The sequence below is a fragment of the Salinibacter grassmerensis genome, from assembly GCF_947077765.1.
In the GTDB taxonomy this organism is placed as follows: Bacteria; Bacteroidota; Rhodothermia; order Rhodothermales; family Salinibacteraceae; genus Salinibacter; species Salinibacter grassmerensis.
The window spans coordinates 1037500-1095170 of sequence record NZ_CAMTTF010000001.1 but is presented as its reverse complement, the minus strand read 5'-3'; the positions used below and the strand labels follow the sequence as shown (position 1 = coordinate 1095170).

At 62.6% G+C, this 57671-nt stretch carries 48 protein-coding genes (2 of these 48 only partly in view); 17 read left to right on the top strand and 31 right to left on the bottom strand.

Translation table 11 applies throughout. From position 1 onward, the window contains the following. The 10 genes from fusA to OJB03_RS04225 form a co-directional block, all read right to left on the bottom strand. Positions 1-1142 carry the 5' portion of an elongation factor G gene (gene fusA, locus OJB03_RS04270; protein ID WP_263785520.1) on the bottom strand. The gene continues 979 nt to the left of window position 1, outside the view, so the window shows 1142 of its 2121 coding nt (coding positions 1-1142); its start codon is at positions 1140-1142; its stop codon lies off the left edge, out of view. A gap of 73 nt (positions 1143-1215) precedes the next feature. Continuing rightward, positions 1216-1686, bottom strand: coding sequence for a 30S ribosomal protein S7 (rpsG, locus tag OJB03_RS04265; RefSeq protein ID WP_263785519.1), 471 nt, complete (start codon positions 1684-1686; stop codon positions 1216-1218). A gap of 47 nt (positions 1687-1733) precedes the next feature. Next, positions 1734-2108 (bottom strand): 30S ribosomal protein S12, encoded by a 375-nt coding sequence (rpsL, locus tag OJB03_RS04260; protein ID WP_263785518.1) that lies wholly within the window; start codon positions 2106-2108, stop codon positions 1734-1736. 393 nt (positions 2109-2501) lie between these two features. Further along, entirely contained in the window at positions 2502-4487 is a 1986-nt protein-coding gene (gene ftsH / locus OJB03_RS04255) for an ATP-dependent zinc metalloprotease FtsH (protein WP_272507105.1), read from the bottom strand. Between the two features lie 125 nt (positions 4488-4612). After that, positions 4613-7642, bottom strand: a complete 3030-nt coding sequence (gene porW / locus OJB03_RS04250; RefSeq protein ID WP_263785516.1) for a type IX secretion system periplasmic lipoprotein PorW/SprE — start codon at positions 7640-7642, stop codon at positions 4613-4615. A 108-nt stretch (positions 7643-7750) separates the two neighbouring features. Beyond that, the gene (pyk, locus tag OJB03_RS04245; protein WP_263785515.1) at positions 7751-9181 is read right to left on the bottom strand and encodes a pyruvate kinase; all 1431 of its coding nucleotides are present in this window, start codon (positions 9179-9181) and stop codon (positions 7751-7753) included. 144 nt (positions 9182-9325) lie between these two features. Further along, positions 9326-10504 carry a site-2 protease family protein gene (locus OJB03_RS04240; RefSeq protein ID WP_263785514.1) on the bottom strand — a complete coding sequence of 393 codons (1179 nt, stop codon included), beginning with the start codon at positions 10502-10504 and terminating at the stop codon, positions 9326-9328. Between the two features lie 316 nt (positions 10505-10820). Further along, positions 10821-11747, bottom strand: a complete 927-nt coding sequence (locus OJB03_RS04235) for a DUF3108 domain-containing protein (RefSeq protein WP_263785513.1) — start codon at positions 11745-11747, stop codon at positions 10821-10823. A 69-nt stretch (positions 11748-11816) separates the two neighbouring features. After that, entirely contained in the window at positions 11817-12242 is a 426-nt protein-coding gene (locus OJB03_RS04230; RefSeq protein WP_263785511.1) for a hypothetical protein, read from the bottom strand. Between the two features lie 302 nt (positions 12243-12544). Next, positions 12545-12748, bottom strand: a complete 204-nt coding sequence (locus OJB03_RS04225) for a hypothetical protein (RefSeq protein ID WP_263785510.1) — start codon at positions 12746-12748, stop codon at positions 12545-12547. Positions 12749-12983: 235 nt separating this feature from the next. Between OJB03_RS04225 and OJB03_RS04220 the strand changes: the two genes are divergently transcribed. Next, the gene (locus OJB03_RS04220; RefSeq protein ID WP_263785509.1) at positions 12984-14513 is read left to right on the top strand and encodes an SDR family oxidoreductase; all 1530 of its coding nucleotides are present in this window, start codon (positions 12984-12986) and stop codon (positions 14511-14513) included. Positions 14514-14533: 20 nt separating this feature from the next. On the opposite strand, the gene OJB03_RS04215 is transcribed toward OJB03_RS04220, so the two are convergent. Further along, a complete protein-coding gene (locus OJB03_RS04215; RefSeq protein WP_263785508.1) occupies positions 14534-15028 on the bottom strand; it encodes a TspO/MBR family protein in 495 nt (164 codons plus the stop codon). Between the two features lie 273 nt (positions 15029-15301). Between OJB03_RS04215 and OJB03_RS04210 the strand changes: the two genes are divergently transcribed. From OJB03_RS04210 to OJB03_RS04195, 4 genes are all read left to right on the top strand, one after another. Continuing rightward, entirely contained in the window at positions 15302-16648 is a 1347-nt protein-coding gene (locus tag OJB03_RS04210) for an APC family permease (protein ID WP_263785507.1), read from the top strand. Positions 16649-16700: 52 nt separating this feature from the next. Next, entirely contained in the window at positions 16701-17294 is a 594-nt protein-coding gene (locus OJB03_RS04205) for an SAM-dependent methyltransferase (protein ID WP_263785505.1), read from the top strand. Between the two features lie 84 nt (positions 17295-17378). Further along, complete coding sequence (locus OJB03_RS04200) at positions 17379-17528, top strand: hypothetical protein (protein ID WP_263785504.1); 150 nt, start codon at positions 17379-17381, stop codon at positions 17526-17528. Between the two features lie 6 nt (positions 17529-17534). Beyond that, positions 17535-18983, top strand: a complete 1449-nt coding sequence (locus tag OJB03_RS04195; protein WP_263785503.1) for a sodium/proline symporter — start codon at positions 17535-17537, stop codon at positions 18981-18983. 2 nt (positions 18984-18985) lie between these two features. On the opposite strand, the gene hisI is transcribed toward OJB03_RS04195, so the two are convergent. After that, on the bottom strand, positions 18986-19369 hold the full coding sequence (gene hisI, locus OJB03_RS04190) for a phosphoribosyl-AMP cyclohydrolase (protein WP_263785502.1): 384 nt from the start codon (positions 19367-19369) through the stop codon (positions 18986-18988). Between the two features lie 84 nt (positions 19370-19453). On the opposite strand from hisI, the gene yidD reads away from it, so the two are divergent. From yidD to OJB03_RS04160, 6 genes are all read left to right on the top strand, one after another. Next, positions 19454-19777 (top strand): membrane protein insertion efficiency factor YidD, encoded by a 324-nt coding sequence (yidD, locus tag OJB03_RS04185; RefSeq protein ID WP_263785501.1) that lies wholly within the window; start codon positions 19454-19456, stop codon positions 19775-19777. 163 nt (positions 19778-19940) lie between these two features. Continuing rightward, positions 19941-20612 (top strand): hypothetical protein, encoded by a 672-nt coding sequence (locus tag OJB03_RS04180; protein ID WP_263785499.1) that lies wholly within the window; start codon positions 19941-19943, stop codon positions 20610-20612. Then, positions 20605-20961, top strand: coding sequence for a transcriptional regulator (locus tag OJB03_RS04175; RefSeq protein ID WP_272507104.1), 357 nt, complete (start codon positions 20605-20607; stop codon positions 20959-20961). The genes OJB03_RS04180 and OJB03_RS04175 overlap by 8 nt, the downstream gene beginning before the upstream one ends. 171 nt (positions 20962-21132) lie before the next feature. Then, positions 21133-22683, top strand: coding sequence for a cysteine--tRNA ligase (cysS, locus tag OJB03_RS04170; RefSeq protein ID WP_263785496.1), 1551 nt, complete (start codon positions 21133-21135; stop codon positions 22681-22683). A 120-nt stretch (positions 22684-22803) separates the two neighbouring features. Then, the gene (gene hemB, locus OJB03_RS04165) at positions 22804-23829 is read left to right on the top strand and encodes a porphobilinogen synthase (protein ID WP_263785494.1); all 1026 of its coding nucleotides are present in this window, start codon (positions 22804-22806) and stop codon (positions 23827-23829) included. A 93-nt stretch (positions 23830-23922) separates the two neighbouring features. Then, complete coding sequence (locus OJB03_RS04160; protein ID WP_263785493.1) at positions 23923-24441, top strand: HhH-GDP family DNA glycosylase; 519 nt, start codon at positions 23923-23925, stop codon at positions 24439-24441. A 350-nt stretch (positions 24442-24791) separates the two neighbouring features. Here OJB03_RS04160 and OJB03_RS04155 read toward each other — a convergent pair whose 3' ends face one another. Next, positions 24792-26348, bottom strand: a complete 1557-nt coding sequence (locus OJB03_RS04155; protein WP_263785492.1) for a S8 family serine peptidase — start codon at positions 26346-26348, stop codon at positions 24792-24794. A 63-nt stretch (positions 26349-26411) separates the two neighbouring features. Further along, a complete protein-coding gene (locus tag OJB03_RS04150; protein WP_263785491.1) occupies positions 26412-26783 on the bottom strand; it encodes a hypothetical protein in 372 nt (123 codons plus the stop codon). A gap of 726 nt (positions 26784-27509) precedes the next feature. Here OJB03_RS04150 and OJB03_RS04145 point away from each other — a divergent pair. Next, complete coding sequence (locus OJB03_RS04145; RefSeq protein WP_263785490.1) at positions 27510-27989, top strand: hypothetical protein; 480 nt, start codon at positions 27510-27512, stop codon at positions 27987-27989. A 57-nt stretch (positions 27990-28046) separates the two neighbouring features. On the opposite strand, the gene OJB03_RS04140 is transcribed toward OJB03_RS04145, so the two are convergent. From OJB03_RS04140 to OJB03_RS04105, 8 genes are all read right to left on the bottom strand, one after another. Continuing rightward, a complete protein-coding gene (locus OJB03_RS04140) occupies positions 28047-29027 on the bottom strand; it encodes a hypothetical protein (protein WP_263785489.1) in 981 nt (326 codons plus the stop codon). A 145-nt stretch (positions 29028-29172) separates the two neighbouring features. Beyond that, positions 29173-29856, bottom strand: coding sequence for a cell division ATP-binding protein FtsE (locus OJB03_RS04135; RefSeq protein ID WP_263785487.1), 684 nt, complete (start codon positions 29854-29856; stop codon positions 29173-29175). 152 nt (positions 29857-30008) lie between these two features. Further along, positions 30009-31079 (bottom strand): 4-hydroxythreonine-4-phosphate dehydrogenase PdxA, encoded by a 1071-nt coding sequence (gene pdxA, locus OJB03_RS04130; protein WP_263785486.1) that lies wholly within the window; start codon positions 31077-31079, stop codon positions 30009-30011. Positions 31080-31313: 234 nt separating this feature from the next. Further along, positions 31314-32387 carry a DHH family phosphoesterase gene (locus OJB03_RS04125; protein ID WP_263785485.1) on the bottom strand — a complete coding sequence of 358 codons (1074 nt, stop codon included), beginning with the start codon at positions 32385-32387 and terminating at the stop codon, positions 31314-31316. A 491-nt stretch (positions 32388-32878) separates the two neighbouring features. Then, entirely contained in the window at positions 32879-33115 is a 237-nt protein-coding gene (locus OJB03_RS04120; protein ID WP_263785484.1) for a hypothetical protein, read from the bottom strand. A 1204-nt stretch (positions 33116-34319) separates the two neighbouring features. Further along, positions 34320-35309 (bottom strand): sulfotransferase family protein, encoded by a 990-nt coding sequence (locus OJB03_RS04115; protein ID WP_263785483.1) that lies wholly within the window; start codon positions 35307-35309, stop codon positions 34320-34322. Continuing rightward, complete coding sequence (locus OJB03_RS04110) at positions 35302-36402, bottom strand: glycosyltransferase family 4 protein (protein ID WP_263785482.1); 1101 nt, start codon at positions 36400-36402, stop codon at positions 35302-35304. The genes OJB03_RS04115 and OJB03_RS04110 overlap by 8 nt, the downstream gene beginning before the upstream one ends. Further along, positions 36392-37324 carry a sulfotransferase family protein gene (locus OJB03_RS04105; protein ID WP_263785481.1) on the bottom strand — a complete coding sequence of 311 codons (933 nt, stop codon included), beginning with the start codon at positions 37322-37324 and terminating at the stop codon, positions 36392-36394. The genes OJB03_RS04110 and OJB03_RS04105 overlap by 11 nt, the downstream gene beginning before the upstream one ends. Before the next feature lie 540 nt (positions 37325-37864). On the opposite strand from OJB03_RS04105, the gene OJB03_RS04100 reads away from it, so the two are divergent. Together OJB03_RS04100 and OJB03_RS04095 are read left to right on the top strand one after the other, a co-directional pair. Then, on the top strand, positions 37865-39421 hold the full coding sequence (locus OJB03_RS04100) for a flippase (RefSeq protein ID WP_263785480.1): 1557 nt from the start codon (positions 37865-37867) through the stop codon (positions 39419-39421). Between the two features lie 67 nt (positions 39422-39488). Next, positions 39489-40316, top strand: coding sequence for a Nodulation protein H (locus OJB03_RS04095; RefSeq protein WP_263785479.1), 828 nt, complete (start codon positions 39489-39491; stop codon positions 40314-40316). Here the strand turns inward: OJB03_RS04095 and OJB03_RS04090 are convergent. Beyond that, on the bottom strand, positions 40301-40549 hold the full coding sequence (locus OJB03_RS04090) for a hypothetical protein (protein WP_263785478.1): 249 nt from the start codon (positions 40547-40549) through the stop codon (positions 40301-40303). The two genes, OJB03_RS04095 and OJB03_RS04090, sit on opposite strands and share 16 nt — an antisense overlap. 1048 nt (positions 40550-41597) lie before the next feature. Here OJB03_RS04090 and OJB03_RS04085 point away from each other — a divergent pair. Next, positions 41598-42527 (top strand): sulfotransferase family protein, encoded by a 930-nt coding sequence (locus OJB03_RS04085; protein ID WP_263785477.1) that lies wholly within the window; start codon positions 41598-41600, stop codon positions 42525-42527. A 26-nt stretch (positions 42528-42553) separates the two neighbouring features. Here the strand turns inward: OJB03_RS04085 and OJB03_RS04080 are convergent, their stop codons facing one another. Then, positions 42554-45091 (bottom strand): YfhO family protein, encoded by a 2538-nt coding sequence (locus OJB03_RS04080; protein WP_263785476.1) that lies wholly within the window; start codon positions 45089-45091, stop codon positions 42554-42556. A gap of 879 nt (positions 45092-45970) precedes the next feature. On the opposite strand from OJB03_RS04080, the gene OJB03_RS04075 reads away from it, so the two are divergent. Beyond that, positions 45971-46837 carry a sulfotransferase family protein gene (locus OJB03_RS04075; RefSeq protein ID WP_263785475.1) on the top strand — a complete coding sequence of 289 codons (867 nt, stop codon included), beginning with the start codon at positions 45971-45973 and terminating at the stop codon, positions 46835-46837. A 50-nt stretch (positions 46838-46887) separates the two neighbouring features. Here OJB03_RS04075 and OJB03_RS04070 read toward each other — a convergent pair whose 3' ends face one another. From OJB03_RS04070 to OJB03_RS04045, 6 genes are all read right to left on the bottom strand, one after another. Further along, positions 46888-47736, bottom strand: coding sequence for a sulfotransferase domain-containing protein (locus OJB03_RS04070; protein WP_263785474.1), 849 nt, complete (start codon positions 47734-47736; stop codon positions 46888-46890). Positions 47737-48021: 285 nt separating this feature from the next. Further along, entirely contained in the window at positions 48022-48666 is a 645-nt protein-coding gene (locus OJB03_RS04065; RefSeq protein ID WP_263785473.1) for an SDR family oxidoreductase, read from the bottom strand. Between the two features lie 902 nt (positions 48667-49568). Continuing rightward, positions 49569-50678 (bottom strand): hypothetical protein, encoded by a 1110-nt coding sequence (locus tag OJB03_RS04060; RefSeq protein ID WP_263785472.1) that lies wholly within the window; start codon positions 50676-50678, stop codon positions 49569-49571. 472 nt (positions 50679-51150) lie between these two features. Beyond that, positions 51151-52956, bottom strand: coding sequence for a hypothetical protein (locus OJB03_RS04055; RefSeq protein ID WP_263785471.1), 1806 nt, complete (start codon positions 52954-52956; stop codon positions 51151-51153). A gap of 535 nt (positions 52957-53491) precedes the next feature. After that, entirely contained in the window at positions 53492-54268 is a 777-nt protein-coding gene (locus OJB03_RS04050) for a hypothetical protein (RefSeq protein ID WP_263785470.1), read from the bottom strand. Positions 54269-54531: 263 nt separating this feature from the next. After that, positions 54532-55623, bottom strand: a complete 1092-nt coding sequence (locus OJB03_RS04045; protein WP_263785469.1) for a hypothetical protein — start codon at positions 55621-55623, stop codon at positions 54532-54534. A gap of 484 nt (positions 55624-56107) precedes the next feature. Between OJB03_RS04045 and OJB03_RS04040 the strand changes: the two genes are divergently transcribed. Then, on the top strand, positions 56108-57643 hold the full coding sequence (locus tag OJB03_RS04040; protein WP_263785468.1) for a hypothetical protein: 1536 nt from the start codon (positions 56108-56110) through the stop codon (positions 57641-57643). A gap of 19 nt (positions 57644-57662) precedes the next feature. Here the strand turns inward: OJB03_RS04040 and OJB03_RS04035 are convergent, their stop codons facing one another. Beyond that, positions 57663-57671, bottom strand: partial view of a TRAP transporter large permease gene (locus tag OJB03_RS04035; RefSeq protein WP_263785466.1) — the end only. It continues 1338 nt past the right edge of the window; 9 of the gene's 1347 nt are visible here — the last part of the coding sequence; its start codon lies beyond the right edge, outside the window — the gene reads right to left on this strand; its stop codon occupies positions 57663-57665.

Genomic DNA, 57671 nt, shown 5'->3' with positions numbered 1-57671 from the left:
GCGATGTCCCCGGCGCGGATCACGTCCACGTCCTCTCGGCTGTCGGCGTGCATGAACATCATGCGCCCGATGCGCTCGTCCTCGTCCCGGGTGGGGCTGTAGACGCGGGAGCCAGACTCCAACGTGCCGCTGTAGACACGGACGAACGTCAACTTCCCGACGTACGGGTCCGTCGTAATCTTGAATGCGACGGCGCTGAAGGGCTCATCCTCGCGCGGATGACGAGTGATGTCTTCTTCTTTCTCCTGTGGGTGGTGACCCGTGATGGCAGGCACGTCGTCCGGGCTCGGAAGGTAGTTCGTGACCCCGTCCAGCACGCGCTGCACGCCCGTGTTTTTGAGGGCAGAGCCGCAGAACATCGGCGTCATGTCGCGGTTGAGCGTCGCCTTTCGGATCACCGCGTGCAGCTCTTCGGGCTCCACCTCCTGATCCTCGTTGAGGTACTTCATCAGCAGCTCGTCGTCGTACTCCGCGACGCTCTCCAAGAGGTTGATGCGCCAGTGCTCGGCCTCCGACTTCATGTCGTCCGGAATCTCAACGACCTCCCACTGCATGCCCTGGGACTCGTCGTCGTAGATGATGGCCTTGCCTTCGATGAGGTCGATGACCCCTCGAAACATATCGCCGGCCCCAATGGGGTACTGTACCGGCACCGGGTTGGCGCTGAGGCGATCCTCCATCATCTCGAGGACATTTTCGAAATCCGCCCCCGTTCGGTCCATTTTGTTCACGAACCCGATCCGCGGCACGTCATACTTCTCGGCCTGGCGCCAAACCGTCTCTGACTGCGGCTCCACGCCGCCAACGGCACAGAACAGAGCAATCGCTCCGTCAAGCACGCGGAGAGAACGCTCCACCTCAACCGTAAAGTCGACGTGGCCCGGGGTATCAATGATGTTAACCCGGTGGTCGTCCCAGTAGCAGGTGGTGGCCGCCGAGGTAATTGTAATGCCTCGTTCCTTCTCCTGCTCCATAAAGTCCATGGTCGCCGCACCCTCGTGCACCTCTCCCATCCGGTGCAAACGCCCGGTGTAAAAGAGGATGCGTTCCGTGAGGGTGGTCTTCCCGGCATCAATGTGGGCCATGATGCCGATATTTCGGGTCTTCTCCAGCGGGAAGCTCTCGTTTGTCTGCGTAGCCATGGGTATAAAGCTCAAAGTTGCGTACTTGAACGCTCAGTGCAGACCGGGTGGCGGCCCGATCCATCCAGCAAATTTAGAACTGGAAGTGAGCGAAGGCCTTGTTGGACTCGGCCATGCGGTGCACATCGTCCTTCTTCTTTACGGCACCGCCTTCGCCGCGAGCAGCATCAACCAGCTCACTCGCGAGGCGATTCACCATGCTTTTCTCGTTCCGGGCCCGGGCGTACTGAATGATCCAGCGGAAGGCCAGCGTGATGCGCCGTTCAGGGCGCACCTCGGCGGGCACCTGATAGGTCGCGCCTCCCACGCGACGGCTTCGCACCTCCACTAAGGGTGCGGCGTTGTTCACAGCCTTCTTGAATACCTCTAGCCCTTCTTCCTCGGCGCGCTCTTCGATCACATCAAGCGTGTCGTACACGATGCGCCGAGCGAGGCTTTTCTTTCCGTCCCGCATGATGGCGTTGACGAACCGGGAAACCATGTCGTCCCGGTAGACAGGATCCGGCTGTGTGGTGCGCTGCTCGGGGGCCTCGTTTCGTGACATAGGGAAAGCTGGCTGTCGTCAAGAACAGGGTTCAGTGGAGCGGCGTTCTACTCACGCGGCTTCTTCGTGCCGTACTTCGAGCGGCCCTGCCGACGCTCTTCTACGCCGGCCGTGTCGAGGGCTCCTCGCACGATGTGATACTTCACACCCGGCAGGTCCTTCACACGTCCACCGCGAACGAGCACGATGGAGTGTTCCTGCAGGTTGTGCCCCTCGCCCGGGATGTACGCGGTGACCTCGTTGCCGTTGGTCAACCGCACACGGGCCACCTTTCGGAGCGCCGAGTTCGGCTTCTTGGGGGTGGTGGTGTACACTCGTGTGCACACCCCACGACGCTGCGGGCTGCTTTCCAGCGCCGGAGCATCGCTCGTTTCCTCTTCAGACTTTCGCCCTTTTCGGATCAACTGCTGAGTCGTCGGCACGTCGGTATTGGTCGTTTGTCGGGACGATGTCGGAAGGACGTCGCGGGTGCGTGCTCGGCTGTTCCTGAGTACGCACACTTACTAACTACCATCCGCCCTGCAGCTAGGGTCCTCATCGTGGGGCAAAGAAGAAATGAAAACAGTATTTCCGGCTCATGCCGCCAGTGCAGACACTTAGTCGCTCGACAGCCCGATACATTGCTCTGTATCGGTTGATCAATCTTTTCTGCAAGCCGAGAGCTAAGAAAAAGGCAAGCTAGAACTGCGCTTGCCTTCTTTGCTGTGGCGTGTCGGATGTCTTCTTTTCTTCTCTGCAGAAGGGCTCTACGGGACGGCATTCGGTGGGGTTTCCATGCGTCGCGACACTTCGTCGGATTCAGACGAACTTCCATCTTATTCCTGTGACGGTGGCGACGCCTCATCCGGGGGGGCGTGCCCACGAGCAGAGGCGGGTCCGCGAGAAGTCTCGTCGTGCGTTTCCAGCCGTGCGTACTTTCCATGCGGCGGGTCTCCCAAGAGGGACACGAGGGCCTCCGTTCCGAGCACCTCTTCCCGGAGGAGTCGCTCGGCCATCTCGTCGAGCAGCGACCGCTTCTCTCGAAGAAGATCGTCTGCCCGCGTCCGCGCTTCCGCGACAATTTTGGCTACCTCCTCGTCGATGGCCTCGGCCATGGCGTCGGAGTAGGGCTTCTCGAACAGGGGACCGTCGTCGCGGCGTTCGGCCTGGTTGTAGCTGAGGAGGCCGATTCGGTCGCTCATCCCGTAGTCCACCACCATGGCGTAGGCCGTCTTCGTAACTCGTTCGAGGTCATCTTTCGCTCCGGTCGTCGCCCGCCCGAAGACAAGCTCTTCGGCCACTCGTCCTCCGAGGGCCATCGTCATGCGGTCCATGAGTGCCCCTCTCGAATAGAGGTCTCGTTCTTTGGGGAGGTGCTGCGCGTGACCGAGCGCAGACATGCCCCGGGGCACGACGGAGACCTTCACGACCGGATCGGTGTGTTCGAGGAACCACCCGACGATGGCGTGTCCCGACTCGTGATGGGCGATAACGCGTCGTTCCTCCGGCGAAATCAGCTTGTTGCTTCTCTCCAGCCCCGCAATGACGCGGTCGAGGGCCTGACCAAAGTCCTCCATCTGGATCGCGCTCCTGCCCTGCCGCGCCGCCAGAAGGGCCGCCTCGTTGCAGACATTCGCAATCTCGGCGCCGGCAAAGCCGGGTGTCTGACGCGCCAGCGCCTCGGGATCGACCGATTCGTCCAGGCGCAGGGGGTCGACGTGTACCCGAAAGATGTCCGCCCGCTCGAGCCGATCAGGCTTATGGATGGAGATCTGCCGATCGAAGCGCCCCGGACGCAGGAGGGCAGAGTCCAGCACGTCGGGCCGATTGGTGGCCGCCATGATGACGACTCCCTCGTCGGAGTCAAACCCGTCCATCTCGACGAGCAACTGATTCAGGGTATTGTCGCGCTCCCCGGTGCCTGCGCCTCCGTGCCCGCCCCGGGTGCGCCCGATGGCGTCCACCTCGTCGATAAAGATGATGCAGGGGGCCCGCTCTTTTGCTCGTTCGAAGAGGTCCCGAACCCGGCTCGCCCCCACGCCTACGAACATCTCCATGAAGTCCGATCCGGAGATGGAAACGAAGGGCACTCCGGCCTCACCCGCAACGGCCTTCGCCATGAGGGTCTTCCCAGTGCCAGGCGGCCCCACGAGCAGAACGCCGGTGGGAAGGGCGCCCCCCAGACGGGTGAACTTCTGGGGGCGTCGTAGGAACTCGACGATCTCCGCGACCTCTTCTTTCGGCCCGGCGAGTCCGGCCACGTCGCCGAAGGTTACGCGCCCCTCGTCCGCCTCTTCGAAGAGCGCCGCTGCGTCGCCGTCGAGTTGCTCTCTGCGCCCTCCCGTCGCCATCTGTCGCATGAAGAAGAGCCAGATGCCCACGATGAGTCCCAGTGGCAGCCCCCATAGGAGAAGGGTGCCGACCCAGTCGGTTTCCTGCGTGGCCGCAAACGTGACGGGCGCGGTCCCCGCCTCCATCGCGGCCTCGTTGTGACGTCGCAGGAAGGCCGTCAGTTCGTGGGCAGCGGGTTTGTGGACCATAAAGGCACGCCGAGAACGATCGACGACGGCGCCCATCGGGCCGGACGGGGGCGGACGGGCCTCGACCCGGTCGCCCTGCACCGCCGCGGCCGTGTAGGTGCCTTCGATGCGCTCGCCATCGACGATCTCGACCCGCTCGACATGGCCCGACTCCACATGCTCGAGAAACGTGCTATACTCGATGCGCACAGGGGCGCTCGCCTGCTGCCACTTGATCCCGAAATGCACGAGAAGAGCCAGGACGATGGCACCCCCGATCCAGAGCGCGTATGGAGAGCGCATGATGGTCCACACCTGCTGCGGGCCAGGGTCACTCGATGATGGACCAGGATTGGATGACATGGCCTCAAGCGAAGACACGATGCAGTGGTACGAACGAAAACGAGGAAGGAAATTCTTCCCCCGGCTCATATCGGGGGACGTCGAGACGTATCCGCCCGAACGGGAGACGCATCCCGGGCTGGCGTCGTCGCGGAGGAATCACGGCGCTGAGAGGACCCGGTCCCTTCCCGTTTGGGTTGAGTCGTGTCGGCGGGCCTGCGCCGAGGTCGTGCGAGCGAGCCTGCCGCCCCATCAAGGGCCCGCGAGCGGTCTTCAGCGGTGGTCGTATCTGCGTTCGGAGCGGCAGCCCCTGGGTCCCCGCTTGCTGCGGGCCTCCCCGGCGTCTCCGCTCCGGTCGAATCCTCCGTAGCGCCCCTCTGGACAGCACGCTGTTCGCGCAGTTGGGCGAGAAGGACCTGTGCTCGCTCCGCCTCGGCTGTTTCGGGATAACGGGCCATGAGGTGGGACAGGAGGACTTCAAACGGAGCGATTGGCTCATCCCGCGGCTGGGGCGCGGCACTCACGGAATCCGACGCCGCCTTCTCCTCAGCCAGGGCGGACGTGGTGGTGTCTGGTGGCCCAGGCCGATCCGGGGAGACAGTTGTGTCTTTGGCAGCAGGCCCCAGCGTCGCGTCACGGTCCGACGCTGAGTCCGTCCCCCCTCGGGTCGTCACGGCTGTCGAGTCAAGCATCCGGCGGGGAGGCCCTTCCGGGCGGTCGGCGTCCGATGTGTCGAGGACCGCCGGGTCGGCGGCAGGTCGAGCTCCCGTCTCGCCGGTCGTGTCGGCGGGACGTGCCCGGGCCGAAGTGGCAGAGTCCGGCGATTGCCGTACAGAGGCCGTCGCGTTCCGCGACGAGTTGCCCGTTGTGTCGGGTGGACGACCATAGGCGTCGGCCTGCGCCAATGAATCCACGTAGCGCTCAAAGCGGGCCCGCCCGACCCCGGTGGAATCGTGGCGGGCCGTTCGGTGATACACCACCCCAGCGGCCAGTAGCGCACGGGGCGCCACACTCGTTTCGCGATGCGCATCGGCCACTTTTAAGAACGCCTCGAGGGCCGCGTCGGGGCTCCCACTCCGCCACGCCTCGTAGGCCCTGGCATACGCCGAGTCTGCCCGGCTCGCCGTCCGGTCCGGCTCTTCATCGGTCGTCGTCAGTCCCAGCTGTTCACGAGCACGCTTCGCGATGGGCGTCTCGGGATGTTCTTCGACGAGGCGCCGGTACACATCGTCTCCGGCGGCCGTGTCGCCCTGCGCCCGGTACGCCTGGGCCAGCCCGTAGAGGGCCTGGGGCGCCACCGGATGCTCCGGCGTCTCGTCGAGCACCCGACGGAACCAGGTCTGCGCCGAGTCGGGACGGCCCGCGGCCCGGAAGAGCGCGTTGGCCAACTCGTACCGCCCAACGGCCCGCTGGGCTCTCATCTCCGCTCGACTGGCCGAGTCACGCGGCACGGCCGATACATCGATGACGCCGGCCGTTGCAGACGGGCCCGTGGACGACTGCGGGTCCACCTGTTCTTCGGTTTGTTCGGCACTCGGGCGGCCGTCTGGACGTCCGCGGATGGCCTCCGTGCGGCGCCAGTTGTCCGTGAGAGGACGGTCGCCCCACGTCTGCTCAAACTGGCGGCGGCCCTGCTGCACGAGGGCCGGGTCGCGGTGAAATAGGAACCCAGCGTCGGACCCTTGCGTCTGCGCGGCGGTCTGTCCGGACGAGGGCGCAGAGGCATCTCGTTCCCCAGGACGTCTCCCTCTCCGAAATTGCGGCTGCCGACTCGACCGCTGGGCGCGCGCCTGCTGTTCGTCCAATCGGCGCTGGCGGATCTTCTCTACGACGGACTGGAACTCGGCGGGGGGCATGCGGCCAAGGCGCAGAAGAGAATCCATCCGGGCCACAGCCTGGGAGCGATCCGCCAGCCTTCGAAAGCGGTCTGCCTGTGCCGCCGCGTCCGATGGAGCCTGCGGAAGCGTCTGGGCCTCTTCGTTCTCATCCGCACCCCGGCCCGGACCCGACGAAAGGGTCGTCGATGCCGTGTCGAAATGAGCCGCGGCCCGGGTGAAGTCCTCGTACGTGTCCCGGTAGAGGGTCGCCAGTTCGTAGTGGGTCCGGCCTTTTCCGCTCCCTCGCGGCGCCTCGTCGCCCCGCAAGGCATCCGTGAGCACCGCTCGCGCCCGGTCGGGACGTCCCTGTGCCCGATACAGACGGGCGCGAACCCGGGCAATCTCCGCCCGCATCTCACGAGTGTTGTCGTCCCGCTCCAAGTCCGCCAGCCGTTCCAGGGCCTGCTCGGGATTGCCGTCCCCCCCATCCATTTCAATGGCCGTCAGCTCGGCGGCGAACGCCAGCGGGTACGGAGGGTCATACTCCAGTGCCCGTCGGTAGGCCGCCCGGGCCCCGTCGGGATCATCGAGCGTCTCGCGCACTTGTCCCAGCAGAAACGCCGCCCGCGCCCCCATGCCGTCGGGCACCTCGCCGTTCAGTCCCTGAGCGAGGGCCTGCTCGGCCTCTCCCCAGTTCTGCTGCCGCACGAACAGCTCCCCCTGCACCACTCGCATTCGGGCCGTCCAGCTGCCATACCCCTCTTCCTGGCCGAGTCCCGTCCGAAGTGCCTCGGCGGCCTCCGGGTACCGATCGGCCGCCACAAGCGTCTGAGCGAGCCGGAAACGGGCCTCTCCTTCTCGCTCCGCGCCGAGGGCAATCACCTCCCGAAATTTCTGGGCCGCTCCCACATAGTTTTGTTGATAGTACCGGGAGCGTCCGATGAGGAGCAGCGCGTCGTCGACCCACTTCGAGTTGGGGTGCTCGCGCAGCAGATCTGCGCTCTTCTGAATTGCTTTCTCGAAAGCCGACTGGCCGGCTCCCCCCCGAGGCGGCGGAAACACAGAGAGGTAGCGGGTCCGATCGATGTCCCCGCCCGACTCACTCACCGACTCGAGTCCGGACTCGAAGGCCCGGGTGGCGTTGTGAAAAGTATTGTAGTAGGCCGTGAGGTCGTCGTACTGGCGGCCGATGAACGAGCCACGTCCACAGCTCATCATCAGTCCGGCCCCGGCAAGGAGAAGAATGAGGCCGCACGCCGTACGGACCTGTGCCCGTCCCCGAGGAGAGAAGCAACCCATGTCGACACGCCAGTCACGTCGGGAAGGAGGAAAACCACATGCGGCCCCTGTAATGAAAGCGAGCCGCCACGGGATCCGTCCGTGACGGCCCAGCGCGCCGGGACCTCCCTACTGCACAGTACTCACATGGACGGTGTTGGTACGTCCCCGGGCCGGCAGCGGCATCCCAACGGTCAGCACCACGTGGCCGCCCGACGTCACCAGGTCGTAGTCGTGGAGGACGCTGTGCACACGCGCCATGCCTTGGTCGGTGTCTTGCTGGAAGGGAATGTAGAAGGCCTCGGTGCCCCAGAGGCTCCCGAGCTGCGCAACCACCCGTTTGTTATCGGTGAAGGCATAAATGGGCATGCTGGGCCGGTGTCGGGCGATGGAGCGAGCGGTCGATCCCGAATTGGTGAGGCAGCAGATGGCCTCCGCGCCCACCTGTTCGGCAAGGCGACAGGCCGTGAAGCTAACGCTGTTCGTTACGTTCGCCCCCTGCTCAAAGTGATCGGGCGTCATGGTGAGGGCCCGGCGCTCCTCCTGCCAGTAGGACTCGGCCTGCCGAATGATCTGGTTCATTGCCTCCACCACGCGGACCGGGTGATCCCCAACCGCCGTCTCCGCCGAAAGCATCACCGCGTCGCTGCCATCAAGGACCGCGTTGGCCACGTCGCTCGCCTCGGCGCGGGTCGGGCGCGGGTCTTCCACCATGCTTTCAAGCATCTGCGTGGCCGTGATGACGGGCTTGGCCGCCTCCATGCTCTTGCGGATAAGACGCTTCTGGGTGCCGGGCACCTCCTCCATCGGCATCTCGATGCCCAGGTCCCCCCGCGCCACCATGATACCATCCACAACCTCCAGAATCTCGTCGATGTTGTGGACGGCCTGGGGCTTCTCGATCTTAGCAATGACGCTGGTCTTCTTCCCTGTCTCTTTGATGCGGTGGACCAGCGCCTCCACGTCAGAGCGCTCCTGCACAAACGAGAGGGCCACGACATCGACCTCCAATTCGAGGCCCAGCTCAAGGTCTTTCAGGTCCTTCTCCGTCATCGGGGGCGTGGAGGCCTGGAGGTCGGGCAGATTCACGCCCTTGCGGGACCGCAGCGGGCCGCCCTCCACAACCGTCGCTCGGAGCTGCGAGCCGTTCGTCTCGATGACCCGAAGCTCGAGCAGGCCGTCGTCGATCAGGATGCGCTCTCCCTCTCGAGCATCCCGGGCGAGGGCCTCGTAGTCGATGAAGATGTGCTCGTTCGTGCTTTCCCGCGGGGTGTCGGTGGTCACTCTCACTTCGTCCCCCTCCGCTAGCATGACCGAGTCGTTCTGTACCGCCCCTACCCGAATTTTGGGGCCCTGCAGGTCCTGCAACACGGTTATCCCCTTCCCCTCCGCTTCAGCCACCTCCCGAACGGTCTTCACGCGCTCCCGGTGTTCTTCGTGGGTGCCGTGCGAGAAGTTCATGCGGGCGACGTCCATTCCGGCCGCTACCAGACGACGGAGCGTTTCCGGATCCGTGGTGGCGGGGCCCAACGTGCAGACGATTTTTGTTCGGCGGTCCATGCTTCCGAAGAGGGTGGGGAGACAGTACGCGTGAGAAAAGGCCTGCGCCTTGGGGGCTCTGTGACGCAAACCGCCCCAAATCTAGAAGAGCCCGCGTAGAAATGCACGGCAGGAGCCGCAGCCGCCGGATTTCCCCGGAAGTCTTCACGGGACGGGCGGAGCCCCGGAAGACGAGGACGCCCCGTCCGGGCGCTCTCTCAACGGCACCTCGGAGAGTTGGTCACGAGGGACCCGCGAGTGCGATCGCGTCTCCAGGGCACTCGACACCATGATCAGCTCACCCACGTTCTCGAGGGTCAGCAGGCCGACGAGCTGCCCCCCCTCCACGACCGGCACGGTCGAGCAACTCCGCGCGTTCATCTGCTGGAACACCTCGTCGAGGGGGGCGCTCGGGGCCGTGGTGAAGCAGTCCGCGTCGGCCGCCTCCCCGACCGGGGTGTCGCGGCCGCGCTCGGACAGGGCTTGAATAAGCTGCTTGCGCCGAAGCAGGCCCACGACGGCCCCCTCCTCCAGCACCGGAAAATCGTGGTCAGTGCCGGCCAGAAGCGCGTCCACGGCGTCGTCGAGGGTATCGTCGACCATCAGGGTCGCGAACCGCGTCACCATCGCCTCCCGCACCGGCGTTCCCTCGGTGAAGGCGCGGTACATGGCCTGCTTTGACTCCTGCTGAGCCCCGACGTACACGAACAGGGCGATAAACAGGAGAACAGGATTCCATGTCATGATCCCGAACAGCCCGAACAGGACCGCCATGCCCTGTCCCACGTTGGCGGCCGTCTGGGTGGCCTGGGCGTAGTCCCAGCGGAGCGCCAGGAGTGCCCGGAGCACGCGCCCGCCGTCCATCGGAAAAGCGGGCAGCATGTTAAAGATCGCGAGTACGGCGTTAATCCACATCAGAGACGCCAGGGCGTGGCTGCCCGGCGCTTCCAGCACCTCCGGGGCGAGGGTGCCCCCGGTCACCAGCAGCACAAGGGCGAGGGCAAAGGCAATCACCACGTTCACGGCCGGGCCGCCGATGGCAATCCAGAACTCCTTCATCGGCTCGGAGGGAATACGCTCCAGCCGCGCCAGTCCCCCAATTGGATAGAGGGTAATGCTCCGCGTGGGGACCCCGAAGCGACGGGCGGTCAGGGCGTGCCCCAGTTCGTGGAGAATCACGCACACGAAGACCCCGAGAATGAGGCCCACCCCCGAGAGGGCTGCGCCCAGGCTCTGGCTCTGGACGTAGTAGTAGGCGAAGATTGCCGCGACGAGCAGCAGGAAGGTCCAGTGCAGAAAAATCCCAATTCCCGCCACGGACCCGACACGGAGTGAACGCTTCATGCGCTTGTGTGAGTTGCTCCTCAGGCTTGGTTTCTGCGAACGGCGATGCGTTGGGCCATGGTTCCGCCGGACCCGACCGGCGACGTGGGCGCACCGCCCTCGTTCGCTCCATCAAGCGCAGGAGAGGAAGTGCCGCCTGTCCCCCACGCACGACCGTCCTCACGGCTCAGAAGAAAAAGCCAGAGCGTAGGAGAACCTTGTGCAGAACGGAACGGCGAGAGAAGCACCCCCTCAGACCGCCCGGAGTCCTCCTGTCGCGAGTAATTACTGTCACGAGCAATCAAGGAGGAGGAACGCCCCGAAAAAGACCGATTGTTCAGGGACGTTCTTCAATGCGGTCCAACTTCGGCCACAGGTTTTCCTGCCAGTACGGGGTACGGAGGTGCTCGACGAGTGCCATTTGGTATCGCCCCCCCTCCGCCTCCATACGGACGAGGCGCCGCTCGGGCCCGGTGCCGCGCCAGTAGATTTCCGTCCTGTCGCTTGTCTCCCCAACCGGGGATGGCACCGGCGTCTCGTAGTGCACGACGATGCGCTCCGTGTCATGTGCGCCCGCCTCAGTCTCTATCGTTTCCGTCCCCGCACGGACCGCCCGGGCCGAGACGTGCGCGCTGCTGTCCGCGACGGGGACAGAAAAGGAAAGCGTGTCGGCAGCCTCGAAGTCCAGGGCTCGAATCAGGAGGGGGAGCTGGGCAGGCGGATACGCATTCGGGCGCTGGGCGAAGGATGCGCGGCGGTTGCCGTAGTCATCACTCCGCGTGCGCACTTCCACGGATCCGTCCGTCGGGAAGGCCACTTCGCGATAGAGGTTCGAACACCAGTCGAAGCTCGTGAACGATTGCTTGAAGGGCCGGAGGTCCTTCTGCCGTGCGTTCACCACCCAGTTGCGCTTGTACTGATACGAGCCGCTCTCGAGCTCGTAGAATGCGGCGTATTTGAAGGAGGAGACGCCCGTGCCGTCCGTCACTTTCGTCATGTCGGTCGGGCTGAACCGATGCTTGACGAGGTACGTCCCCACAATAAACTCTTGCTCTTCCGCCCGGCCGTACTGGTTGCGAGTCCGGTCGACCCGATAGAACGCCACCTCTGCCTGACCGTCGTTCCAGACATCCGCCGTAAGGTAGCGGGTGTCCACAACGGGATCTGCGTCGGTCTCCGACGAGGTGGGAGGACGACTACATCCAAGGACAAGCCCGAGAAGAAGAGGGCCAATTGACCCAAGCACGAGGGCACGAGACCACATGGGCGGGGACGGGTGGGTAGACGATCACATCGGGTGGCATTCTCTTTCGTTGGCCTCCCCTGGTCTTCGTTACGTGTCTCCACGCCGGAACAGCCACCATCCCAGCCCAACGAGCAGCCCAATCGCGACGGTCGTCGTAAGGACGGGCCGGCGGCGCAGGACGGCCTGGAGAGGCCGTACGGGGTGCACCTCAATGCCGTTGAGATTCAGCAGGCGCCCAACCGTCCCGGGCTGTGCTTCGGCCCCAAGGCGCGCAACCGGATCTCCTCGAAGCCGAACCTCGACGGTGAGCCCCGAAATGTCCAGGGCCTCGTGGATGCGACCGGTCGTTCGTGCTCGCTGGCCCGACGCAAACGGACCCGAGGCGAGCAGACGACGCCCGGCTCGGAGGCTCGAAAGGTCGACGACGATTCGGTCTCCGGTCCCCCGAATGTCGATGTCTTCTCCGTCGACGACCAACTGGAGATCGGCAAGAACTTCGAGGGGAAGTGCCATGTCGGGCGCGGGGGTTTGATCAGCACCTGCTCGTAGTGGACCGGATGAGCGACCGGACGAGACACAGGCTGGAGGTGAAAAGTTGAGGGAGCTTCTCGTAGTGAGGACACCACAGCCGGTACGCATCCGGGCAGGCAAGCCCTGCTGGGCGTTCGGCGTGGTCGTACCCTTCAGAATACACGCAGGGGTGCAGAAGCTCTGACGTACAAAGGTCGACACCGACGGGGGCCAGTGACGTTAACAGAGGCGCATGCACGCCCCCGTCGCGCCGACATGGAAGTGAGAACGCGCTCGGGACTGGTTTATGATTCGTTGTCTTTCGTCCGAATCTTTATGGTCCCGTCCATATTCCAATGAGCGTGCCGGGCGTCCCCCCCGACCTTGCTGGGCACCTGAAGATCAAAGTCCTCAAACTCGTAGGTGATTTGGGCGCCGCGGCCGGTGAGCTTGTCGTACAGGCCGATAGCAAGTTCCGGCCATGTTTTGGTATCATCTACTTCAGCCATAACTGCGTGCTGGTTCGTTTTGGGATGTGTGGAAGAAACTGACCTCAGGGCTCGCCCCTATTCGAGGTTCATCCACATGGAAGTCCACAAGGGGCCTCTGGTTTCCGCTCTGAGGTGAAACATTCTCGTAATGGGAACCCCGCTGCGGCACCCCCGCCTCGCGCGTGCTAGCAATCTATTTTCCTTTTGGTGCGTATACGGAGTCACTCTACGGACACCATACCCTGTCTCTTCCATGTCCCCCTCCTCTTCGACCATACTTGTTACCGGCGCCACCGGCTACGTAGGCGGCCGCCTCGTTCCTTGCCTCCTTCGTGAAGGATACTCGGTGCGGTGCTTCGTGCGAAGCGCCGAGCGACTTCAGGCCCAGCCTTGGAGTGACGACGTGGAGGTGGCGGTGGGCGACGCCCTGGAGGCCGACACTGTGCCCCCCGCCATGGAGGATGTGGACGCCGTCTACTACCTCATCCACTCGCTCGGGGCCGGGGAGGATGCGTTCGAGGACCGGGACCGGCGGGCCGCCACCAATATCCGCCAGGCCGCTGAGGAGGCCGGCGTGCAGCGGATCGTCTACCTCGGCGGCATGCGGCCGAAGGGAGAGCGACAGTCGAAGCACCTCCAGAGCCGCATCGAGACGGGCAAGGTGCTGCGGGACGGCACGGTGCCCGTCACGGAGTTTCGGGCTGCCCAGATTGTCGGGTCGGGAAGCCTGTCGTTCGAGCTGGTGCGGTACCTGACCGAACGGGTGCCCCTCATGATCTGCCCACGGTGGGTGCACACCCCAACCCAGCCAATCGCCGTCCGGAACGTGCTGCAGTACCTGGTGGCGGCCCTTCAGCGGCCAGACAGCGCCGGGGAGATCGTCGAGATTGGGGGCTCCGACGTGTTCACCTACGCCGAGATGTTCAAGATCTACGCCGACGTGCGCGGCCTCAACCGGTGGGTGGTCAACGTGCCATTCTTGACCCCTCGGCTCTCTTCGCACTGGATTGGGTTCGTCACCCCGGTCTCGAATCGCATTGCCCGTCCGCTCATCGAGGGTCTCGACAACGAGGTGGTCGTAGAAGACCCCGAAAAGGCCCGCTCCCTCTTCCCGGACATCGAGCCCATCTCGTTCGAGGCAGCACTGCGACTCGCTCTGCGGCGGGCGGAGAGCGGGACCATCCCGACCGTCTGGAACAGCGCCGTCTCTTCGGTGCCCGACAAGGCCCCGTCGACGCGACTGGAAGTTAGTGAGGGCCTGTACCGCGAGGAGCGCGCCATGGACGTGGACGCCTCTCCCGCCCTCGTCTTTGACACGATCGAACAGCTGGGGGGCGACACCGGATGGCTTTACGGGAACGCCCTGTGGCGCCTGCGCGGCTGGATCGACCAGCTCGTCGGTGGGGTGGGCTTCCGCTACGGACGGCGAGACCCTGATGCCCTTCGCGTCGGCGACACGGTCGACTTTTGGCGGGTGGAGACCCGCGAAGAAAACCAGCTGCTCCGCCTGCGGGCGGAGATGCGGCTTCCGGGCCGCGCTTGGCTGCAGTTCAAGGTCTCCCCCCACGAGGACACCGACAGTCGCAGCCGCATCACGCAGACCCTCTTCTTCGAACCCAAGGGGCTGAGCGGGACGCTGTACTGGTCCCTGGCCCGGTGGGTACACGGTCCCTTGTTTGCCGGACAGCTCCGCGCCCTGGCCGACTGGGCCGAGGACCGCACCGCCGACGGGGACGATTCTCCGCAGGCCTCGCCGGCGAGAAGCGTGCCCACCTCCGTGTAGACGCCACCGCCGCGATCTTGTCAGTTCATGCTCCAGATGGCTGCGTTGAGCGCAAGGGCGTACGTGACCCACGCGAGATACGGCACGAGAAGCCACCCCGCCACGGGTCGAACGCGGAAGAAGCGGTCCATCGTCCAGGCCAGCAGTCCCCACAGGCCCACAATCACGACGAGCCCAAGGGCGGGCGACCGGGCCCCGAAGAAGGCAAACGACCATCCCGCGTTGGCGGCAAGCTGAAGGCCGAACGCCACGAGGGCCGTTCGTACCCGGGTCCGATCCGGACCGCAGCGCCACACCAGGAACGCGGCGACGCCCATGAGGGCGTACAGCGTCGTCCACGCCGGGGCAAATACCCAGTTGGGCGGGGTGAAGCTCGGCTTGGCGAGGGTCGGGTACCAGGTGGTGACGGAGGTCTGAGTGACCCACGCGGCCACGAGCCCCACGGCCTCGCAGAATAGAATGGCCCCGAGGGCCTTTCCCGAGAGCGAGAGTACGTGGCGCCAGTCGTTAAACATTGCTCGGCTGGGTAGAGACAAGAGACTGCGGACAGGTAAGATAAAAGTCCCGTCGGACTTTTTCACCGCCGCCTGCTCGTTTGGAGGCGTACAGACCGGGACGCACCTCATGGCGAACGTCCCTCGGCCGCGTCCGTAGAGGCCGCAGATTTTGCCTCCGAACGCCTCAGGGCTTCGGTGCCCCATTTTCCACCGATCCCCACCGATCGTTCGACGGGAGTCTCCGGAGGCATGTCGGCGTTCTCGATCCCCGCTCGGGCCTTCACCTGCCACATGGACGACTCCTCCCAGACGCGGCTGGCCGCCAGCCTTTCGACTGTTGACGTCGTGGCCCTGACCGTCGGGGTGGTGATTGGGGCCAGCGTCTTCGAGACCCCCGCTCTCGTGGCCGGGAATACCGGCAGCAGCTGGTCCATGCTGCTTGCCTGGGCGCTAGGCGGCGGCGTGTCGATCGTGGGGGCGCTCTGTTACGCCGAGCTGACCACGGCGTACCCCCATGCGGGCGGGGACTACTTTTATTTCCAGCGCGCCTTCGGGGACTGGCTGGCGTTCCTGTTTGCCTGGGCCCGCCTGGTGGTAATCCAGACCGGCTCCATCGCCCTGCTGGCGTTTGTGTTTGGCGACTACGCCACGGAGCTGTGGCCGATCGCCGCGCAGTACTCGCCATCCATCTACGCCGCGCTGGCCGTCGCCGGGCTCACCCTGCTCAACGCGCTTGGGGTGCGGCAGGGAAAACACGTGCAGCGCGGCCTCACCATCGCGACGGTCATTGGTCTGTTCGTTATCATCGGGGCGGGCCTTTTCCTCGTGCCCGAGTCGGCCGCTCAGGCCGCGGATCCCGGATCCTCGGGGGACGGAGCCGGAAGCTTCGGGATGGCCATGGTCTTTGTGCTCTTGACGTACGGAGGGTGGAACGAGGCGGCCTACCTCTCCGCCGAGGTCCGTGACCTCCGACGCAACATGACGCGGGGGCTGTTCGCAAGCCTCGGCCTGATCGCCGGGCTCTACCTGCTGGTGAACTGGGCCTACCTGCAGGGGCTCGGGCTCGCCGGCATGGCAGGCTCGGAGGTCATCGCAGCGGACCTGATGCGCGCGGCCTTTGGTCCTCCGGGGGCAAAGGTTATTAGCCTGCTGGTGGTGGCCGCGGCCCTCAGCTCCACGAATGCGACCATCTTCACCGGGGCCCGAACCAGTTTCGCACTCGGCCAGGACGTTCGCTTTTTCCGCTTCCTGGGCCGCTGGGACGAGGATGCCGAAACCCCCGCCAATGCCCTCCTCGTCCAGGGGGCCATTGCGCTTGGGCTGGTGGGCGTGGGCGCCTGGACTCGGCAGGGCTTTGAGGCGATGGTGGACTACACGGCGCCGGTGTTCTGGCTGTTCTTTGGGCTGGCCGGCGCGGCGCTCTTTGTTCTCCGCCGAACAGAGCCCGGGAGGAAACGTCCCTTCCGGGTTCCGTTGTACCCCGCGGTTCCGCTACTCTTCTGCGCGGCCTGCCTGTACATGTTCTGGTCCAGCGTGGCCTACGCCGGCATGGGGGCCCTGCTGGGCGTCGGCGTGCTGGTGACCGGGGTTCCACTGCTGGCCCTGCGGACGACCCGCTCTCTCGACGCCTCTTCTTGACCCCCCTCAATTCTTGCCCTCGTTCGTTTTCGATCCCACACTCCCACGCCCCATGTCTCGCCTACAATCCCTTTCGCTCACCTTGCTCGCCCTCGGCCTGCTGCTGGGCGGCGGCATTCGGTCCGGATACGCCCAGCAAACGGACACCACTGAGGACACGACGATTCCGGGCATCAAGATGCCGCTCGAGCAGGAGTCGGACGTGCCCTACGTGCCGACGCCCGAGCCGGTCGTCGACCGCATGCTGGAGCTGGCCGACGTGGACGAGACGGATGTCATCTACGACCTCGGAAGTGGAGACGGACGCATCGTAATCCGCGCGGCGCGGAAGTACGGAGCGCGGGGGGTCGGCATTGAAATCGACCCCGACCTCGTCGAGGAGGCCCGCAAAAACGCCGAGGAGGCCGGCGTGGCCGACCTCGTTGAATTCCAGCAGGGGGACCTGTTCGCGGCCGATATCAGCGAGGCAACGGTGGTGACGCTGTATCTGCTCCCCTCGGTCAACCAGAAGCTCCGCCCCATCCTTTTTGACCAGCTCTCCCCCGGCACGCCGGTGGTGTCCCACGACTTTGACATGGGCCGGTGGGCTCCGGACCGGACAGTCGACCTGGAGGGCGATACCGTGTACCGCTGGACCATCCCGTAGGAGATCCCCGAGGACCTGCAAGAGTAGTTTCCTCCGGACACTGCACGGCCACTCCCGCCCACGCCCTTGAAGACAGCTCATCGTATGACCCTGTTCGGCCTTCCACTGGGAACGGCCGCGGCCCTCGCGGTCGTTGGGAGCCTTCCCCTTCTCGCCTACGTCCTGTACCGCATCGATGCGAGGGGGGCTGATGGGCACGTGACGGTTCTTGGTCATCGCCCCTCAGACTCCTGACCCCCCATGTCGATCGGTCTCTCACTGACATTCGGGCTCTACCTCCTCGTCCTTGTGGGGATCGGGGTCTACTTCTTCCTCCGCACCGACACCCAACGCCTCACCGACTACATGCTCGCGGGCCGCGACGTGGGCACCTGGCCCCTGGCCTTCTCGGAAGTGGCCTCGGTGGCGAGCGGCTGGACGTTTTTCGCGTGGGTCGGGGTCGGGTTCACGACGGGCCTCCACGGGCTCTGGTTCTCGATGGCGATGCTCGGGGTCGTTCTCTTCCTGTACCGCTACGTGGCCCCGACCTTTCGGCGGCAATCGGAGGTGCTTGACAGCCAGACGGTGGTCGACCACCTGGCACTCGTCTTTCGGGACTCCCCTTGGGGCGCGTGGATCCGGTGGACGGCCACACTCGCGGTGGTGGTATTCATGGCGTCGTACATCGGTGCACAGATCATCGCGGTGGGGGAGGCCATGGAGACGGGTCTCGGCCTCAACTACGCGGTGTCGGTGGGGGCGGGCGGCTTGGCCGTCGCCCTCTACACGACGCTCGGCGGCTTCGACGCGTCGGTCTGGACCGACTTTGTGCAGGGGCTGCTCGTAATTTTGGCGGCCCTCGCGCTTCCGATCGTCGCCATCGCGGAAATTGGCGGCTGGGGCGCGTTCGTGGCGGAGGTGACGGCCACGGACCCGACGCTCCTGTCGATGACGGCGGGACAGACCGGCACGGCCCTCGCACTCTCGATTGGCTCCTGGCTGGCATTCGCGCTGGGGGCCCTCGGCCAGCCGCACGGGCTTATGCGGTTCCAGGCCATCCGGTCCGAACGCCTGCTGAGCCGGGCGTCGGTCATCGCGCTGGCCTTTCAGGCCCTTCGCCTCACGGTTCCGCTCTTCATCGGGATGGCGGGCCGAGTGCTCTACGGCTCAATCGACAATCCCGAGGCGGCGGCGATGGAAATGATGGTTCAACTCTTTCCCGACTGGTTCGCGGGCCTGCTGCTGGCCGGCATCATCGGGGCCGTCCTGTCCACCTCCGACTCGATGATGCTCGTCACCTCGGCGGACCTAACGCGCCTTTACAAAACGCAGTTCGCCGACCGTGTCCGTCCGGCCCGCATGATCCGCCTCGGGCGTGGGATCGTGGGCGTGATGGCCCTGCTCGGGGTCGCCCTGGCCTACTGGCGGCCCGGGACGATCTTCGACATTATCGAGTTTGCCTTCGTGGGGCTCGGGGCGACACTGGGGCTGCCCCTCGCCTTCCTGGTCCTGTGGCCCCGCACGACGGGGGCCGGCGTGTTTGCGGCTGTGGCCGCGGGCCTGGTGAGCGCCGTCGGCAACCTGTACCTCTCGCCCGCCACATTTCCCATCCTAGTGTGGCCCATCACCCTGACGGCGTTTCTGGGCACGAGCTACGCCACCTCCCGCCCGTCCCCCGCGGCTTCGTCCCCCGCGGCTTCGTCCCCGTAGGTCTATTCGTACACCGCGTCCGGATCGAACACCTTCTCGCCGTCGACCGCCCACTCGTCTTCGTCGGCCCGGCGGTGGAAACACGAATGGAAGCCGGTGTGACAGGCCCCGCCCTCCTGGTGCACCCTGCAGAGCAGTGTATCGCCGTCGCAGTCAAGCCGGACCTCTTCGACCGTCTGGGTGTGGCCACTCGTTTGACCCTTCACCCATCGCTCTTGTCGCGAGCGGCTCCAGTACACCATCCGGCCCGAGTCGAGGGTCTCCTGAAGGGTCTCGGCCGTCATGTACGCCATCATGAGCACCTGGTCGGTCTCGGCGTCCTGCACGATGGCGGGGATCAGGCCGTCGTCGGTGAAGTCGACAGCGTCGAGAAGCGGGTCGTCCATTGGGGGGAACGGCAGATTTGAGGAGAGGGCAACGCGAAGTTGGCACTTCGAACCTGTCTGCAGGCCTGCTGTTTTATCAGCGGCATGAACAACTTTCCTCCTTTGATGCGCCGTGCCCTTTCCCTCTTGGCCCGTCTTCCGCGCCTACTCCTGATCGGGCTCGTGCGCCTGTACCAGCTTGTGCTCTCCCCACACCTGGGGCGCACCTGCCGCTTTCACCCAACGTGCTCGACCTACGCGATTCAGGCGTTTCGGGAGTACGGCGCAGTCAAGGGCTTTTTGCTCACGGTCCACCGTCTGTTCCGCTGTCATCCGTGGGGCGGGCACGGCTACGACCCCCCGCGGTGGTTCGGGAAGGAGCCCCCGGCGGCAGACGGCCGAGCACAGGCCGCAGAAGAACGTCGGTGAAGCCGCTTGCATCTTCAGGTGGGCAAAGCCCCTCCGGTGACCGCGCTGAGTTTGTAGCGCAAACAGGTTTCCCTGAAACACCGACTCACCTGGACGCATTCCAATTGGGCGACAGTTTGCAACACAAACAGGTCGGCCTCCTCAACGGACCCTCTTTCGACCGATGCCTTCCGCAGAAACACATGTGTCGGACCCGCCGCGCTCTCCAGCCCAGGTCCAGTTCTTCACCCAGTTCTACCATCATTTGAAGGGGCTCTGCTACGCGCCCGTAGGGGGACTACTTCTTCTCGGCGTGCTCGGAGGCGTGCTGGTGCGCCCCCAGATGCTGATTCACGGGGCGCCCCTCGGGACATGGGCGCTCCTCATTCTCGCGTCCCCGTGGGCGTGGTACATGCACCGACGCTACGAGAGCGCGTGCGGGCAGGTCTGGGAGGGAGGGTACGGGACCCCTTTGACCTCGGATGTGTTTTCGTCGTGGACTTTTATTCCCCTCTTGACGGGGGTTCTCTGCTGGATTGCCCTCGTCACATTTTACATTCCGCTGCACACCCCCCTCGACGATAATCATTTCCTCGTGTTCTTCTCGGGGTGGTTGCTAATTGTTGCGAGCCTGCCGGCTCCACTCCCCCGGCTCCGGTGGACGTACGCGACAACGGGCGTTCTCCTCTTCTTGGTACCCCTCCTCCCTTTGATCACGACCAATCTGGTCTTGGTGCAAGCCGTGAACTACGGGCTCCTCGGGGCCGTCACTCTCGGCGTTGGACTCTACAACCATCGCCTCCTCGTCAGCACCCTCGGCCCGATGGACGATCCGGAGGTGAGCGCCGGTGAGTGACCCAGATTCTGACGTGCCTTTTGAGCGTCTCGCCGAACTGGATAAGCTGATCCATGAGCCCGCACGGCTGTCGATCCTGACGGCCCTCTCGTCGTGCGGACAGGCCGATTTCACGTTCCTGCGGCGCCTGACAGGCCTCACGCGGGGCAACCTCTCGAGCCACCTGTCGCGGCTCAAAGAGGCGGGGCTGGTGGACGTGGACAAGTCGTTCGAGGACAAGACACCGGTCACTACCGTGTCGTTGAGCGAGGAGGGACGTCGTACGATCGCCCGCTACTGGGACGACCTGCAGGCGCTCCGCGACGAGGCCAATCGGTGGGAGGCCGACGACATGGATTCATCGGACTGATCGGCCCCGTTCAGTTCCCCGCTTCTCAGTTTCCACTTTCTCAATTCCCCACGCCCGGCTCCTGTCCCTGATCCACGCGGAAGTCACGGCACAATCTGTGGTGCACAGGGTACAGCGCTACGGTGTGCTTTGTCGCTGATTTTCCCCAGGTTGCCGCCCGGACACTCGCACATGTCGTCGCCCACGCTCCGTCTTTACAACACGCTTACGCACGAGACCGAACCGGTCGAGCCGATCGAAGAGGAGCACCTCCGCTTCTACAGCTGCGGGCCCACGGTGTACATGTACGCCCACATCGGCAACTTCCGGTCGTTCCTGACGGCCGACCTCATCCGACGCACCGCCGAGGCCATTGGCTGGGACGTGACCAACGTGAGCAACATCACGGACGTCGGCCATCTCACGCAGGACGACCTGGTGGACCCCGGGGGCGAGGACAAGATGCAACGAGCCCTGGAGCGGGAGGGCGAACGCTTTGCCAACATCTACGACCTCGCCCGCCATTACACGGAGGCGTTCCTGGAGGACTGGGGGGCACTGAACCTGCGCGAGCCGGAGGTGCGGCCCCGTGCCACCGAGCACGTCACGGATCAGCTGGAGGCGGTCATTGAGCTCGTCGAGAAGGAGCATGCCTACACGACCGATCAGGGCGTCTACTTTTCCGTCGAGAGCGTCGAGGACTACGGTCACCTCAGCGGCAACACGGAGGCGCAACAACTGGAGGCCACCGAGCGCGATGTGGTGGAGGACCCCGGGAAGCAGGACCCGCGCGACTTTGCCCTGTGGAAGCACGATCCGCAGCACCTCATGCACTGGCATAGCCCCTGGGGCTGGGGCTATCCCGGCTGGCACATCGAGTGCTCGGTAATGGGCATGCAGTACCTCGGCGACCGCTTCGATCTCCACACCGGCGGCGAAGACCTCATCTTTCCGCATCACGAGTGCGAGATCGCCCAGAACCAGTCCCTCGCCGGGCACCAGGTCGTCAACTACTGGGTGCACACCCGCTTCTTGCAGGTGGAGGGCGAGAAGATGTCGAAGTCGAAGGGCAATTTTTACACCGTCCGCGACCTCATCCACCCCGGCCCGGACGACGACCACGTTCCGGACTCGGTTCGGGAACAGGGAGGCGTCGACCCATTGGCCCTCCGCTACGCCCTGATGCAGGGCCAGTACCGCAAGCCGTTCAACTTCACGCTCGATACCCTCCACACTGCGGCCCGTCACGTCCGCCGGTATCAAGACGCGGCGGAGCGCGTCGACGAGGCACTGGAGGCGGATGCCGACGGCCCCGACGAACTGGGCAGCCGACTCGGGTCCGTTTACGGCCGCACCCTTGAGGCCATGTGCGACGACCTCAACACCCCCGCCGCCACGGCCGCTGCCCTGGACGGCGTCAAGGCCATCGAGCAGACGGACCGCCTGAGCGGGGCGACAGCCCGGAGTGCGCGCAGTTGGCTCGACCGCACAAATGCCCTTCTCGGCATCGTCGAGCCCGACCACGAGGCAGAGCAGCACACCGACAAGGGCTCCGAGAACGGCCTAGCCCTCGATCACCTCTCCGACTCCATCAATACGCTTCTGGAGGACCGGGAGGCCGCACGGGCCGACGGGGAATACGCCCGCGCCGATGCCATCCGCGACACGCTGGAAGCGCTGGGCATCGAGGTCATGGACACGCCCGACGGCACCGAATGGGAACGGCGGGGGCAGTTGGGGTGAATGGTCCGTGCCTCGTGACGCTTGACAGGAGTTCGTGGGCGTATCCTCCCGTGGGGACATGCCCATCCGGCGCATCCCGCATCAACTTTTCCAATTGTCAACCCATCGATTGAGGCGTCTATGGCTTCCTCTACCGACTACAACTTTCCCACCCGCCCCCGCCGACTGCGCAAAACTCGCAACATCCGCCGCATGGCGCGGGAGACGCGGTTGTCGACCGACCACCTCATTGCCCCTCAGTTCGTGATGGCCGGGGAAGGCGAGCGGGAAGAGGTCCCGTCGATGCCGGACACGTACCGACACACGATCGACCGGCTCGTCGACCACGCAGAGACGCTGCACGACCTCGGCATTCCAGCGATCGCCCTGTTCCCGGCCATCCCCGACCAGTTGAAAACACCGGACGCGGAGCACGCCCTCAACCCCGACCACCTCTACCCAAACGCGATCCGGGCCCTCAAGGACGCCGTGCCGGACCTGATGGTGATCACCGACACGGCCCTCGATCCGTACAACAGCGACGGGCACGACGGAATCGTGCGCGACGGCGAGATCCAGAACGACGCTACGATCGACGTGATGCGCGAGATGGCGGTGCTCCACGCCGAGGCCGGGGCCGACATCATCGCCCCCTCCGACATGATGGACGGGCGTGTGGGCGCCATCCGCACTGCCCTCGACGATGCCGGCCACACCGACGCCGCGATTTTGTCCTACACCGCCAAGTACTCGTCGAACTACTACGGTCCGTTCCGCGACGCCCTTGACTCGGCGCCTGAGGACAAGGCGGAGGCCCCCACCAAGGACATTCCCAAGGACAAGGACACCTACCAGATGGACCCGGCCAACGGCGAGGAGGCCGTCCGCGAGCTCCTGCTCGACCTCGACGAAGGGGCCGACATGGTGATGGTGAAGCCGGCGCTTCCCTACCTCGACGTCATCCACCGCGTGCAGCAGCACAGCGACGTGCCCGTGGCCGCCTACAACGTGAGCGGCGAGTACGCCATGATCAAGGCCGCTGCCCAGAACGGCTGGCTCGACGAGAAGGCCTGTGCCCTAGAGGCCCTCACCGGCATCCGCCGCGCCGGGGCCGACGTCATTCTTACCTACTTCGCGGAAGACGCTGCTCGCTGGCTGGCGCAATAACGAATTTCAAGGGGGCCCTTCGAATTCGTCGCCCCCTTGTGTACGTTCAACCTGCACTCTCATCCCCCTATCCTCGACACCCATACGTTGAAAATGGCAGTTGAGATTACCCACATCGACTACAGCCACCTCTCTGGCGGCCTGGTCCGCATGATGGACCGGTTCAAGGAGGAGGGCACCCTCACCGGCGAAATTGAGGACGACGACCGCCTGCGCGACGACCCGAACGCGGCCCTCCTCGGTCTACTCTACGACCAGCGCGTCCGCGCCGAGTCGGCCTTTACCGGACCGCTCCGCCTCAAGGACCGCCTCGGCCACCTCGACATGGCGAAGATCGCCGAGATGGACTTCGAGCCGTTCCAGGAGCACTTTTCCGAGTCTCCCGCCGTCCATCGTTTCGTCAACAAGATGGCGGAAAATACCCAGAAGGTGGCCGGCCACATCGCGGACGAGTACGACGGCACCGCGGCGAACCTGTGGAACGACGGCGCCGACCTGGACACGATCGAGAAGCGGCTGCAGGACCTGCCCGGCTTCGGCCCGGCGAAGGCGTCGAAGATCAAGTACGTCCTTCACTACTTCGGGTACCGCGACTTCTCGGAGGAGGCGTAGGAAGAGGCAGTCGGGCCGGATTCACCAGGCGCATGCGGGCACGTGGGAATCGCTTTTCCCGATGCCCTCTCGGCCGCGAATCCTTTCTCGTCTTTGGCACGTCGAGACGCCGATGGTGAATACGGACACGAGGTCACGGGCATGAGAAACGGCACCTGACATGCCAGAGGGGGCCCTTGCACGTGCAGGAAATACAGCCAACGGACGAACGCCGGTCTTCGGCTTCGTCGGCTGGCTGTCCCCTGCGCGGCACGGGCCCCCTCTCGGGCACTACAGACGCACTGCGAGCAGCGGAGGCCTAGAAGTGACCTCCGCGCCCGGCAGCGTCGACGTCGATTAGCGGCGGACCGCTATGATCGCGAACGAAGCGTCTGCATCATGTCCTCCACAAACTCCCCGTCAATCTCCGGGACGGCCTCTTCGTTGATGAGCTGCTCTCGTCTCTCCGGGGTCGCCTCGAAGAAGCGGGCCATCGTATCGCCCATGGACACGACCCAGGCCCACTTTGCGTCCACCATTCCCGCCCCGGTTGCCGCGTCATCTCCCGGTCCCGCCGAGTCGCCCATTGCACTCTGGCCTTTGGTTACGTCCTTGGCGGCCTGATTGACGAGTTTCTTCTTCACGTCGGAGGGGCTGAGGGAGTTGTTCTTCTCCAGCATCAGGGCCACAACCCCCGCCACCTGCGGAGCCGCGGCGGACGTTCCACTGAAGAGGCCCCAGCTGTCGTCTGCGGCCCCGGTCGATGAGGTATCAAGCCGGCTTCCGGGCGGCACGGGAAGCATCAGGAGCGGCGCGGGAAGAGACGATGTGTCGTCGCCGACCATCCCGCAGAGGTCCGGGACCTGTCGCCCCGAATACAGGCTGCTGTCGAAGCTGGCCGCGTAGCTGGAGGCCTCAAGGTCCAGGTCCGGGTAGTTCACGTGGACCCCCCCTACGGCGATGACGTCGGGGTGGCTCGCCGGAAACCCGTACCCGCCTGCTCCATTCCCCGCCGAGAAGCACACGACAATGCCGTTGTTTACGGCGTTGGCGATCGCGGCCTCCATCGCCTTGAGCGTGTTGTACAGGGAGCGGCTTCGGTTGCGGATGTCTCTCCAGGACGTGCCCGGCCGGTCGACAGACCAGCCCCAGCTGTTCGTGATGATGTCTGGATTTTGATTGCGGGCCTTGTTGAACGCCCCAACCGCGTCGTTTCCCATTTTTACCGGGATCAACTGGGCGTCTGGAGCAGCCGCAAAAATATTAGCCGCCTCTCCGGTGCCATGCCCGTAGTTGTCCTGGGACGGATTGCTGGCGCCGGGCCCAAGAATCGTCGAGCGTGTGCGGTAGCCTCGCCGCTCGTAAAATTCGTGCTCGTAGAACCCCGTGTCCGGCATGGCCACTTTCACATTCGACCCGGTAATTCCATTGCGGTGCACCCGGGTGGCGCGGAGGATCGTAGCGACCTCGTCGGGCACCGTGAAGTAGTGATACGCGTCCGAGTGCGGCTCCGCAATGGGGGAAATTGGGCTCTCCGTGTGAAACTCGGGGGGAACGACCGGGGTGACGCCTTCCGCCCAGTCTCCCAGCGCCCCGGCCATTTCTTCGCCGTCCTCCTCGACATCGAAGTACTCCGCTTCTTCTCCGTCAAACACTTCTTTCTTTCGGCCCTCGAGGGCCACGCCAAACACGTCTTGGAACTGCTCGGCCGACCCCCCGACCGAGATGGTTGCTGGATTCACGTCCAAAATGCGAAATCCCAGTTCTCGGAGCTCACGCTCGGCCTCGTCCGTAACATCCGGGTCTGAGTTGTACGCGTCTACATTTGTCCCTGTGATGGGCTCTTCAGTTTCAAAAAGGGAAAGTCCCCCCTTGGATTTGGTTGAGATGATGGTGACGATTTCCTGGCCTTCTTGCGCGTCAGACATGGTTTTTCGGGTCTGTGATGAAAAAGATCATTCAGGGTAGGTGCTGAGACTGCGATGAAACAGCTAGTGAAACTCAGGAGGCACCGGAAACGCGACCTCATCCACAATCGACGAAAGCGCTTCCGGGATTTGAACCGGCTCTGTCGCCTCATACGCCGCATCTGCGCCCGTACCGGGGCCCTTAGAGCGCACCTTCAGCGTGGTGTCAAATACGTCTTCAAACCGTTCTTTGTCACCCGACACCGAGAGGCTCACCTCACTGGACTGGAGAACCTCAAACCCGAGGTCCCGGAGGGTCTTTTCGGCTCTCTCAATTACGTCCTTCCCGATCCCATGGGCGTCCACATTTTCCGACGTAATGGGCTCGTCCGGGTCCAGTAGAGAGGAGCCGTCAGGGGAACGGAGAATGACCTGGGCAACCACGGTGTCGGGCATAATCGAGTCTGCATTTGTCTCGCCAGCATTGCGGAATGGTATGGGGACGCGGACGACTGACCCAGGGCAAGGAACAGGAACTGGAGAGCAGGAACCCCAGGGTAGCTCTCAAGGACGCAGCGTTCCTGCAGTGTAAGTAAACGCACCACACGGCCTCTGCGACGAGCCATGTTGCACAGCACATGCCCCAAGACGGGGAAAGACACCGTCCGCATCCATTCTCGACGTGCGCTGCATCTCCCTCGGAGTCTCTCTCCCAGAACGCGTCGTTTTTACCAGATCACCGTAATGAGAGCCGTTGCTCAGCAGCAACGTGTGGACGTTAATTATACGCGGCGGGAACACTCCTCGCAATAATTCTACGATCTATTATACTTAGTTCATGTTTTATTAACACTACCGACCTCTCTGCCCGTATCGCCTGGAGATTGCGTTCCCCCACCCGGGTGCGTTTCTCTATGTTCACGGCGACTGTTGCACTCCTGCCCCGGAAGGAAATGGCCGCGGGCGATCTCGCCGATGCGTCCCGTTCCGCATGGAATAATCTTTGTCGCTGTTCCACACCCGTTTTGGAGACGGGGTCGAGGTGTTCGGTACCGATCTCCATGAAACTCGAGCGTTGAACACCTTGCCCATAGATTCTCCGTCGTGAAGAGGAGATTAGACCAGCAAGGGTGCACTCAGAAGCGGGCCGCGTCTTCTTCGATCAGCCAAACACGTACCGATATGGAGCCCCCCAGTACTTCGACCGCGCAGGAATGGCTGCGCGGTTGGACATTAACGTACATCCCGAACGAAAAGGAGGCGGAACGGCTGGCGCAACGCCTTCACAGCCACCTGGAAATGAGAGGGCTCCAGGACCTGCGGCTGTCCGACGAGGTCCGATCGAAACTGGAGGCGGTGCTGGGGACGGCACGAGACGAGAGCGCTCGCTCTCCAGCGGCAGTGGTGGAAGAGATTCTGACGGATTATTTGTCTCCTGAGATCGCCAGGGCGGCCGCGGGCCCGCTTGCCTTCCGCAATTTGAACCGGGGGGAGCGGACCCTGGAGGTCGAGGTGGAACAGGACCTGCCGCCCGCGCTGGCGGCGATGATTGAGAAGATCATCCGCCCAAAAATTACAGACGATGGCGTGGCCCGGATTCAAACCATGTACGACCGGGTCGGCCCCGAGGGACTTCGTCGGTGGCTTCTGAATACAAACTGACGGTCGCCGGGAACCTGTGCGGTCGGGGATTCCCCCCTCCGAGAATGGCATGACGCCTTACACGCCCGGTGTGGATTGGGGGTCGGCCGCCGCGGACCGCTCTCCTGTATCGGCCGGCTCCGTCGCCGAGGCGTCATCGAAGGCTTTCTGCTCCCGGTTGCGTTCTGTCGAGGCCTGCGCCGCCGGTGTCACATAGTAGTACGCCGCGGCAACCCCCAGATTGAAGAGGGCCGCGCCTACGCCCAGTGCTGCCCCCAGGTAGCGGGGCCCCGACAGGGCGAGACGAATCATGACCGTCGCCGCGGCGAACCCGGAATTGCGAAACACCACGTGGTACGTCACGCTGTGCCGCAGCGACATCAGGACAATGAGGATGTCGCTGAAGATGAGTACCGTGTAGAACGTGTTGAAGAAGGGAATGGCCTCTCCTCCGAAGAGCGGTGCCGCCACGGCGTACACGGAGAGGCCGGACAAGATGAGGAGCAGCCCATTCGCCACCAGCTTCTTCTGTCGGACGAAGAACTGCTCTTCCCCTTCCGACTCGGTGATCGGCTGGTGCACCTGCACCTTGTAGAAGACGCCGAGGATGACGAAGATGAGCAGGGCCGCCGTGGCATCCACCACGAGGTACTGCACCGCCTCCCGCCCTGCCTCCATGCTCCACCGGATGGGCTCTTCCTCGAATTTCACGAGCTCCTTGAAGGAGCGTCGGAGCAGGATGAGCGAGAACACCTCAAACTGCTTCCCCGCCGTATCGGCCACGCTCGTGGCGAGGCCAACAACGAGCCCGACGAGCTCCACCACGAGGAAAAGGGTGAACGCAACGTCGATGGCCCTGAAGTGATTTGTGGACACCGAACTCCCCACCGCTTCGGGCAACCAACCCATCCGGCTGAGTTCAATTGCCACGAGGGAGACCACAAAGCCCCCGACGAGCACCCCCGCCACCATGCGGCGGGCCCCTTGGCCCTCCCACCACTCCTCGAAGACATCAAAGACACGGCTGTTGAAGCGAAGAAGTGCAGAGACGGCACTCATGGGCATGGGAACGCAGAGAACACCGTGAGGGCGGACGTTGAATTGGGCCCCATTCACGCACCGGAACGGAGGGCCAGCGCACACGAGTATTTCAATGCTGTGACACGTGCGGCGTTCTACCGCGCAACGGGGGACCTGGGACGGGCTAGAGCGTCTCCGGGTCAATCTCCACCACTTGCCGGTTCATCATCGCGAGGGTTCGCGCCGAATACGATTTCACGAGCCGGTGGTCGTGGGTGGCCACGAAGAGCGTCATCCCCTGCTTGTGCAGGTCCAGCAACAACTCGTGGATCTCATCGGCCACGGACGGGTCCAGGTTCCCCGTGGGCTCGTCGGCCAGGAGAACCCACGGGTCATTGGCGATCGCTCGCGCGATGACGACGCGTTGCTGCTCCCCCCCCGACAGCTCGTGGGGGTAGCTCCGGTGCTTGTGGCTCAGGCCCACCCGGCCCAGGACCTTCGTCACCCGGCTTTGCACCTTTTGAGCGGACGTGCCGGTGGCGTGGAGGGCGAAGGCGACATTCTCGTACGCCGTACGGTCCGGGAGGAGCTGGAAGTCCTGGAAAACCACCCCGATCGAGCGACGGAGGTGCGGAATGTCCTCTCGTTCAACCTGGTCGGATCGGTAGTCGCCAATTTGGACCACCCCCGAGTCGGGGCGTAGGTCCATGTAGAGCAGGCGCAGGATTGTGCTCTTGCCGCTGCCCGTGGGGCCCACCAGATAGGTCTTCTGCGACTGGTCGATGTGGAAGGAGACGTCGTCCAGGACCGAACGCTGGTCACCGCTCGGGAGGGGGAACGAGATGGAAACGTCGCGGAAGTCGATCACGAACAGAGAGGTCAGGCCGAGCAGAGCAGCCTATAGGATCGGGGTCCAGGCGGGAAGGGTCAACCCCCATCTTCTCCTTTGAGGCAGAGGCGCCTTCAGAGGCCAGCAGACCGGACGCACGACCGCAAGGGACGCCCAACAGGATTGGGGGATTACGTCGCGGGCGTGGCCTGCTGGTGGCGGTGGCGGGCAACGGCTACGGCCAACTCCATGGAGTTTCGCATGCTGCCCGGCAGGGCCATTCCCTTGCCCGCGATGCCGAAGGCCGTCCCGTGGTCCGGCGAGGTCCGCACGATGGGCAGTCCCGCCGTGTAGTTGACGCCGTGATCGAACGCGAGGGCCTTGAAGGGCACGAGCCCCTGGTCGTGGTACATTGCCAGCGCCGCGTCGTAGCCGGCGTCGAGTTGAGTCCCAAAGAACCCGTCCGCCGCGATGGGCCCGTCCACCCGAAATCCCTCCTGGCGCGCGGCCTGCAGGGCCGGGGTGATGACCTCCTCTTCTTTTCGACCGAAGGCGCCGGCCTCCCCCGCGTGGGGGTTCATCCCGAAGACTGCAATCTTGGGCTGTTCGATTGCAAAGTCGTCGCGCAGGGACGCGTCGATGACACGCAGCTTTTCGAGGATGGCCTCTTCGGTAACGGCCGCGGGGACCCTCGACAGCGCAATGTGCCCCGTCACGAGCCCAACCCGCAGTCCCCCGGCCACCATCATCATCGTCGGCTGCGGGCTGTTCGTCTTCTCCGCCAGAAATTCAGTGTGGCCCGGCACGTCGTACCCGGCCTGCCGCACCGCGTCCTTCGAAATGGGCGCGGTGACCATCGCGTCAACAGTGCCCGCCTTGCACGCCTCCACGGCCCGCTCCACCGCGCGCATCGCCAGGCGCCCCCCCTCCGCCGTGGTAGAGCCAAACATGACGGGGGGCTCCGGGTCCTCGGCCACGTCGAGCACGGCTACGTCCCCGTGCGGCACCTCCTCCGGCACCTCGTCCACGACGTGGATGTCGAGGTCCGAGAAGCCCAGCACGTCGGCGTGCACCCGGAGCACATGCGCCGACCCAATCAGGACCGGAGTCATCGACGGCATTAGGCTGGGGTCGTGCAGGCTCTTCAGCACCACCTCGGGCCCAATTCCGTTCGGGTCGCCCAGGGTGATGGCGAGACGCGTGGGGGCACCGTTCGGCGCCGGCGGTTCGGGGCGTTGGAAGGTGGGGCGCTGAATGTGCATCAGGGGGTGGAGTCGGTTCGAAAGGACACGTTGAACACAGTGGCGGCGGCCAAGGGCGGACGGGCCTGCGGGTCCGTCTCTCGCGCGCAAGCGACGGGGCGATGGGTCATGTGCAGGCATGAGCCCCGCTTCACGGTGGCCGCCATCGATACGTTAACCGTCATCCGCGGTCAACGTCAACCGCCGGAGAAGGGTGCTCCCGTACGATTCAAAGTGCCAACTGCCCCCGACGCATCACGGCGAGTCGGAGGTTCCATCCAGGAGGGTTTCCAGATAGGACTGATCTTCGGGAGATAAGTCGTCGTCTGGATCATGACGTGCGTCGAAGGCAATGTAGTCCGACGCCGCGTCGATGACCGCCTCAATGGTTTTCTTGAAGGTCGGGCGCTTGACGTACGCCCCGGCCGCGTTGCGGTGACCACCGCCGCCGAAGTGACGCGCCCACTGGTCGACACGCACGTCTGCCTCCGACCGAAAGCTGATTTTGGACCCGTCGTCCGTTTCCGAGAAGAGCAGCGCAGTTTTCACCCCTTCAATCGACAGGACGTAATTGACGAAGCCCTGCTTGTCGTCCCAGCTCGCCCCCGTGTCTTCGACCATTCGCTGCGTGACCACCGAGTAGCCGAGCTGCCCGTTGTAACGGAGGCGGATGCGGTTCAGCATGCGCCCGAGCAGACGGAGTCCGGGCATCGATTTTCGGTCGTAGATGGTTTCGTGGATCGGCGCGGGCCCGATGCCCCCCCGCTCCAGGATGTCCGCCACGCTCCGGTGCAGCTCCGGCGTTACGCTGCTGTAGCGGAAGGAGCCGGTGTCCGTCATGATGGCCGTGTAGAGGGCCGTGGCGATTCCCTCATCGATCAGATCCGGGGCGAGACCGTCAATGATCTCGTAGACCAGCTCGCCGGTGGCGGCGGCCTCCTCGCGAACAAACGAAACGTCGAACCAGTGCTCCGGCTCCAGGTGGTGGTCAACGAGGACCGTCGTCGCGGTGGCGTCCCGCACGAGGGAGCCCACCTTGCCGATCCGCTCCTCGTCGTTGGTGTCGAGCACGAAGGCCACCCCTGCTTCCGCCAGTGCCTCATGCTGCCCCAGCGATCCATCGAAGACGGCGATGTCCCCCGCGCCGGGCATCCAGTCGAGGTTGTAGTCTACCTCGTCGGCGTTCACCATCGCGACGGACTTCCCCATTTTCTCCAGAAAGCGCCCGAGGGCCAACTGCGACCCGACGGCGTCTCCGTCCGGGCCGAGGTGAGTCGTGATGAAAAACCGATCGTGCTCTCGGATCAGCGCAAGTACGTCGTCGAGCATGCGGCGCCTCCAGGGCTCCCATGGGTGAGATGGCGTGAACAGCTTATAACCAACGAAGGGCTCCCACGAAGGGTTCGGGCCATTCGTGTATGCGCTTCTCTACATCCACTGGAGGGGCCACGGGCACGCCTCATTCAGATGAGGGCCTTTTCGTCCCAACAGGCATATCCGCCCCTCTCGCCATGCAGCGTTGAGGCACGGATGACCGGTCTCATTGGACCACAGGAGAAATGCCTGAACGGGCAGCCGCTGGGCGGTTGGCCTACGAGAGAGACATGGACCAGAATTGGGGGTGCTCTTCAATGAGTTCGTTGTAGGTTCTCGCCTCAACCGTCCGGGGAGGAATGATGAGCGACAAATCCGTGATGGCCAGTTGCTGGGCGTCCGGATAGGTAGTATGGGTAAATGCAGTTCAAAACGTTGATCCAAAACGAGCGAGGAGTCGCTGCCTTCCCAGCCCATTCGGACCGGACTCGCAAATCGGACTCCATCTAGTCTTGGAGTTCCCGGTGCAGTTTGTCTAGGGCCGAAACGTTGAAGTGAGCGCTGGCCAGTCCGTGGACGGCCTGCTGCAAGGCGGGTATGAGGCGGTCCTCAATGTAATGCGTACAGTCTATCATCGGCACCGCCTGCTGAATGTACTCCCGAATCGCAACGAGGTAGATCGCAATCAGAATGATGCCGTCGGAGCCCCCCTCAATCACACGCCGTGGTACCTTTTTGATCACCCGATTACAGCACCTGATTCCGGGTGTATCGCTTGGACGGATCAGGGTACAGGTCCAGAAACTCGTCTTCTTTCTCCTGAATCTTCACCTCCTTAATTCTACCGAAAGCCTCCCCCATAATACCGTTTCGTATTGGCCTCTACCTGAGCCTCGCCACGCACGTCCAATTGCCCTCGGACGAAAACGCAGAAAGCCCACGATGAAGAGCGCCATGATGCCCTTCGCCGCCCTGCGGAGAGGTGGCTTAGCATCTGGTCAGTAACCTCTCTGACTTCTTTGAGGAGGTTCTTTCCGAGTTCCGCGCTGTTTCGCGTCAGAAAGTGCTCGTACGGCCAGTACAGGTAGCTTTGCAGAAGCCGACAGGACAGACCGTGGTTTGGCCCCCACGAGTACCACTCCATCGCCCAGCGCGTGAGAACGATGAACGCGTTGCTCAAGACGGGAACGACGAGGGCGGCAACCTCCAGTGCAGTGAGAAAGGACCGATCATCGTCGAAGCCCCCTAATCCGGTAGACCCATTTTTCTGGATAATCGACGTGTGCGAGGCGACAGGGAGGCCAGGCATGATGGATGCCACATCACCAAGACGGGCACGAAGAGGATGCACAGGCTGTGCCGCACCCGCCGGGTCAACAGAAAAATGGCGCTCGAAGAACATCCATCAGACGAAGACGATTGTGGAGGGCAGTCTGCGCCCGAGGTTGCCGTGGACACCACAGCGGACGGGAGTACTGCCGCACCGTCTACCGGCGTGGGCTTTTGCACCACTTTTCCAGCCATCCCGACTCGCTCACCTCTTTATGGATCGGTCCTCCCATCCCATTTCGGACCATAAGCTTCACCGCAAAAAGCGGCACGGAGGGACTCGACGACAGTGATTGGTGATGTCGTCCCGCAGCGGATAGAACGGCATTCCGGATGCACTGAGGAATGACCGTGGAGATTCGAGGGAGCACTGGAGGAACTGCCCCCACCACGCCTCTGAGGTGAGCCATGCCACGGGGGACAAGAGCGAAACGCTTCCCTCGTAATTTTGCGTCTCCAATGTAGACCCTTCCCCAGCCTCAGTTGGTCTTCGCTCCAAAGAGAGTAGACGAAAACTTGCCTACAGCATTCTGAGGCCTGCTCAAGCATAGCCAAGACAAAGGCGCTCTTCAGAAGGCAGGAGACCGGTAATGACGCTCCTGTGTGTGATTGTCCTGTCTACTCCTCCGTCCACCGCGGCGCTGCGTCGTTGCTAAACGCCCGGCCCGAGCGGATCTTGCGGAGGGTGCGACGTGCCCTCTGGAGCGTCGCCGTGCCGAGGCGCTGCAAGATTCGTCCAATCAGGGCGGGCCGCCACCTGATGCTGGGGCGGGGGTATTCGTAAGCGGAGAGCCACCGTCCCGTAATAACGTCTACGACCACCCGCTCCGCTTCCGGCATCTGCGCGCGCCATTTTTCTCGGTTGGAGGCATCGATCTCGCGGGCACTTTTTCGTTTCCAAGGCTCTCGATCAGCATCAAAGTGCTGGTCCTCTCGCTGTCGGGGTTGGAGCATCGCCTCGTAGAACGGGGTTTCCAAGAAAGCACACACATCTTGGAGGCACGCCTTAGGCGTCTCGATCAGGTCTTCGTACCGAAGCGCGAAGAATCGTCTCTTGTAGTTGGTCCGATAGCGGTCCACGAGGGCCGCGTAGGTGCGCCACGTCCACGCCTGCTCCGGCGTCCTGCGTCGGCTCCACGGTAGATTCTGCAGTGAGAGCACCACGTCTCGCGGATCGCGAATGATGGCCAAGAAGACAGCGTTGGGGAATTGGCGCGCCATTTCAGGGACTTTCCGAAGATGATCCGGGGTCTTCTCCCCCCACGCCGGGACCCCTGAGCGCGCAGCGTACGTCTCAATCAGGACACGGAGAATATCCCCGTGAGTAGGGACCTCGAGGACACGGAGCTGATCGCGAATAGCATCCCACTCCGCATCGGAAAGTGCCATGTCGTGCACGCCGGGCTGCTGATCAAGCCGAGCCAACATCTGCTCAACGTCGGCCCAGCTATCAATCGTCCCTCCGGGCCAGCACCGCGTAAAGTAGTGCGTCTCCGGGGCGATCACGAGGTCGGGATGTGCGTCGAGCAGGCTGCTGAGTAGCGTGGTGCCCGAGCGCGGCATGCCGACCACGAATACCGGATGCCGAGGGACGCGCGACTTAGTCATGGGCTTCAAGAACACGACGGTAGAGCGCGACGGTCTGACGAGCCAGTCGGGGCCAGTCGAGGTCGTCCACGGGCGCTTGTGCCGCCCGGTCGGTCGTCCGCGCCCACTCCATACCATCAGCCAGCACCGACGGGGTGAGCTCGCCCGTGTAGGTACGGACCCAGTCCCGCCCCACTCGCCCTTGGAGTTCCGTCATGGCACCGCGGTCTGGCACAAGGATTGGTCGGTCGTACGACAAGGCAAGCAGCGCCGAGCCCGAGTGCATGATGGACTCGTAGGGGAGCACGACGAGATCGGCGCCTGCGATGAGGGCCGGCATCTCGTCTTCTTCAATGAACCGGAGGGCCGTGCGGACACGGGCGTCCCCCTCGGCCGTCGCCTGGACGCGCCCACCCAGATCGTCGGAGACGGGATTCCCGGCCACGACGAGACGCGCCTCTGGCTTCTCCCACTGCCGAAAGGTTTGGACGAGGGGCACGACGTTCTTGTACGGCCGGATGCGCCCCACGAACAGCATCACCGGGGCCTCCGGGTCAAGGCCAGACTGGCGCCGAGACTCCCCTTTCGAAACGGATTCCGGATAGGCCGTGCGATAGTGGCCGTGTGGCACAATCGCGCTTGGGACCGACCGCAACACAGGGAAGCGGTCGTAAGCCTCCTCTCGGGCTGTCTCACTGAGGCTGATGATTCCATCCACCATCGGAAGAAAGAGCGGCCAGAAAAGCCGCTCCAGTTGAGGATGATACGACTCGTGCGGCCCCAGATCGTGGACCGTCCACACGAGCCGGGTCCCCGAGAGCCGCGCCCAGGCAAAGAGGAACAGCTCAGCCGCGACGTAGAAGTAGGCCGCCACTGGTGATCGGTAGCTCAAAAAGTCCTCCGGCCAGTGGACGTGCCAGACATCGTAGCGGCGTTGGAAGGGCTCAAACATCGTAAACCCGTCCACCTCCACGTTTCCCTTCATTTCCATCGCCTCATAAAGCAGGCGGGTATACGGATTGCCATTTTCGCTCGAAAATCCCGGCCAGCCGAGTACCTTCAGCGGTCGCCCGGAATCAGCGCCAGGAGGCTTTTCCGGTCCATCATCCGTCATCAGCGATTCGGGGTTCGTCCGTAGTCAGCCAATCAGAAAAGGAACGATCGAGCAGTGCTTCCAGCCGGTGTACGTCCTCCTTGTATTCATCTGTCAGTCGGGCCCGAGCCGCGTCCGGCAACGGCGGCTTCTGCAGGTTCGCGTTCCGTACCATCATGAGGATCCGTTCGCGCACGGCCTCCGGAATCACCAGCCGGGACCACCGCCGCAAGAAGTGATCTGGAGTCCCGATAAACCGGTGCAACCAGTCAACCTGAGGCACCCCCGTGGCGCGGCGACGAACCCCGGTGTCGGGCGTGAAGGACGGGTCCACCCCAAGCGACCGGTACACGGTCTTGGCGAAGCCGGCGGGATTCGTCGTTAGTTCGTTGAAGCGATAAATGTACAGCTGGTCACGGTCGAAGTAATCCAGGTACCGCGCCAGTTGCCGGCCGTAGAACCCCATGCGCCGGTAGTGCCACGACCACTCCCATCCTGCAGCCACCCGCTCGTCCTCAGCTTCAAGGGCCGCCTCGAAGCTCTCCAGGGGCTCACGACCGCTCTGGACCAACTGGAGGTAGTGCGAGTGGGCCCGCACGATGGGATTGCGGAGGATCGCGATAAGCGAGGCGTCCGGACACTGCTCGTATAGGAGACGCGGCGCATCCTGGTCGTAGAGGTACACGGGCGAGGCTTCCCCCACAATGGCCTCCCTCGTCGCGTCTGAAAACAAGGACTTATACTCGTTCATCGTGTAGACGACTCCAGACTCGCGGTTCGCCTCTCGATCCCCTGGTCCGGCCATCTCGGGGGGATTCTCCGCGTACGCAAAGTAGCACGGCTCCTTCACCGGACTCATGAACACGTCCGGGTGCTGCCGTAGGTAGTCGTACAGCGAGGTCGTGCCCGACTTGGCCGCCCCAATGACGAATGTGTTCGGCATCGCCGCCATCGATACGTCCCAGAATTGCGAGAGTCGAGTGTGTGGTTCGGCGCGCACGGACTCCCCTTTCATCACTTTCCAGGGCCTACAGGGAACAGGCGGATATGTCGGAAACCAGCCCCATACGGCCCCGTCGGTCTGGAACCGCACGAGTGAGAGGCCCTGGAGACAAAGGAGTTTAGGTCTGGACAACTGGGGTCAGTCTACGACGCGTCGAGGATGCAGTTGGGACCGAGAAGACCCGAAACTACGGTTATTGATGACTTTCTTATTCCCTAGGAAGCAACGGCACAGCGGGCAACTTGAAGAAGGATCAGATGATCCCCGCGTGACCTACGTTGATGATGGATTGAGGGAATGAGACCTGATGAATGTACGACCGGGAGTAGCAGGATGTCCCGCGTCAATCCTCGACCAAAACCTACCCCTTCCCTCGATACAGTCAGGATTTACTGATTTCTTGGGGGGTCGACTTCTCAACAGCGACAGAATCGGAGGCATCCCCCGATACGTTGACGCCTTCTCTTTCTACATTTCCACATGAGCCATTCGTCGGAGCACAACGCCTCGTCTCCCAACACCAGTACGGAGGAAGCTGACGAGGCGCCTAACTATGCCGACCGCATTTTGAAGGGAGGGAGCTCGGTCTTTTCCGGATCCCTCGTTGCAAAGGCTGTTGGGTTTGCTTTGCAGATCGTTCTCGGCCGGGGATTTGGTAAAACTCTTTACGGCCTCTACAGCTACGGGCTTTCTGTTCTTCGGATCGTCCGCGAGCTGAGTACGCTCGGACTTCAAAACGGCGTGGTCCGTTTTGGAGCCGAGCACAGCGAAGACGGAAATGAGGCTGCGCTGAAGGGGACGTTCCTGGCGGTTGGCGGACTCGGGACCGGAGCCGGAGCTCTCATGGGCGTGGCGCTTTACCTGGCAGCTCCATGGCTGGCCGAGATCGCTCTCAAAAGCACGAACGATCCGCTGGTCTTTCAGCTCTTAGCGCTCGGGCTGCCCTTTTACGTCCTCACCTACCTCGGCTCACGCATGGCCCGCGCCCTTGGCCAAATGCGGATGGACGTACTTCTCGACTCGATTCTTCAGCCAGCTCTCTTTTTGCTGCTCACGGGCATCATCCTACTATTGGGACAGGGATTCACGATGGCCTTGTACGCCTTCGTAGCCTCCACTGTGCTGGCCGGCGGAGCATCGGCATACACGATCTACCGGCTATTTCCTCCACTCTTTTCATCCTTAGCCCCAACGATCGACCTTCGGACCCTTCTGCGCTTTTCCCTCCCCATCGTGGGGGTGAGTCTCGCCAGCATAGGCCTCGCCCAAGCTGATCGGATCATGCTTGGTCCTCTCGCTGGGGAAGAGGCCGTGGGGATCTACACCGCCGCGTCCAAGATGTCGGCCCAGCTCCGGTTTGTCCTATTCGCACTCACGGCCGCGTTTTCCCCGGTCATCTCCGAACTGTACCACAGCGGACGGACCGACGAGCTGGCTCAGCTGTACGCCGACACCGTTCGGTGGATCGCCTTGGGTACACTTCCGTTAGCGGTGATCTTGATCGTGTTCGCCCCAGACATCATGGCCCTTTTTGGGGCGGAGTTTCGAGAGGGTGCCATTTTACTTCGGTTGTTGGCGGGCGCCTACATTGTCGTCGCTGGGTCCGGGTCGGTGGGCCACATGCTGCAGATGTCGGACCATCAGGACTTTGCCTTCTGGGTAAACACCAGCATGGCCGTGTTGAATGTGGGTCTCAACTGGATCTTCATCCAGTGGTACGGGGTCGTGGGCGCAGCCCTTGCGACGGGCGCGACCCACATTATGGGCAATGTCTTTCAGTTGTGGGGGCTTTATCATTTCACCCACATCCAGCCGTTCCGGTGGGACCTGTGGAAGCCCCTCGCCGCGGCGGGGGCATCAGGAGTCATGGCGTGGGTTCTCTCCATCCAGCTCGCGTCTCCAAGCCGTTGGATGATCGGCATCCCCGCGGCCCTGCTCGTCTACGGCGCCGTCCTGCTTGCGCTGGGCCTTTCCCCCCGCGACCAGGCCATTACGGACGACCTGTGGGCGGAACTGCAGACACGTCTGGACACGTAGGCCCTGTCCTCCACGGGCCCTATGCCCGCCAAGACACGACGCGGCTTCTCCCGAGCGCTCCCTCTCCATGTCGATCCTCGATGCGGCGCAAACCGTCCTGAAAAGACGGTATCTGTTCGCCCGCCAGCAATTTCGCCACCTGCAGGCCGGGGTGAGCTATCTTTCCGGCCAACCGCTCCCCGAGACACGATTCGTCTTGTTCGGGCGAGGACGCTCAGGGACCACGGCACTCGTGAGCATGCTTGACGATGTGCCGGGGCTGCGATGCGCGGGGGAGGTGCTCCATAACTACGTGCCCTTCCCCTACCGGCACATCCTGGGCCGCGCTGCTGGCTGTTCGGCAGAGGCGTACGGCTGCAAGGTTCTCAGTTATCAGATTAAAGACGTGCAGCGCCCCCCTGGACGGCGCAAAAACTTTCTCCGCACCCTCCACTACGGCCACGGCTTCCAGATCCTGTACCTCCATCGGGAAAACCTGGTGCGCCACGCGCTCTCGAACATCCGGGCGCGACGCGAGACGTTTCACCGGAAAAAGTCTGACCTGGGCGGCGAGCCGACGGCCATCTATGTAAACCCCAACCGTGTGTTGGAATGGCTGCGAAGCAGCCAAGCCCTTCGGAGGTACGAAGAGATACTGCTCACCGATGTGCCCCACCTCTCATTGACATACGAAGAACACATCCGCCACGCGGACGACCACCAGACGACGGTCGATCTGGTCTGTGACTTTCTGGAGATTGCATCGGGGCCAGTCGAAAGCAGCTACCGCAAAGTCGCGCCATCTACCCTCCGCGACCGTGTGGCCAACTACGACGAACTTGCGCGGCGACTCGACGGCACCCCGTACGCCAAATATCTCAACGAAGACGAAGGATCGGATCACGACTCCGACTGAAATGCAGCGCCATTCAAAGCCGCGAGGCCGTGAATACAGGCGTGGACGTTCGATGAGTACTGGTATGCGTCCACCAGCGCCCCCGTTTTCACATCGACCTGCAGGATGGACGCAGGCGAGACGCCAATGAACAGCGTGTCTTCCCGACGAGCGAGCCCCCGCACGAAGAGCGGCTCCGCGACCGAGCCCTTGATGCCCCCAGCCTTCCACAAGGCCTCCTTCCTCCAGCACATGGGAACTTCCCAGCGAATGAGATCGCGGACCCACTCGTAGTCCGTAAGATCGTTCGCCGAAGCTGCCCAGTATCCAAATTGTAGAACCGAACGGTCTTGCCGAATGTATCATTGACGACTACGATCCCGCCGTTCCCAATGATAGGATTGTGCTCTCCCTGGGGTCGCTCGTGCCGAAGCATTACTTCTTCTTTCGTCAAGTTGGCCGCCACGCCATACGAGTTCAACAGCGCGTACAGGGAGCCGTCGTGGACATCGACGGCGCCGAGATGTAGGTAACTCTCATCGTCCGTTGCGGCCGGGTCAAGAAACCGAAGCCGATTGTCGGCACTTTTATCGATATCTAGGGGACGCAGGCCGAGGGCGGACTGAAGACCATCCATCTCTCGGGGCCAGTATGCACGAATCCGATCCCCTGTCTCCAGATTGTACTCCACCGCCGCATCGATCGCTTTGGATGTCACCCATACCGTCTCGTGGTCGGTCAAGACGATCTCGTGGAGGCCCGCCATCAGCCCCCCCATTGATGGCACACATCTGATTAAGGTGGTGGTCGTATAGTTCGAGCGTGTGGTACGTGGACGCGACCAGATGCCCATCTACCTGCCGGACGCCCCGGCATCCGCGCGCGTGGCCTCGCGGATTCGGGTCCTCCTCGATGGGGGGGGGGGGGGGGCGAATAGGAACGGTCGTCTCCACCGCTTTTGAATCCCAGTCGAGGAGTGCCAACTCTTCCCCTTCGGCAATCGGAGCCGCCCGGACCACGGTCCCAAATGCCAACGTTGGATAGAGCCCCAATAGATTCCTGACCGCTACTCTCTCCGAACATCAGTAGCAACTCGTTTAAAGTCTCCTAAAACAAAGTGGGGGCGAACATTCGGCGGGGAATCGGCCGGGGGTAAGTAAATTTAAACAAAGGTTGCAAAACTGCTCTACGCAAACAGTGCCCCCGAGCCGGGCCGCCGTGGGCACTGTTTTGGTAGCGCGAAGAGCTCCCCCATTTTCGTACTGTCCTGAGCGTTATCCTGACGTCTCACCGCGCTAGTCCATGGATCGTCCCATTTTCATTGTCGGCTGTCCGCGATCGGGGACGGGAATACTACACCAGCTGGTCCGGCTTCACCCTCAGGTAGCCTGGATCACCCCTTTTAGCAACGGGGTGTGTGGCAAGCCGTGGTTCCGACGCGTCCCTCCTTCGGCTGCGTGGCCCATCGAATGGGTCCTGCATCGCCTCCCCAATGCTGTTTTGCCCCCACTCTTGCGCGGTCCATACGACGGCTCTCTTGGGCTATCCTCAACCTTTGAGACCCATGAGGGGCACGCCATCTGGGACCGGGCGCTCCCGCCCGCCGAGGACCACCGGGCCACGGCGGAAAACGTGACTTCCGCCACTCGCGAGTACCTCCACGATGTCGTGCACTGGCATCGGAGGTATCACGACCGTCCTCAGCTCGTATGGAAGACTCCCAAAAATGCCTTTCGTCTCCAATTTCTCCATGCCCTGTTTCCACAAGCATACATCATTCACTTAATTCGGGACGGCCGGGCCGTTGCGGCCTCCATTCTCAAACGGCGCCGGGAAAGCGGCGGACTCCACAAGTGGTGGGGCGTGCGCCCTCCTGGCTGGAAGTCCGTTCAGTCGGCCCCCCCCATTGAACAGGCTGCGTGGACGTGGAACCAGTGCATTGGTCAAATTCGAGCCGACATCGGCCGTTTTCCCGAGGAACACTACCTGGAGGTTCACTACGAGTCTCTTCTTGATGCCCCAGGCCAAGTACTCCGTCGCGTGTTTTCCACCGCCTCTCTGCCCACCGAGAACTTCTTCGCGGGGGAAAATCGAAGACATCTGAACAAGGTGCGCCCGCCCCAAACGACGTGGCAGACGCGGCTCGGGGCGGAGCAGATTGAGCGTCTCGAAGAGGCGATCGCTCCGACGCTTCGGGAATGCGGCTACGACAAGCCCGCAACCCCGAGATAGCCATCCAGCTCACTTGCGGCACCTCATCACGCCTCTTCATCGTCGGCGTCCGCGCGTCTCTGCCGGCGCACCCGCAAGCCGACGAGTGCAAAGACCCCTCCGTAGACAAAGATCGTGCTCGCCCACGCGATCCGGGTGCCATATCGATCCGCCTTCGGCTCAAACCGCATCTCCAATGTGTGCTCCCCCTCCGGGACGTGCACGCCGCGAAGCAGGTAGTTAGTGCGCTGAATGGGCACCTGTTCTCCATCTAGGTACGCATTCCAGCCGGCCGGGTAGTATACCTCGCTCGCCACGAAGAAGCGGGGCGCATTCGTCTCTACGGTCCACCGGATCTCTTCAGGCTCGTAGTTCTCTACGACCACCTCGGCCGTGCTGTTGCTGTCGATGGGCCTGACCGGCTGGTCGAGGGGGGCTGGGAGGAGGGCGGTCTGACGCGGGTTGAACGACGGAGAGCGCAGCCGCGACCAGGTCTGTTTCGGGGCGTCAACGACCTCCGTTTGTCCCACGAGGAATCCGCGCGGCAGGGCGTCGTTGTTCTCGAGCACCAGCACACCCGACTTCGGACTGCGGTAGGCCACCTCGGTGCCCGGCATCTGCTGACGGGCCACGATATAACGGGTGTTCATGAGATCGAGCGCGTTCTCGTTCGGTGGGCCCGAGCCGTTTACCTGCAGGATGTGATCGAGGTAGTGTTGATAGCGTTGCAGCTTGGCCCCGTGGTATCCCCCTACATTTTCATAGTGGTAGGAGGGACGTGCTTTGCTCGTCGGGTCTCCCTCCACCAGAGAAAGGACACGGAAGTGGCCCAGTCCCCCAGCCTGCTGCTGCTTCTTCTTGATGAACTGATCGAACTGGTACGTGGGAATGGACTGCCTCACGTCTTGGGACGAATAGCGTTCGTCCCCCATGTAGCGTGCGTCGACCCCCCAGAGGTCGATGCCCACGATCGCCACGATCACCAGACCTGCTCCCCACGCCGGAAGGGTCTCGCGGCGGTACAGCACGAGCACCCCAGCGGCCAGAACAAGGAAAAGCATCGTCCGCTGCGTATCGGTCGTGAAGGCGTCACGTCGCTGCGTTTTGAGCTTCTGCATCTGCTGCTGCACCGCCTTCTGCACACGCGGATTTTGGGGCGAGACATTCGGATTCTGGCGGAGCAGGGCCTGGCGAATGCGTTGCTGCTCGTTGGGCTTCTCGAAGTCGAAGAACGTGTTGGGGGCAAGCCAGACCAATGCCACGGTCCCGAACACGGCCCCAAATGCGATGAGAAGGGGACGCTGCCGGGGATCGGAGGACTGCATTCGTCGTCCCTGCCGCTCTTCTCGGCGCAGCGCGTAATCCAGACCGATACCAGCCAGGACAACTAAGGTGAGGGCCGTAACGCTCAGCCACATTTCTGGTGCCCGAAAGGCATCGAAAAACGGAAAGTACTGAAACATCGGCCAGTTGAGCCACGCGGCGTACTTGCCCAGTGCGAAGAGCGCCGTGCCGAGCACGCCGAACCCAAGGCCCCAGACCAGCCAGGTGCGCACCCGCCACACGGCAAGCCCCGCAAGAGCCATGACGACCCCGCCGACGTAATGCGGCCCCTCTGTGAAGGTCTTGGGACCCCAGTACGTTTGCCCGCCACCGCCAAATGCATCCGCGACCACGAATGTAAACAGTTCTTTCGGCCCGTGACTCCACCGCATGGCCGCCGTCCAGCCCATGCCCCCACCACCCGCTTCGCCGCCGTTTACAGCCGCCGCTGCCCCTCGTACCGAGTACTGTTTGTACTGGTACCGGGCCAAGTATGGCTCCGCGGCCATGGCGAGGCTCAGCACGGTCCCCAGCGCAAGCCAACCGGTGGATGTGGCCAACTCCGGCACTCGATTCTCCCGCCAGGCCCCAATGGCTTCCACAATCCACCATAGGAGAAGGAGCATTCCCGTGTAGAACACAATCTGCGGGTGATTGGCCCGCAGCTGGAGGGCCAGCGCCCCCGCAAACAGCCCCCCTCCCAGAAGCGACGGATTCCGAAGAGTATACACGAAGGCCAGCACAACGTAGGGCGCGTAGGCCAGTGCTACGAACTTGGTCCCGTGCCCCACCCCAATGATGATGGGGATGTACGTTGTAAACCCAAAGGCAAGCCCCGATAAGAGCCCTGAGAGATGGTTCCGTGTTAGGTAGAAGACGAGCAGGTAGACACCCGCCATAAGCAAAAACAGGAAGGACACCGGCCACACAGCACCGCGGACCAGGTTTACCACATCGTCAAGCTGTAGGACAGAGATCTGCTCGTTGATGTAGGGCGTCCCACTGAACACGTTGGGGGCCCAGCGGGCCCACTCTCCCGTCTTTTGGTGATGCTCTACCGTCACCTGTGCGTTGGCCCGAAAGGTGATGCTGTCGGTGCCTTGAATGTTTTTTCCCTCGAAGACAGCGGGGGCGTAGAAGGCGAGGGCCACCACCAGCAGAATTCCGAGGCAGCCCGCGTGTCGTATCGTCGGTGAGAGCCGCGTCCAGAACGTATCGGCCTGTGCGGTGCGCGGGATGGGCGTCTGGGCGGAGGAAGCCATGTGAGATGGGCTGCTGACGCAGTCGAGGCGAGACCGTGGGCTGAGGGGCCCGACTTAATTCGACAAGCCGTCTCAAAACGGTCGGTCTATTTCGCTGTTCCGGCAAGACGGGTCGGGGGAAGGGGACAAGACTGTCGACGTGTCGTGGCGTTGGGTCTCCATACCGGAACCTGCTTGGCCTCAATCTGCTAGTGCTCTCATACTTCCGCCTTTCCATCCACATCCGTTCCTCGCAGCCCCAGTGGACGGCCTCGATCACTGTCTCTTCATGTCATGGCGATCACCATCGACCGTTCAAGACGTGCCAAGATCACACCGTTTCGGGGAGATCCCTCGACCCTGTGGAATGCGCCGCCCGTGGGTTCCGTTTCACAAGCCCGCAGTCCAGCAATTATGAAATTGCACGGTACTACGGAAGTGAAGACTCCTCCCCTGGGATACCAGTCAGGGACTCGTCGACATCTTGTTCGACACGCCTACTGGCTGCCTGCTCGACTTTGAGTGCGGAACAGGGGAGGTCCTGACGCACCACCGCTCGCGCGGATAGGAGGCCCTCGGACTTGAGCCCGACGCGGGAGCGCAGGAAGTGATTTCTGCAACGCACGGACTTGCGGTGGAGCCACCAGAGCACATCCACGATCTGTCGTCCAGCCACTTCGACGTTATCACACTCTGGGACGTGCTGGAGCTATCCGAAATTATCGCAGAGCTGAGGCGGATCCTCTTCACCCTACTGGTACCCTGGTCCTGGCCGTACCGAACTGCGCGTCCGTGAACGCCTTCTACGTGCCGCTGCTCAGCGCACAATCCCGGGACAGGTCGTCCCGCTAACCTCTCCTCCCCGGTACTTCTTCATTGCACACTTCGCTTTTCAATTCTATGAACCGGGTCAATCTCTTTATCATCGGTGTGAACAAGGCCGGGACGAGCTGGCTCTACTACCTGCTCAACCACCATCCTGACGTGTTCATGGCGGACGCGAAAGAGCTTTATTACTTTGGCGATGAAGGGCCCAATGAGGAACGTCCCGAATCTCTGGAGGCGTATCACCGTCACTTTCCTTTCGATCAAAACTATCGGTACTTCGGCGACGCCACGGTGATGTACTACAAAAGCGCAGCGACGGCCGACGAGATTCAGGACTACAACCCGGATGCCAAGATATTAGCGATCGTCCGCGATCCGATTCAACGCCTGCTGTCCCAATTTCGGTACAATAAGCAGCTCGGCCTCATCGACGAGGCCACCTCTTTATCGGAGGCGCTCTCTAATCGCAGGTACCTCATCGACACCAGTCACTACGAAGAGACCCTTCCGGCATACGCCGGTCGATTCGGAGCGGATCAGTTCAAGGTCGTGAGCCTGGAGGCGGGACGAGCAGATCCGGGTGCATTCTGGGCAGGGCTTCTGCACTTCCTTGACCTGCCACACGCCCCCCGCCCGGAGGCAGACGACCAGCCTGAGAATCCGACGGGCAGCCCAGCCTTTCGCGCCGTATATCGCTCTACCGTTCGGCCTCTGCGCCGCTGTTTTCCATGGGCCTATCGTTGGCTGCTGGGGAGCACCGTGGCCCGACAGGCCAAGCTAGCGCTACTTCGTCTTCTGGGAAAAGCCAGTGCCAAAACGGAAGCCTTATCCCCTGAGATGGAGGCACAGCTACGGGAGGAGTTTGCCCCAACCTACACTTATCTACACGACCTTGGGCTTGAGGTGTATGCCAGGGCTTCTGCAGGGAAGGGGGACTAGAGGTAGCTCCGAAGCACTGAATCACATTCGTGAGGAGACAGAGCACTTCGTCACCAGTCATTGTCCTCCTCGTAGCCCAGTTGAACGACCGCATTGCCGGCTAACTCTTTAAAACGATCTTTCAACTCGTCGTCGAAGTGGTCCTCCCACTGACTCGTCCGCCCCGATCGGAGGTGGGACTCTTCTTCGACCTCGCCAAAATTACGACCGGAAAGGTTCTGGAAGCTGTAGTACCGAGCGACATCCAACCCGACCTTCAAAGCCTCGTCGTGGAAGCCGTAGTGCTCGAACAGGTTTTGAAAATGAGAGGCCTCGTCGGCGATTACGTCTTCATACTTCAGCTCTAGGAATGCCGGGTCGCCATACCTCCAGCGGAGCATGTCCTGAAGGTCTTCTTCACAGAAGCGCTCCATTTCCAAAATCATCCCTCGCTTCTTCCCCACGCTGTTCAGGGCCTCCCGGAAACTCTTTCCGTCGTACTTCTCACGGGGCTTGTGAGCCCACCCCTCCTCCGTCCAAAGATGATAGTGATACCCGGACACGACCATGTCACGAGGATCCCGGATCATATGAGAACCACGGTACGGCGGAAGGGCCGACCGGTCGATGCGGCTGTGATCCTGCAAAAACACCTCCGTGGACGCTTCCAATGCGGCTTGCTCTGCTTCTTGAAAGCGAAGACCATACTGCCGGGCAATCGTTGACAGCACCCGGGTAAACCACACGGTACCGCTCCGATGGTGGCAGCAGTGCACGAGCAAGGCCGGTCCGTCTTCCCCAAACGGGCTTTCGGTTGCAAGTCGGTTGAACTGGACGACCCCTCTGTTCACCAGTGCAAGTGCACGGTCCGGAACTGCACTTTTAGCTACGGTCCGTAGGGTGTCGTACATCCTATCCATCACGTGGAGGCGATTCGGAGAAGAAAAAAATGCAGTCGGTGACAGTCTTGAGCACAGGCCATCTCTCTGTCGAGGCTGGCCCAGATACATTGGTTGTCCTTCAGTTTCCTCGTCCCTGAGAGTTCCGGTGTCACTCCCAGTCTCCAGAAGGGGTTTTGCCTGTGTCGAGAAGCAGTCGTAGCAGGAATAGTGTGGACTGAAAGCGGAGAGACGCACAGCGTCTTCTCGCTATGAGAGGCCTCTCACCGCGAAACACGAGGCCCCTGCCCTCCCCCGTCACCTTGATCAGAGGGCCTCCTGAAACGCCTCCGCAATCGGCGTGTCGCCGCCGTACAGTGTGATGGCGTGCCCGATGGTAATGTCCTGATCGAGACACTCGACCACAGCCTGTGCCACATCGGCCCGCGGAATGGGGTCGCCTGTGTCGGGGTCTGTGTCGACGTGGGCCGCGACGCGGCCGGTGCCGTCCTCGTCTGTAAGCCGGGTGGGGCGGAGGATCGTCTCGTCAAGCAACGACCGCTGAAGCGTACGGTCGGCGACGTGCTTGGCCACGATGTAGGGCTTGATGGGACCCTGGCGCGACTCCGGATCGCCCGCGCCCCGCGAGCTGACCATGACGAACCGATCGATGCCGCGCTCTTCACAGGCCGCCACCGCCCGCTCCGCCCCCCACAGATCAATCAGAATCGTCTTGTCCCAGCCCGTACTCCCGCCGGCGCCCGCCGTAAAGACGACCGCGTCGGCCCCATCTAGGGCCGGCCCAAACTCCGCTTCCAGATCCCCAAGCCGCGGCTCGGCCCCGCGGTCACGGATCGTCGCAAACTGGTTCTCGGAGCGAACGACGCCAATGGGATTGTGGCCCGCCTCGTCAAGGCGCGGGAGGAGGCGGCGGCCGATGCCGCCGTGGGCACCGATGACTGCGACAGTCATGTAAAAGTTTGGGATCTATTGCCGAAAGAGCCGTGATGCTGCTCCCCTTTATTCGAAGCCCTTGGGTGATGTTGCAGCATTGGGGGGGATCGTGTCCCCCTAACACTTGACGGCTCTTTCCGCGGTCGGGCGTTCATCCAGAACGTACGCTCGGATTTGTGGCTCTGCCCCTCTCTACAACACCTCCTGAAGAATGCCACCGATCGAGGTCCGCGCAATGAGTCCTCCGAAGCCACGTCTGTCCGAACTCAGAAATGCACACTAAGAATAAGGAGGGCTGCCTCTTGTATTTCAATCGAAACCACGTTGGAACTGGACCGCCCAGAGTCGCCTCCACGCGAATGTATGTAGGTGGCCACAAGACGGGGTTCAAGAGAAAGGGAAACGTGCGTCCCAATGAAGAGGAGCGCACCAAACAGCGGAGAAACACCGCCACGGTAGGACACTCGTCCATTCGCAAACCGTCGGTATCCGAAAATCAGGTCTCCCCCTCCATAAAACCGCCACCGATCTTCGCCACGAAACACCCAAGCATGTCCCCCTCGAAGGCCAACGTCAGCTTCCGCGTTTCCACCAACGACCTGTCGGTATCGAAGGGCAACCCGACTCATGCGGCGAGAACTCATCCAGTACCGTCCATACACCTGATATTGACGGTCGGGCGTTCCCTCTTCTAAAAGCTTAAAAACCGACGACGCCGAGACCCCGACCTGGTACGGCTGATGGCGAATCGAGTCGGCCGGCGTCTCCTGTCCCTTCGCCACCGAGGTCGAAATCAGTGCTGCTACGATCAGGGTCACCGTTACCAGGTCAGAACCAAGGCTCCTCAGTGCGGACCCTCGCCTCTGGCCGAAACGGGGAAAATGAGCGAACATCAAACGCAACTGTAGACGAAAGGGGGACTACTCAAGGTTAAGAGCGTCGAGGCCGGCCTCAAGGTCATCGTCCCCAAGGTAATCGGACCAGATCGCCTCCACTTCATCGAGAAAGTCTTCGTAGAACACCGAAGCGGGATCGGTAGACTCGTCAGAATACACGACCTCGATGCGTTCTGCTGCTTCATCGAACCGGAGTGTGGCGATTTCCTGGCCCTGAGACTGAATGGACGCGTCGATTCGATCATTGATCTGGCTCTCTGTCGGATCGTCAAACTCGGCCAGCTCCCCAGCCTGGATCGTGTAAGAGAGCGTCAAATCAGAACCGATTCGGAGCTCGCCTGAGAGTTCTTCTACGTCGGTGCTCTGAAGCTCGTCATAGTTGTCCGTGGCTAGTTGCGCTCCCAACGAGATGCCCGTGACAAGCTGCCCCTCATTCGCAAGATCGAACGAGAAATCGTAGTTCGTGCTTGAGTTCTCAGTCAGGCTGAAGGTGTGGGTATGCGGGGCCGTCAAAATCTCAAGAGAGAAAGACTGTGGGATTGGAATTTCGAGGCCCTCCTCCGTCGCATAATCAACCCCATTTAGGTCTACCGCGAACACCTCCTCCTCGTCTACGCGAATCGACGCCGTGCCCGAAGTCGGCAGGTACACCGTTTGCCCGTCAATATCAAGCGGAGTATCTGAATACCGACTCAACTCGAACGTCGCGTTGTTGCCCACCGTGCCCCGAGTGGCCGGGAACTCCAGGATGATGTCATCCGAAGACCCGCTCTCCGTCCATCGCTCGGAGTCGGCGTCCCAGACATACTTTCCCGTGCTCGCGTCAAACCGGAAGCGCTCACTGGAGGTCTCAATCACCGTGTCAAGCCCGCCGATGAGGTCTTCAGCCCATTCCTCACGGGTGGCATTTCCATCTTCCAGGCCCAAAAAGTCATTCAGAGAACGAGAAAAGACACCTCCCTCCAGCGTTCCTGCGCTCTCACTGAGGCCATCGATGGCAGAATCAATGCGCTCTTCGGCCTCATCAGGGGCGAGCTCTTCGTCCATTCCTCCACTCTGGTCACAGCTCCCCAGAACAAGTCCGAGACCAACGACACAGAGGAGAACGAGCAGGCGTCGTCCAAGTGTGTGCATAGTCGGCTAAGTGTTTGAGATAAAGAAGGTTAGCAAAGAGCGCTCGAGACTCCTTTTCCACACAGCGAGAGTTGATGCGTCTTCGAGGAGCCACGTGACGCGACTGCGGAGACGCTTAGCAAAATCACGGTCGACCAGGCGGATCGGGGGACGATCTCATTCGGCGCATCGCTTGCAGAACTCTGTCTTCTCACCAGACACAGCACCTACGAAACACCAACTATCTACTCCTCTACCAAAGGAGAAATGACGGTTTGGGGTGTCAGAGTCAGCAAGGAAGCGCTTGGCCTTTTGGCTTCGGAAACGCGTCGTTTGAGCGCAAATTTTACTCAACAATATCCGTCTAACTTATCCTAACGGCATCCTATGACTGCTGAGCACCCGGACTCTCTTTAGGCAAAGAAAGGGTTAATAATGGGTCACAGTTTTGCTCGAGTGATTACTTCCGCAAAGCTTCCCAACCGATTGGTTTTCAGGGGGCAGCGTGTCGGGAGGCAAAGGTCGGCATCGCCGACCAGCCATTTTCCGTCCAGTACTGAATCTGTGCTCCATAGCGCTGTAGGTCCTCTGGCCCAGGCACCCCCTCCAGGATGCCGCGCTTAACGAGTGAGTCCGCCATCCGGTCATAATGCCCATCGGTCCCGACCGACCGGGGCCGGAGGTCGTAGCCGAGGGTCGAGATCACCCGTGGTCGATCCGTACGTCCCTCAGGCGTTCGCCCGTCCTGCGTGACGATCTCCAGCGTGTTCGCTGTCGGGACAGGGCGGACTTGCCACACCATCGGGTAGTCGGTGGGCCGCTGCTCTTGAAGCGCAGTACTTGGAAAGCGCAGGTAGGCGACGTGCGAAGCGAGCCCAACATCTCCCACGCCGTACCCCTCTTGCGTAGGGGCATGACCCGCCATGTTGGAGGGATCAAGCACAGCCAGGACCGGATCCTCGAGGGCGTTGCTGTGTCCCCCAACAAGGAGTTCTGGGGCGGGACCACCCATCAGATCCGCCGTCTCAATCCCGCTGCGGAGGTGCCCGGGATGCAGGTAGCGCTGCTGCACTGAGCCGTCAGTGGGACAAAGCTGAAGCAGGAGAGAGGGAAAGTAGGGACGGTGATTGGCGAGGACGTAGAGTTCAGGATCGCCGTCCCGATTTAAGTCTTCGGCTTCGAGGTCCGTGATCCCGAACGCCGGATTCTCAACCTCCGGCTTGTTCGGAAAATCTACTTCAAAGCGCAAGGGACGCTCCCACAGAAACGTATCTGCCTCTGCGGTCTTGGCACGGAGAACGTCCATGCGGGCATTCTCCCCCAGAGACGCTCCCCAGAACAGTTCGCGCGTCTCATCCTCCACAACGTCGGCAAAGGCTACCGGACTTTTGGCCGATCCCTTTTTAATCTTGCGTACGAGTCTCCGTCCGACTTCGATCTCTTCAATGGCCCGACCGCTCTCGTTCTCAACCAATAATGTCGCCCCTTGAAACTGTGCCAGAGCCGGATCTCGGTCGAATGGGCCATATAGCAGGCCCCCAATCACGACCAGGAGCCCTAGAACGAGTGTTCCTAAAACTATGTCCTTGCCTCGGTCTCGCAGACGATCAGCCGTGTGTCGGCTCCACCCAATGCGTTGCTGCTCTGTGAGACGACGATCGTAAAACAGTTCGTCGAGTCGCTCGACGCCGACGACATCCAGTCGTCCATGAGGAAATTTTTCAAGGAGTGCGTCACGCGCCGACTGGGCCGTGTCGAGCTGCCCCTCGGGCACCACGAGGCGCGCTTTCGATGAGAAGAAGGCCGTACGGACCTTCACCGGCAAGCTGTCCTCATTCACCGGACGGATGGTCCCATCGGTCGATACTCCCCCAGTCAGGAGGACCTCGGACTGGACGTGGGCGCGCACCCGGCAGCGCGCGCGCTTGAGTATAGCTTCGTAAAGGAAGGCCGAGATGGCTAGACCGGCCGATCGCCCTCCATGACTGAGCTCCGCCCGATTGAAGGACACCCGTCCCTTTACGTACCGGTTCTCGAGTCGCGGCCACCGGTCAGCAAGCAGTCGACGCGTCGCGGCCACCGGTCCGTCCGTCAACGACGGAGCTTCGGCCTCCTGGGTAGACACGTCGGCCTGAAGTTGATCTTCGGCCTCCGCGGGCCCGTGGAGCTGGATAGTGAGTCGCCGCAGGGCTCCAACGTCTGTATCGTTCTCGTATTCAGCACGAACCCAGGAGGGCAGTCGCTCAACCACCGGCACGCACGTTCCCTCGTCGGCTGTCCGCTCCCAGCGGCCAAGCATCCACTCGATCTCTCCCCTGAGCGAGGCACTTTCTGCGTGCTCTAACGCTCCGCGGAGCCGGACCCGAGGGGGCTCTTCTACTTTGCCAATCTTGATCTCTGAGGAGCCTGGTACGCGGAGGCACTCCCCCATACGCGTGAGGGCCCCTGCATAGCCATAAAGCAGTCCTGCTCGGCGCCGGAGGTCCCGTTCAGCCTGACGAAGTGCCTCACACTTCTTCAAGACTGGACGAGCGTCCCGGGCCCTACGAAGCCGGTCTGCGAGGCTAACAAGCCGGCTGGGGAGAGCCCCCACGGGATCTAGTTCAGAGGCTTGCTCGGCCACGGGCTCGGCCAAAGACAGAAGGTAAGACTCAGCCTTTGGCGTCTCCGGTCCCAGTTGTCCGAGAAATTCGTCAACGTGTCGAAGCGCCCATCGGCCCGACACAGGCCCATTCAATACATCAAGAAGACGCCGGTAGCGAGTCTCGAGAGAAGAAGGAAGGAGAGAGTCGGCCACGACAAATAAGACGTGATCACGAACGAAGCACACGCACTTACTCGTAGACGCGGAGCATGAGCGGAGCTTCAGGAGACGTGTTACACTCCAGCGGTGGCGAGGTACTCAGCCGGAAGAGACGCGCGGAATCGTCTCGAGGCACCACGGTGAGGTATGCGGGGACGTTACCTCCGTGGGGCTCCACTGCGACCGTCAAGGCTCTTCCCTCTCGTTCTCCGAGCAACGTCCCCCCATCCGGCAAGTGTACCGCAACCTCTTCTCCCGGCCCCACGGCCCGTGCCGCCACCGGATGGCGCACCACCGCGTGTGCCTCAGCCCACTGCTTCAAGGAAATTCCCGGCGGTATTGCAAATGTGGTCCGTCCTTCCTCGTCGGCAATGAGGTCGAAGCCGAGGTCCGGAAACGAGACGACAACGTGGGCCCGTCGCTCAGACGAATCCGCTAGAACATAGAGGCGTCCCCGCCCGGTATCACGATCTTTCATCACACGCACGAGCAAATTCTCTTCCTCGGCGGACAGGGTCGTCAGAACGGTAAATCGGCGCTCGCCCGTGGGGGCATCGGTGTGCGTGGAGTCAGTGTCTGCCGCTAAGACGGTCGGACGTGCGCCACGAGGGGGCTGGAAGGGCCGGAGAGAGACGACTGCCTCCTCTTGAAAAAGGCCTCCAACAAACTCATCTACATGCCCCCCTGAAGGGGTCAAGGGCTCATCGTCGAGTCGCCCATAGAAGTCCTCCAAAAACTCGGCATAGGTCCGGGCCCCTGGATCTTTCTCGATCAGACGCTCAACGGCACGCCGCTGATCGTTGGACAAGCTGTCTGGGTTTCGTATAAACCGCTCAATGTGTCGCTCGTCGCCCGGGTCCACAGGTTTCTACCCAATTATCGGAAGGTGTGCATTGTGAATGCTCTTGCGTCCGTAACACTCACGCACCGCAGGAGAGTTTTCGGCTCAAACACTCATGAGCAAACGTCGCCTCTTATCCTTCCCAAATGGGGTTCTTGCTGAATTCAATGCACCTAGTCTTAGAAGAACGGATGGTGTGCCTTGTGAGTAGAATCTGCAGATCTTCTAAATCACTGAATCACATCTTGGAGACGGCTGACGAGCGTCTCTCGTGCCTTTTGCTCCAAGTACTCGAACCGAGCACGGTGCTGATCTCGATACGTCTCTTTGGTAAGGCCCGGAAGATGCTCCATGAGGGCTTCATGATGGGTCATCTCCGGATCGCCAGGAGGTACAAACCGCGCTTCTAGACGATCTCGAAGCGCCGCAAAGTAGGCCTCATACGTCGGTTCGTCGACCTTTCCCTGCCCAACATACGTCGGCCGCTTTTCGGCACGCAGTGATGAGAGGGTATTTTGGATATAGCGCCGGGTCTCCTCGGGCCGGAGAATCGGCTGATCCGGATGGGACACCGAACCAGAGTGCTCGGTGACAGACTGGACCCGCGTGCGAGCTGCGCGCATGACCTGAGCAAGACGAGTTAGTGGGTACGCCGCCTCAAATTCCGGATGGGTCCAGAGGGTCTCGATTGCCTTTTCTAGCAGATCGCCAGTCGAGGAGGCCTCTGCCACCTCTCCAGTCAAATGAGCCTCCAGGGCTTCCAGAGGCATTGGACGGCCTGGACGACGATCTTCTCGACCAATGCCTCCATTTCCCTGCGACGGTTCTCTCTGCCCTTCAAACTCAATCCACTGGACCGTCCCACGACGTCGAAGGCATAGGTCTTCGCGTTGCCGCACAGCTCGTTTGAGGGAGCGAATCTGATTGGAAAGCGACCGGTCGGCGGCCCGGTATGCTTCAAAGAGCCAGTCGGTGACCGTGCTCTGAACAAGGCGACGTAGATCTCGGATTAGCTTCTCCTCCGAATGATCCGGCGACACCTGTCCCTCAAAGTACCGGCGCAGCTCGGAAAATCGACCGCGGTCGTCTCGCTCAAACAGCCCCGCAATCGCATCCATTGCCAAGTCCTCCACATCTTCCCCCAGCACGTCTTCTCGAAGAGACCCGGTCCGCTTTTGTTGACGGAGCGTGACCCGGGCGATCTGGTGACAACGGTGGACCACCCGCCGGGTCGCTCGCTGTGTTGGACTGGGCCCAGTCGCAACTCGGAGGGCGCGCGGCAGCGTGAGCGTGCTTCCTGTTGCGGTAGCAACCATGTCCATACCAGTTGGAAATCCTTGCAGGGAAGACAACTGAAGTCCCGTAAGAGATAGAGACGTATTTGGATGCACAAATTCTACACTTTGGAGTCGTCAGGACCTGGACAGGAACGGATCATTTTAAGCCCAACATTTGGATTTTGGATATGCCATAGATTGGGGAAAAGGATTCGGGTTCATTATCGTTAAGATCTACTCCCTCCTATCCTTTTTATTCCGCGGGTCCTGAAGCCAGGACGCAATCTCCTCCAGGCCCAAATTCTCCTCACAGGATCATCTTGGAGACCCTACACCGAAACTCTCCACGGTCTTTTTTCTGCCCTGCCACTGAATGCGTTGCTTTCGACTCACACGCGTGCTCTCGTCTCCTTTTCTGTTACTGGCAAGTCTCTTCTTGTTGGGAATGCTCCCTCAGCGACCCGCCAGATCACAGGGCTTTTCCCCCAACGTCTCTCCTGAAGATACTCTTAACCAGGATCTCGGGATCGTGTGGACGCCTCCATCTCGTCCCGATTCGGTCCTTCGCCAACTGGACCGCATCGACCGCTCTGGCGCGACGGCCGTCCGGCTGACGCGCCTTCCCTCCGCTCCGATTGCGGCTCGCGCCGACTCGCTGGGCCTCCGCCTGTACGTCGACCTGCCGGTGGAGGCCGTGTCGGCGTCGTGGTCCGACGGAGCACGGCCCCGGGCCGACGCGTCGCTGGATCGACTGCTCTCGTTGGCCAACCGTCATGCTTCCATCACACATGTCGGCCTCGCGCGGGGCGTCAATACAACCGCGCCCCGAACCTGTGACCGACTGCGTCGCTGGGCGGACCGCATTCGTGACCAATCCCCGTCCCTGCAGACCTACTACGTAACCCCGTTCATCCCCTCCGCCGATCAATGTGCGGGGGCCGTGGACCATCCTCTTCTCGACCTCCGCGGCCACCCGCGGCCCACGGACCGGTGGCACGCGTGGCGTGCACAGACGGCCTCGGTCGGAATCGGTGCCCTCGGAACGTGGACCCGGCCGGACGCCCCCGCGGGACTCCGGGTGCCACACTCCGCGGAACGCCAGGCACGGTACCTGGAAACCACTCTGTCTCGTCTCCTCGACTCCACCCGTGCCGCCCCGCCCGTCGTGTTCGTGGCCCGCTGGCAAGACGACCATGCGTCCCTCCTTCCCGCCCGGCGCTACGGGCTGCACGACGCCGCCGGGACGCCTCGGCCCGCAGCAAAGGTGGTTCGGGGGATTTATTCGGGCACCCAGCGCACCTTTGCGTTTCCTGACGGATCGGCCCCAACGGGAACGTACGGCCTCGTCCTCGGGGGCTGGGGGCTCGTGGCCGTCCTCGGACTGCTGTATGCCGGAAGCCTCTTTGTGCGCGAGACGGCGGTCCGGTACTTCACGGCCCCGGGCTTCTACCGGGATGCCCTGCAGGACGGGCGGGAGGTGTCGTCCGGGGCCAACGGCCTGCTTCTGAGTCTCGTGGGGGGAAGTTTAGGGGTGGCAGCCGCCCGTACGGCCCAGTTGGCCGCGGCCCAGCCCGAAACCGAGCGTGTGCTCGCTGCCCTGCCCCGGATCGTCGGAACTGCGCTGGCGCCAGGCATCGAGCACCCGGTGCTGGCCGGCCTCGCCGTGGGTGGGGGGGCGCTCGCTCTGCTCCTGCTCTGGATGGGGGCGCTGGTCGCAACCGCCCGCCTCGGTACACGCTTCACGGTGGCACAGGGACTCATGCTCGTCACATGGCCCTGCTGGCCGGTCCTACTGGCCTCGCCAATCGCACTCGCCGCCGGCCCCCACGCCCCACTGTCGCCGTCGCTCTTCGGCCTCGTTCTGCTCGGGGGCGGCACCCTGGCCCTCATCTCTGTTACCCTCCGCGTGCTCTTCGACTACTGGCAGGTGACCGATGCTCCAGCCTGGACATCCTTCCCCCTCGTCGCCCTGAGTCCACTCGCCCTCGTGGGCACGTCCCTGCTCGTTGCGGGGCAGTACGGCGTGTCGTTCTCTCTCCTCTGGCGCCTCGCCGTCTACACCTAGCGTCGTGACCCGGGACCAGTCACAGGGC

What these genes read in the sequence shown, in the direction of transcription:
- OJB03_RS04070 (WP_263785474.1), bottom strand. Translation starts at nt 47,736, where the DNA reads ATGGATAGGATGTACGACACCCTACGGACCGTAGCTAAAAGTGCAGTT.
- ftsH (WP_272507105.1), bottom strand. Translation starts at nt 4,487, where the DNA reads ATGCGCTCTCCATACGCGCTCTGGATCGGGGGTGCCATCGTCCTGGCT.
- OJB03_RS04115 (WP_263785483.1), bottom strand. Translation starts at nt 35,309, where the DNA reads ATGACTAAGTCGCGCGTCCCTCGGCATCCGGTATTCGTGGTCGGCATG.
- OJB03_RS04235 (WP_263785513.1), bottom strand. Translation starts at nt 11,747, where the DNA reads ATGTGGTCTCGTGCCCTCGTGCTTGGGTCAATTGGCCCTCTTCTTCTC.
- hisI (WP_263785502.1), bottom strand. Translation starts at nt 19,369, where the DNA reads ATGGACGACCCGCTTCTCGACGCTGTCGACTTCACCGACGACGGCCTG.
- OJB03_RS04045 (WP_263785469.1), bottom strand. Translation starts at nt 55,623, where the DNA reads ATGGACATGGTTGCTACCGCAACAGGAAGCACGCTCACGCTGCCGCGC.
- OJB03_RS04160 (WP_263785493.1), top strand. Translation starts at nt 23,923, where the DNA reads ATGGCAGTTGAGATTACCCACATCGACTACAGCCACCTCTCTGGCGGC.
- OJB03_RS04150 (WP_263785491.1), bottom strand. Translation starts at nt 26,783, where the DNA reads ATGCCCGACACCGTGGTTGCCCAGGTCATTCTCCGTTCCCCTGACGGC.
- OJB03_RS04100 (WP_263785480.1), top strand. Translation starts at nt 37,865, where the DNA reads ATGAGCCATTCGTCGGAGCACAACGCCTCGTCTCCCAACACCAGTACG.
- OJB03_RS04215 (WP_263785508.1), bottom strand. Translation starts at nt 15,028, where the DNA reads ATGTTTAACGACTGGCGCCACGTACTCTCGCTCTCGGGAAAGGCCCTC.
- OJB03_RS04080 (WP_263785476.1), bottom strand. Translation starts at nt 45,091, where the DNA reads ATGGCTTCCTCCGCCCAGACGCCCATCCCGCGCACCGCACAGGCCGAT.
- OJB03_RS04090 (WP_263785478.1), bottom strand. Translation starts at nt 40,549, where the DNA reads ATGTGCTGGAGGAAGGAGGCCTTGTGGAAGGCTGGGGGCATCAAGGGC.
- OJB03_RS04145 (WP_263785490.1), top strand. Translation starts at nt 27,510, where the DNA reads ATGGAGCCCCCCAGTACTTCGACCGCGCAGGAATGGCTGCGCGGTTGG.
- OJB03_RS04125 (WP_263785485.1), bottom strand. Translation starts at nt 32,387, where the DNA reads ATGCTCGACGACGTACTTGCGCTGATCCGAGAGCACGATCGGTTTTTC.
- OJB03_RS04205 (WP_263785505.1), top strand. Translation starts at nt 16,701, where the DNA reads ATGTCTCGCCTACAATCCCTTTCGCTCACCTTGCTCGCCCTCGGCCTG.
- rpsG (WP_263785519.1), bottom strand. Translation starts at nt 1,686, where the DNA reads ATGTCACGAAACGAGGCCCCCGAGCAGCGCACCACACAGCCGGATCCT.
- pyk (WP_263785515.1), bottom strand. Translation starts at nt 9,181, where the DNA reads ATGGACCGCCGAACAAAAATCGTCTGCACGTTGGGCCCCGCCACCACG.
- OJB03_RS04225 (WP_263785510.1), bottom strand. Translation starts at nt 12,748, where the DNA reads ATGGCTGAAGTAGATGATACCAAAACATGGCCGGAACTTGCTATCGGC.
- OJB03_RS04065 (WP_263785473.1), bottom strand. Translation starts at nt 48,666, where the DNA reads ATGACTGTCGCAGTCATCGGTGCCCACGGCGGCATCGGCCGCCGCCTC.
- OJB03_RS04110 (WP_263785482.1), bottom strand. Translation starts at nt 36,402, where the DNA reads ATGACGGATGATGGACCGGAAAAGCCTCCTGGCGCTGATTCCGGGCGA.
- hemB (WP_263785494.1), top strand. Translation starts at nt 22,804, where the DNA reads ATGGCTTCCTCTACCGACTACAACTTTCCCACCCGCCCCCGCCGACTG.
- OJB03_RS04155 (WP_263785492.1), bottom strand. Translation starts at nt 26,348, where the DNA reads ATGTCTGACGCGCAAGAAGGCCAGGAAATCGTCACCATCATCTCAACC.
- OJB03_RS04140 (WP_263785489.1), bottom strand. Translation starts at nt 29,027, where the DNA reads ATGAGTGCCGTCTCTGCACTTCTTCGCTTCAACAGCCGTGTCTTTGAT.
- OJB03_RS04240 (WP_263785514.1), bottom strand. Translation starts at nt 10,504, where the DNA reads ATGAAGCGTTCACTCCGTGTCGGGTCCGTGGCGGGAATTGGGATTTTT.
- OJB03_RS04200 (WP_263785504.1), top strand. Translation starts at nt 17,379, where the DNA reads ATGACCCTGTTCGGCCTTCCACTGGGAACGGCCGCGGCCCTCGCGGTC.
- OJB03_RS04095 (WP_263785479.1), top strand. Translation starts at nt 39,489, where the DNA reads ATGTCGATCCTCGATGCGGCGCAAACCGTCCTGAAAAGACGGTATCTG.
- OJB03_RS04180 (WP_263785499.1), top strand. Translation starts at nt 19,941, where the DNA reads ATGCCTTCCGCAGAAACACATGTGTCGGACCCGCCGCGCTCTCCAGCC.
- OJB03_RS04085 (WP_263785477.1), top strand. Translation starts at nt 41,598, where the DNA reads ATGGATCGTCCCATTTTCATTGTCGGCTGTCCGCGATCGGGGACGGGA.
- pdxA (WP_263785486.1), bottom strand. Translation starts at nt 31,079, where the DNA reads ATGCACATTCAGCGCCCCACCTTCCAACGCCCCGAACCGCCGGCGCCG.
- OJB03_RS04105 (WP_263785481.1), bottom strand. Translation starts at nt 37,324, where the DNA reads ATGCCGAACACATTCGTCATTGGGGCGGCCAAGTCGGGCACGACCTCG.
- cysS (WP_263785496.1), top strand. Translation starts at nt 21,133, where the DNA reads ATGTCGTCGCCCACGCTCCGTCTTTACAACACGCTTACGCACGAGACC.
- OJB03_RS04220 (WP_263785509.1), top strand. Translation starts at nt 12,984, where the DNA reads ATGTCCCCCTCCTCTTCGACCATACTTGTTACCGGCGCCACCGGCTAC.
- OJB03_RS04230 (WP_263785511.1), bottom strand. Translation starts at nt 12,242, where the DNA reads ATGGCACTTCCCCTCGAAGTTCTTGCCGATCTCCAGTTGGTCGTCGAC.
- OJB03_RS04210 (WP_263785507.1), top strand. Translation starts at nt 15,302, where the DNA reads ATGGACGACTCCTCCCAGACGCGGCTGGCCGCCAGCCTTTCGACTGTT.
- OJB03_RS04075 (WP_263785475.1), top strand. Translation starts at nt 45,971, where the DNA reads ATGAACCGGGTCAATCTCTTTATCATCGGTGTGAACAAGGCCGGGACG.
- OJB03_RS04195 (WP_263785503.1), top strand. Translation starts at nt 17,535, where the DNA reads ATGTCGATCGGTCTCTCACTGACATTCGGGCTCTACCTCCTCGTCCTT.
- yidD (WP_263785501.1), top strand. Translation starts at nt 19,454, where the DNA reads ATGAACAACTTTCCTCCTTTGATGCGCCGTGCCCTTTCCCTCTTGGCC.
- OJB03_RS04060 (WP_263785472.1), bottom strand. Translation starts at nt 50,678, where the DNA reads ATGCACACACTTGGACGACGCCTGCTCGTTCTCCTCTGTGTCGTTGGT.
- OJB03_RS04055 (WP_263785471.1), bottom strand. Translation starts at nt 52,956, where the DNA reads ATGCTTGGCCGCTGGGAGCGGACAGCCGACGAGGGAACGTGCGTGCCG.
- porW (WP_263785516.1), bottom strand. Translation starts at nt 7,642, where the DNA reads ATGGGTTGCTTCTCTCCTCGGGGACGGGCACAGGTCCGTACGGCGTGC.